Source organism: Coleofasciculus sp. G2-EDA-02, assembly GCF_040226375.1.
GTDB lineage: Bacteria > Cyanobacteriota > Cyanobacteriia > Cyanobacteriales > Coleofasciculaceae > Coleofasciculus.
In genome coordinates, this window is sequence record NZ_JAVKEW010000176.1 from 1 (window position 1) to 41340 (window position 41340).

General features: G+C 45.9%; 36 protein-coding genes and 2 pseudogenes. 13 read left to right on the forward strand and 25 right to left on the reverse strand.

Features of this window, described 5'->3' with window-relative positions; genetic code table 11:
* Positions 1 to 273: 273 nt before the first annotated feature.
* Positions 274 to 1110, reverse strand: a complete 837-nt coding sequence (locus tag RLO19_RS20825; protein ID WP_446359346.1) for an inositol monophosphatase family protein — start codon at positions 1108 to 1110, stop codon at positions 274 to 276.
* Positions 1111 to 1868: 758 nt separating this feature from the next.
* Between RLO19_RS20825 and RLO19_RS20830 the strand changes: the two genes are divergently transcribed.
* Positions 1869 to 2294, forward strand: coding sequence for a DUF1824 family protein (locus RLO19_RS20830; RefSeq protein ID WP_446359347.1), 426 nt, complete (start codon positions 1869 to 1871; stop codon positions 2292 to 2294).
* Between the two features lie 54 nt (positions 2295 to 2348).
* Here the strand turns inward: RLO19_RS20830 and RLO19_RS20835 are convergent, their stop codons facing one another.
* Entirely contained in the window at positions 2349 to 3323 is a 975-nt protein-coding gene (locus RLO19_RS20835; RefSeq protein ID WP_446359348.1) for a vitamin K epoxide reductase family protein, read from the reverse strand.
* 60 nt (positions 3324 to 3383) lie between these two features.
* Entirely contained in the window at positions 3384 to 4232 is an 849-nt protein-coding gene (gene btpA, locus RLO19_RS20840) for a photosystem I biogenesis protein BtpA (RefSeq protein ID WP_446359349.1), read from the reverse strand.
* Between the two features lie 723 nt (positions 4233 to 4955).
* On the opposite strand from btpA, the gene rimO reads away from it, so the two are divergent.
* Positions 4956 to 6293: a 30S ribosomal protein S12 methylthiotransferase RimO gene (rimO, locus tag RLO19_RS20845; RefSeq protein ID WP_446359376.1), complete on the forward strand. Its 1338-nt coding sequence runs from the start codon at positions 4956 to 4958 to the stop codon at positions 6291 to 6293.
* 115 nt (positions 6294 to 6408) lie between these two features.
* Positions 6409 to 7803 carry a DEAD/DEAH box helicase gene (locus tag RLO19_RS20850; RefSeq protein ID WP_446359350.1) on the forward strand — a complete coding sequence of 465 codons (1395 nt, stop codon included), beginning with the start codon at positions 6409 to 6411 and terminating at the stop codon, positions 7801 to 7803.
* Between the two features lie 53 nt (positions 7804 to 7856).
* On the opposite strand, the gene RLO19_RS20855 is transcribed toward RLO19_RS20850, so the two are convergent.
* Positions 7857 to 7991 carry a hypothetical protein gene (locus RLO19_RS20855; RefSeq protein WP_446359351.1) on the reverse strand — a complete coding sequence of 45 codons (135 nt, stop codon included), beginning with the start codon at positions 7989 to 7991 and terminating at the stop codon, positions 7857 to 7859.
* On the opposite strand from RLO19_RS20855, the gene thrC reads away from it, so the two are divergent.
* Entirely contained in the window at positions 7990 to 9120 is a 1131-nt protein-coding gene (gene thrC / locus RLO19_RS20860) for a threonine synthase (RefSeq protein ID WP_446359377.1), read from the forward strand. The two genes, RLO19_RS20855 and thrC, sit on opposite strands and share 2 nt — an antisense overlap.
* Before the next feature lie 8 nt (positions 9121 to 9128).
* Here the strand turns inward: thrC and RLO19_RS20865 are convergent, their stop codons facing one another.
* The 6 genes from RLO19_RS20865 to RLO19_RS20890 form a co-directional block, all read right to left on the reverse strand.
* Positions 9129 to 11162, reverse strand: coding sequence for a leucine-rich repeat protein (locus RLO19_RS20865; RefSeq protein ID WP_446359352.1), 2034 nt, complete (start codon positions 11160 to 11162; stop codon positions 9129 to 9131).
* Positions 11163 to 11338: 176 nt separating this feature from the next.
* Positions 11339 to 12112 (reverse strand): HAD-IIA family hydrolase, encoded by a 774-nt coding sequence (locus RLO19_RS20870; RefSeq protein ID WP_446359353.1) that lies wholly within the window; start codon positions 12110 to 12112, stop codon positions 11339 to 11341.
* Between the two features lie 46 nt (positions 12113 to 12158).
* Positions 12159 to 13805 carry an iron uptake porin gene (locus tag RLO19_RS20875; protein ID WP_446359354.1) on the reverse strand — a complete coding sequence of 549 codons (1647 nt, stop codon included), beginning with the start codon at positions 13803 to 13805 and terminating at the stop codon, positions 12159 to 12161.
* Between the two features lie 244 nt (positions 13806 to 14049).
* Positions 14050 to 15069 carry a phosphate ABC transporter substrate-binding protein PstS gene (gene pstS, locus RLO19_RS20880; protein WP_446359355.1) on the reverse strand — a complete coding sequence of 340 codons (1020 nt, stop codon included), beginning with the start codon at positions 15067 to 15069 and terminating at the stop codon, positions 14050 to 14052.
* A gap of 162 nt (positions 15070 to 15231) precedes the next feature.
* A complete protein-coding gene (locus tag RLO19_RS20885; protein ID WP_446359356.1) occupies positions 15232 to 15777 on the reverse strand; it encodes a hypothetical protein in 546 nt (181 codons plus the stop codon).
* A 321-nt stretch (positions 15778 to 16098) separates the two neighbouring features.
* The gene (locus RLO19_RS20890) at positions 16099 to 16224 is read right to left on the reverse strand and encodes a hypothetical protein (protein ID WP_446359357.1); all 126 of its coding nucleotides are present in this window, start codon (positions 16222 to 16224) and stop codon (positions 16099 to 16101) included.
* A 154-nt stretch (positions 16225 to 16378) separates the two neighbouring features.
* Here RLO19_RS20890 and RLO19_RS20895 point away from each other — a divergent pair, with 154 nt between their 5' ends.
* The gene (locus tag RLO19_RS20895; RefSeq protein ID WP_446359358.1) at positions 16379 to 17455 is read left to right on the forward strand and encodes an ATP-dependent 6-phosphofructokinase; all 1077 of its coding nucleotides are present in this window, start codon (positions 16379 to 16381) and stop codon (positions 17453 to 17455) included.
* A 369-nt stretch (positions 17456 to 17824) separates the two neighbouring features.
* Here the strand turns inward: RLO19_RS20895 and RLO19_RS20900 are convergent, their stop codons facing one another.
* On the reverse strand, positions 17825 to 18727 hold the full coding sequence (locus tag RLO19_RS20900) for a cation diffusion facilitator family transporter (protein WP_446359359.1): 903 nt from the start codon (positions 18725 to 18727) through the stop codon (positions 17825 to 17827).
* A 188-nt stretch (positions 18728 to 18915) separates the two neighbouring features.
* Here RLO19_RS20900 and RLO19_RS20905 point away from each other — a divergent pair, with 188 nt between their 5' ends.
* Positions 18916 to 20598 carry an NAD(P)H-quinone oxidoreductase subunit 4 gene (locus tag RLO19_RS20905; RefSeq protein WP_446359360.1) on the forward strand — a complete coding sequence of 561 codons (1683 nt, stop codon included), beginning with the start codon at positions 18916 to 18918 and terminating at the stop codon, positions 20596 to 20598.
* A 696-nt stretch (positions 20599 to 21294) separates the two neighbouring features.
* On the opposite strand, the gene RLO19_RS20910 is transcribed toward RLO19_RS20905, so the two are convergent.
* A complete protein-coding gene (locus RLO19_RS20910) occupies positions 21295 to 22569 on the reverse strand; it encodes a cyclic nucleotide-binding domain-containing protein (RefSeq protein ID WP_446359361.1) in 1275 nt (424 codons plus the stop codon).
* A 135-nt stretch (positions 22570 to 22704) separates the two neighbouring features.
* On the opposite strand from RLO19_RS20910, the gene RLO19_RS20915 reads away from it, so the two are divergent.
* Positions 22705 to 23280 carry a DUF4126 domain-containing protein gene (locus tag RLO19_RS20915; protein WP_446359362.1) on the forward strand — a complete coding sequence of 192 codons (576 nt, stop codon included), beginning with the start codon at positions 22705 to 22707 and terminating at the stop codon, positions 23278 to 23280.
* Positions 23281 to 23841: 561 nt separating this feature from the next.
* On the opposite strand, the gene arsS is transcribed toward RLO19_RS20915, so the two are convergent.
* Positions 23842 to 24837, reverse strand: coding sequence for an arsenosugar biosynthesis radical SAM (seleno)protein ArsS (gene arsS / locus RLO19_RS20920; RefSeq protein WP_446359363.1), 996 nt, complete (start codon positions 24835 to 24837; stop codon positions 23842 to 23844).
* Between the two features lie 449 nt (positions 24838 to 25286).
* On the opposite strand from arsS, the gene RLO19_RS20925 reads away from it, so the two are divergent.
* Positions 25287 to 25457 (forward strand): hypothetical protein, encoded by a 171-nt coding sequence (locus RLO19_RS20925; RefSeq protein WP_446359364.1) that lies wholly within the window; start codon positions 25287 to 25289, stop codon positions 25455 to 25457.
* Between the two features lie 56 nt (positions 25458 to 25513).
* Here the strand turns inward: RLO19_RS20925 and RLO19_RS20930 are convergent, their stop codons facing one another.
* The 8 genes and pseudogenes from RLO19_RS20930 to RLO19_RS20965 form a co-directional block, all read right to left on the reverse strand.
* Positions 25514 to 26293 (reverse strand): DUF6816 family protein, encoded by a 780-nt coding sequence (locus RLO19_RS20930; RefSeq protein ID WP_446359378.1) that lies wholly within the window; start codon positions 26291 to 26293, stop codon positions 25514 to 25516.
* 1135 nt (positions 26294 to 27428) lie between these two features.
* Positions 27429 to 28424 carry a permease gene (locus tag RLO19_RS20935; RefSeq protein WP_446359365.1) on the reverse strand — a complete coding sequence of 332 codons (996 nt, stop codon included), beginning with the start codon at positions 28422 to 28424 and terminating at the stop codon, positions 27429 to 27431.
* A gap of 70 nt (positions 28425 to 28494) precedes the next feature.
* The gene (locus RLO19_RS20940; protein ID WP_446336422.1) at positions 28495 to 28737 is read right to left on the reverse strand and encodes a thioredoxin family protein; all 243 of its coding nucleotides are present in this window, start codon (positions 28735 to 28737) and stop codon (positions 28495 to 28497) included.
* A 153-nt stretch (positions 28738 to 28890) separates the two neighbouring features.
* A pseudogene (locus RLO19_RS20945) lies at positions 28891 to 29214 on the reverse strand (heavy metal-responsive transcriptional regulator); the annotation flags it as partial.
* Between the two features lie 279 nt (positions 29215 to 29493).
* Positions 29494 to 29889, reverse strand: a complete 396-nt coding sequence (gene arsC / locus RLO19_RS20950; RefSeq protein WP_446359379.1) for an arsenate reductase, glutathione/glutaredoxin type — start codon at positions 29887 to 29889, stop codon at positions 29494 to 29496.
* Positions 29890 to 30012: 123 nt separating this feature from the next.
* On the reverse strand, positions 30013 to 31161 hold the full coding sequence (gene arsB, locus RLO19_RS20955; RefSeq protein ID WP_446359366.1) for an ACR3 family arsenite efflux transporter: 1149 nt from the start codon (positions 31159 to 31161) through the stop codon (positions 30013 to 30015).
* A gap of 30 nt (positions 31162 to 31191) precedes the next feature.
* Positions 31192 to 32220 (reverse strand): PstS family phosphate ABC transporter substrate-binding protein, encoded by a 1029-nt coding sequence (locus tag RLO19_RS20960; protein ID WP_446359367.1) that lies wholly within the window; start codon positions 32218 to 32220, stop codon positions 31192 to 31194.
* 268 nt (positions 32221 to 32488) lie between these two features.
* The gene (locus RLO19_RS20965; protein ID WP_446359380.1) at positions 32489 to 32821 is read right to left on the reverse strand and encodes an ArsR/SmtB family transcription factor; all 333 of its coding nucleotides are present in this window, start codon (positions 32819 to 32821) and stop codon (positions 32489 to 32491) included.
* A 374-nt stretch (positions 32822 to 33195) separates the two neighbouring features.
* On the opposite strand from RLO19_RS20965, the gene RLO19_RS20970 reads away from it, so the two are divergent.
* Positions 33196 to 33654, forward strand: a complete 459-nt coding sequence (locus tag RLO19_RS20970) for a helix-turn-helix domain-containing protein (protein WP_446359368.1) — start codon at positions 33196 to 33198, stop codon at positions 33652 to 33654.
* A gap of 171 nt (positions 33655 to 33825) precedes the next feature.
* Here the strand turns inward: RLO19_RS20970 and arsM are convergent, their stop codons facing one another.
* Both arsM and RLO19_RS20980 read right to left on the reverse strand, forming a co-directional pair.
* Positions 33826 to 34788 carry an arsenosugar biosynthesis arsenite methyltransferase ArsM gene (gene arsM, locus RLO19_RS20975; RefSeq protein WP_446359369.1) on the reverse strand — a complete coding sequence of 321 codons (963 nt, stop codon included), beginning with the start codon at positions 34786 to 34788 and terminating at the stop codon, positions 33826 to 33828.
* 328 nt (positions 34789 to 35116) lie between these two features.
* On the reverse strand, positions 35117 to 35776 hold the full coding sequence (locus RLO19_RS20980; RefSeq protein WP_446359370.1) for a DUF2834 domain-containing protein: 660 nt from the start codon (positions 35774 to 35776) through the stop codon (positions 35117 to 35119).
* A 253-nt stretch (positions 35777 to 36029) separates the two neighbouring features.
* Here RLO19_RS20980 and RLO19_RS20985 point away from each other — a divergent pair, with 253 nt between their 5' ends.
* The 4 genes and pseudogenes from RLO19_RS20985 to RLO19_RS21000 all read left to right on the forward strand — a co-directional run bounded on the left by RLO19_RS20985 (position 36030) and on the right by RLO19_RS21000 (position 39776).
* Positions 36030 to 36212 (forward strand): hypothetical protein, encoded by a 183-nt coding sequence (locus RLO19_RS20985; protein ID WP_446359371.1) that lies wholly within the window; start codon positions 36030 to 36032, stop codon positions 36210 to 36212.
* A 68-nt stretch (positions 36213 to 36280) separates the two neighbouring features.
* A pseudogene (locus tag RLO19_RS20990) lies at positions 36281 to 36532 on the forward strand (Uma2 family endonuclease); the annotation flags it as partial.
* A gap of 89 nt (positions 36533 to 36621) precedes the next feature.
* On the forward strand, positions 36622 to 38778 hold the full coding sequence (locus RLO19_RS20995) for a Tex family protein (RefSeq protein ID WP_446359372.1): 2157 nt from the start codon (positions 36622 to 36624) through the stop codon (positions 38776 to 38778).
* Positions 38779 to 38921: 143 nt separating this feature from the next.
* Positions 38922 to 39776, forward strand: a complete 855-nt coding sequence (locus RLO19_RS21000; RefSeq protein WP_446359373.1) for a Uma2 family endonuclease — start codon at positions 38922 to 38924, stop codon at positions 39774 to 39776.
* 161 nt (positions 39777 to 39937) lie between these two features.
* On the opposite strand, the gene RLO19_RS21005 is transcribed toward RLO19_RS21000, so the two are convergent.
* Together RLO19_RS21005 and RLO19_RS21010 are read right to left on the reverse strand one after the other, a co-directional pair.
* The gene (locus RLO19_RS21005; RefSeq protein WP_446359374.1) at positions 39938 to 40618 is read right to left on the reverse strand and encodes a hypothetical protein; all 681 of its coding nucleotides are present in this window, start codon (positions 40616 to 40618) and stop codon (positions 39938 to 39940) included.
* The coding region (locus RLO19_RS21010; RefSeq protein WP_446359375.1) for a helix-hairpin-helix domain-containing protein at positions 40615 to 41340 on the reverse strand (726 nt) is incomplete at its 5' end. The genes RLO19_RS21005 and RLO19_RS21010, both read right to left, overlap by 4 nt.

Sequence of the window (41340 nt, forward strand, 5' to 3'; positions counted from 1 at the left end):
AAGCAAAATCTAGGGGAGGGCATCCCCAAAGTAAAGCTGTAGGAGTTGGAGCCTCTACGCAACAGGAGCGCAAGCCTGGTAGAGCAAGTTTTGACGTTGAATACAGAATCCCACGCGCTCTATCGCCGTGGGAGTGTCAAAGCTTCCTAATTTAGCCTGTACTACACCTATGGACAAGATTTGTCCATATAACCATCAGCACTCATCCACCCGACTTTCGTCAGACAACCAATGACAAATGACAAATGACTCTTCAAGCAATTTGACTTTCTGCTAAAAAACTAAAGTTTTTTCGTGGTTTTGCTCCCAGCGTTGAATAGCCTGGAGAACCTCTCGTAATAAATAGCCAGAACCACAGGCGACATAATCAACAATATATTCAGATTCCAGACTGAGAGACTCCAGAGAAGTGCCGCGAAAATCAACCAGATAACCGCCGGCTGATTTTAAAATTGGATAGGCGAGTAAATTATAATTTCCTGAAGCATGACGACATTCGACCAGAAAATCAGCAGCGCCTCGGGCGATTTCACAAAACTCCATGGCTGAGTTATCGATTGAGCGAATATCCCTACAGTATAACCACAAGGGGAAACTGCCGCTCAATTTTTCTTTAGCACGATGATAGCCTGGATGTAAGTATGCGATCGCGTCGTTTAGTGAAACTTGAGAGTGACAGTAAATTTTACTATAGTCTTGAGTGTGGGCGCTTCTGAAATAGGCAGTGTTCTGGGTTCCATAGTAGCAGTCTCCGGTACGTAATCCTCGTACATACGCAAAGTCTAGATCCCCTAAGGTTACGTCGGATGATTTTGCCGCGATCGCAATAACGAAAGACGGATCGCCGACTTGACGTAGCCAGTTTGATGCTCCATCAATCGGATCGACAAATATAGAGTAGCCAGCGTGAGGGTTTCGCTTAGGGTGTTCTCCGGCGAGATAAAGGTTGATGGGATAGTCGGCTAAACAAGAACGGATAATTTCACCAGCTTGGCGATTAATTTCATGTTTGGCTTTGCTATCTATTATTGACTGATTTTGGTAGGGGAGTTTGTCTAAAAAAGTCGCTAAATTTTTGGCAATTTCTGAACAGATGGGTAAATAATCCATAATTCCAGAACTCCTCTGGGGAAATCTACACCCTTAATGTTTCCCGGTAATACGCCATATTACCTCAACATACGGGCATAAATTCAGTAAAAATGTACTACAGGCAACTGATCAACTTAGTCTGACTGGGAACAGTTGGCAGATTAAATAGGCGCTCTAGTTCTTGGATAGGTTGACGACAAGTCGTATCGAGGTTGGGCATTTCCTGCCTACAGTGCGAGCAGAACCAGTAGAGACGATGGTGGCTAATGTGCCGTAGTAAGGGATGGGAGCAGCAGGGACAGGTATTCATGAATCTTGTCAGATTTTTTTTGATGTTTTTTTATTTATAAGTATCATTTTTACCTAAAGTTCTTTACTAAACCTTGATCAGTATCTCTGAGAAGTTGTGATAATAAAGCCCCAAAAATGTGATTCATTTTACAGGAATTGGGTGATCAGCATCATATTGAAGTGGTATCAAATCTAATTGTCTGGAATTTAGACTACCGACATGGCACATCTTAATTGTGAGTTGAGAACCGGAAGCCGTCTTCCCTAGCGGAGTCACACCCGCTATTAACTGAGCAGTGAAGATCTTGGGGGTGTAATGAAACTCCAGCTTGTCAAGAATACGTCTGGCTTCAGCCGGGATAAATGCTTTGTAAAGAGATGCTCCAATGTGGGGGACTTTGTTTGTGTAGCAGCGATTTCAATCGCCATGGCAACCGGTAAGTAAGGTACAATTCTTACTCAAGTTTTTTTGATAACCGCCAGTTATGTCTACCCAAAACTCTACCCCTCTCACCATCTCAGACGCTCAAGCACTCCTCAACCCCTTCAATTGCATCTCCGTTCAACCTGTGGTTTCAGATTCCGAAAAAGAGAAGCTGCGGCAAGCCTTAGCGTTACTTGCCGAGCATTCAGATTATCAAATCTTTGGTATTTGTGCGGATACAGCGGCTCAGGGTTTATCGGCGCTCAAAGCCTATACTCAAGCTTTAGGATATCAACCGAATCTTGACCTGACTCCGATTGAGGGAGCGGTTTATATCAAATACAACGGCAATTCAGGATTGTGTTACATCGATTCCTATACGGGTGAGCATCGAGGTGTTTTAGTATCCTGCCAATCTTCCTTTGAAGGGGGTATTAATGAAATGTATGGTCATCTACCCCTCGATTTATTTGAATCGTTAGATTAATCCTTTATTTGTATTAACCTTGTAGAGACGTTGCCGGCAACGTCTCTACAGTTCTCAGCGAGGCAATTGGTACTTAAAGTCGCGTTTTCCTTGGTAGTTGGTTAAATCTGCCAGTTCTTCCAAACTCTGAACCCCAGGGTACAACTGACCATTGATTTCCCAAGTCGGATATCCTTGTATTCCCGCTGCTTGGCAAACTTGAGGCTGAGGATTTTCACCAGCCGGATGACACTCGATATAATCGATTTGGCTAAAGGCTTCCTTGCCAAACAACTGCTTTTGATCAAAGCAGTGGGGACAAGTATACGCACCATATTCTTTAGCACCCACGGCTGTCAGATGACGAGCCAGTTCTATTTCCGCTTCGCCAGAGGTTGTGGTTACTTTCCAGCCGTAAGGAGCTTGAGGCGCACCCGATGCTGTAGGAATTACGCCACCGTCTGCACCGGCAGTCGTTGTCGATTGGCTACTCATGCCATAAACGCCCAATGTGCCAATCAACGCTACCATACCGACAACAATGCCAGTGAAAAACAGTTGTCCCACATCTTCCCACTCACGCCCAATTATCGTCAGCACGAATAAGGCGATTGAGCAGAAGGCGGATACGAGGCAATAGATACAAAACGCCTTAATTACAAAGGACATGAGATAGACGAGGTAGCCGCTGAAAACAACCATTGCGGTTGAGCCAGCAAACATCAGCAGCCAACTCCAATCGTCTACTTGTCGGCGAAAGTCTTTGTTATCCGATGATTTAACAAGTTGGGGCGCAAAGGCAAATACCGCGATCGCAGTATAGGCTAAAAAGCCAAATAAGCTCAGTGGTATGCCCAAAAGCCAAGCATAACTACTACTTAAGACAGCTTGACAGTTGATTACATCGCCTGTGGGACATACGGCTTCTTTAAATACCCCTGTTTCCACTAGGGTGAGATAAGCAGTATCTAAAGCACCAAGAATCGCGATCGCACCAATGATTGGGCGGGACTGGCGATGAATCCAGGGAGCAGAACGTCGGCGTCTCATAATTTGTCTATCAGCACTAACAATTTCGGGAATAAGCGAGAAATTTATGGCTCACTCCTACTATGAATGTAACTTGACCGAAGGCATGGGTTGCGGCGACGCTTTCGTGTTAACACTACGTCGTGCCGCTTCCACAAATTGACTGACGCGAATCGGGTCAATGGGTTGCTCAATACGCCCCCGTCGCTTCAGGGAACTGGAGACAATCACACCGTCTGCGGCTTGCATTAAGGTGGGAATATTTTCCCAGTTGGCGCCACTACCGATAAAAACAGGAGTTCCATTGGCGGCGGCTGAGGCTAATTCTAAGTCTTCTAGACTCGGAGGACTACCCGTTGCCCATCCGGAGAGGATGACGCCATCGGCTAAACCCCGTTCAATGGTTTCTTGTACGGCTGTGGTCAAATTCGGTGATCCCAAGGGGCGTCCATGCTTAACCAAGACATCGGCTAAAATTTTCACATCACTACCGAGTTCCCGGCGATACCGCAACAGTTCATAAGCTTGTCCTTCGATCAATCCTTGATCCGTTGCCATGACGCCGGTGAGAACATTGACCCGGATAAACTGGGCGCGGACACAACTGGCGATCGCGATCGCGCTTTTGGCATCATTGCGTAAAACGTTGATCCCCAGCGGTAAGGTTACTAAATTCATCAGCCGTCCGACAATTAAAGTCATCGCACTGACGACGGCGGGATCAACCTGGTTTTTCGTGAAGGGAGCATCAAAAAAGTTCTCCACGATCACACCATCGACTCCCCCTGATGCCAGCGCTGTCGCCTCTTGTTCGGCTCGATCAATCACCGCTTTTAAACTCCCCCCCCAACGGGGAGAAGTCGGCAAGGGCAACAGATGCACAACGCCAATAATTGGATTGGGTGTCTTGAAAATTTGTTGTAAGTTCACGTATCTACCTGAAAACCGTTCACAAGAATTTGACCAAAAATAATGGGATTTAAGCCCCGTCCTTATAGGAGGGCTTTTGTCCTATAATTGTAGTGGTTGAAACCCCCACCTAAGTTTGCCGTCGATATACCACCGATAAAGGTGTTAAACCGAGCCTGAACCAGCAATAGGAAAGATCGAAGGAACCCGGGTTTTAATCCAACTTGGAGACAAAGGAAAGTATTGTTTGATGCTATGAAGCGATCCATCATGTAATCGCGGCAGGGCATTCCGAGACTAAAAACGGACGTGGAGAGAGTTTAAGACCTCATTAGAGGCTGTTTTTGTCGTAGCGTCATTGATGCCACCGTTAGATGGGGTTACGTAAGCCGACGCTCGCTAATAGTCGCCCTTCCCCTAGTCAAGCGTTAAGTTTAGATAAAATAGCCGAGCGTATTGCGTATATTAATAAAATTTTATATAAATAAGTAACGGGGTTAAACTAGAGCATCCAAAGAACATCCGTACTACTACTAATGGAGCAAGGGTAAACTCTAAGGCTATACCCCTATCAATCCAGTAACGCTGGGTAAAAACGTGAGCAGGATTCAATCAACCTGCACTCTGTATGGGTTTTCTCCAGGGAGTTGACAGGTAACTGTTCACGGCTCAGTGCTTACGGATACGAGTGCTTATAACAGAGCGCAACTCTACTCCTCTAGTGCAGATTGTAGTAATAACCGCATGGGCAACAAGCCAATCATTGCCATTTCTCATTTAGGCTGTGAAAAAAATCGTATTGATACAGAGCATATCCTGGGTCTGCTGGTTAAAGCAGGCTACCCAGTCGATAGCAACGAAGATTTAGCCGAATATGTTATTGTGAATACCTGTAGCTTCATAGAGGCAGCGCGGAAAGAATCCGTTCGCACCCTAGTTGAGCTAGCTGAAGCCGATAAGAAAATTGTTATTGCTGGCTGCATGGCACAACATTTCCAAGAGGAATTGTTGCTGCAATTGCCGGAAGCTGTAGCTGTAGTGGGAACAGGTGATTATCAGAACATCGTCGAAGTGATAGAACGGGTGGAAGCCGGAGAACGGGTCAAAGCCGTCTCAGCCGAACCCACGTATATTGCCGATGAAACAACGCCGCGCTATCGGACAACCTCAGAAGGAGTCGCTTACCTGCGGGTAGCAGAAGGATGTAACTATCGGTGCGCCTTCTGCATTATTCCGTATCTGAGGGGAAACCAGCGATCGCGCACAATAGAATCGATTGTGGCAGAAGCTGAACAATTGGCATCCCAAGGAGTGCAGGAATTAATCCTCATTTCCCAAATCACGACCAACTATGGCGTAGATCTGTACGGAGAACCAAAGTTAGCTGAACTATTACGGGCATTGGGTAAGGTGGACATCCCTTGGATTCGGATGCACTATGCCTACCCAACAGGTTTAACTGAGCCAGTAATTGCCGCAATTCAGGAGACTCCTAATGTTCTGCCTTACTTGGATTTACCCCTACAGCATTCCCATCCAGAAATCCTGCGTGCCATGAACCGTCCTTGGCAGGGGCGAGTGAATGATCAAATTATTGATCGCATTAAAGCCGCCCTGCCGAATGCGGTACTGAGGACAACCTTTATCGTAGGGTTTCCGGGTGAGACACAGCAGCAGTTTAACCATTTGCTGCAATTTGTCCAGCATCATGAGTTTGACCATGTTGGTGTGTTTACTTTTTCTCCGGAAGAGGGTACACCAGCTTATAACTTGCCCAATCCAGTCCCCAAAGCCGTCATGGAGGAGCGTCGCCAGACGCTGATGGCAGCTCAACAGCCGATTGCGTTGAAACGAAACCAAGGTGAAGTGGGCAAGATCGTTGACGTTCTGATTGAGCAAGAGAACCCCTCAACCGGGGAACGGATCGGTCGCTCAGCTCGATTTGCCCCTGAGGTCGATGGATTAGTCTACGTCCAAGGCGAAGCCCCCTTGGGGACCATCGTGGAAGTAGAAATCACCGATGCTGGCATCTATGACCTCTATGGTTCTGTAGTCCCTAGTCCACTGTCAGTTGTCCTTTGACTTGAGTCGATTAAGGGTGAGGGAGAATGGCAATTGCTAAATACCTAACCTAGACTCCTGATAACTGACCACTGATCTTAACCATCAATAAAAACTCACAACAAACGCTTGCATTATGACCCTTTCATTCAATACTCTGGGCTTATCTGAAGAACGCATCCATCAACTTGAAACATTAGGTTTTGATACACCAACAGAGATTCAATCTCAAGCCATTCCGGAACTGTTGGCAGGGCGAGATGTGGTCGCTCAATCTCAAACGGGTACAGGGAAAACCGCTGCCTTTTCCCTGCCTATCTTAGAACAGATAGATCCCCATGTCCGAGGTGTACAAGCCCTGATTCTTGCGCCGACGCGGGAATTAGCGCGACAAGTCGCCGATGCTATTCGGGATTTCACAGGTACTCGTCGTGTCGGTATCCTCACCGTGTATGGGGGGCAAGCCATTGATCGCCAAATTCGCATGTTGCAACGCGGTGTACAAATGGTTGTAGGTACGCCAGGACGAGTGATCGATTTGTTAGATCGGGGAGATCTCAAATTAGATCAAGTCAAATGGGTGGTATTAGATGAAGCCGATGAAATGTTGAGCATGGGCTTTATCGATGATGTGAAGAAAATCCTCAAGCAAGCCCCCAGTGAACGCCAAACTGCCTGTTTTTCGGCAACAATGCCTGGGGCAATTCGGGATTTAATCAATAATTTCCTCAAATCTCCGGTGACGGTAACGGTTGAGCAACCTAAAGCTACCCCAGCACGGATTGAGCAGCGGGTTTATATGATCCCCCGTGGCTGCTCAAAAGCTAAAGCCCTACAGCCAATTCTGGCACTTGAAGACCCAGAAGCTGCGTTAATTTTTGTGCGGACGCGGCGGGCAGCAGCAGAACTGACCAGTCAGTTACAAGCTGCCGGTCATAGTGTTGATGAGTATCATGGCGACCTCAGCCAAAGCCAACGAGAGCGCTTATTGTACCGATTCCGCCAGAGTCAGGTGCGCTGGGTGGTGGCAACGGATATTGCCGCACGGGGTCTGGATGTGGATCATCTTACCCATGTGATTAATTACGATTTACCTGATCAGGTGGAAAGTTATATTCACCGGATTGGTCGTACCGGTCGTGCGGGTAAAACAGGAATAGCGATTTCCTTGATTCAACCCTTTGAACGGCGCAAACTGCACCAAATTGAACGAAAAGTCCGGCAGAACTTACAAGTGTCTCGGATTCCGACGCGATCGCAAATCGAAGCGCGGCGCTTGGAAAAACTGCAAGATCAGTTACGAGAGGCACTCGCCGGAGAACGTATGGCATCATTCCTGCCCATCGTGCGGGAGTTAAGCGAAGAATACGACCCCCACGCCATCGCCGCCGCCGCGTTGCAAATGGTCTATGACCACACGCAACCGGAGTTAGCTGCTGTCGAGGTTGAGTACAAGGTCGAACGTCCGAAAGTGATAAAGCGTGGTAATAAGAAATCCAAAGAATCGGTAACTCAAAACCGTTCTCGGTAATTGATTGAGTTCATCCCATGACCAAGAGGCGTGGGATGAATTTGTCTGATGTCTTATGTCGAAGAGTTCTTGCACTTAGTTAGGGCGGGTTTAGTAACATCTAAGTGGCAAGCCGCGATAATAGTTAAACCCGCCCCTACAGACGTGCCATGGTACGTCTGAACACTTAAAAGTTTTTTTTCGGTCATTACCATGACTCTGTCTGCTACCAACACCCCTCAAACAAAAGAGACTTTTGCCCAGTCTTGTCAATGGTCAGGTCTAATTGAAACCTATCGGTCTTATTTACCTGTCACCGCATCAACTCCAGTGGTGACTCTTTTGGAGGGAAATACACCTCTGATCCCCACTCCTGCCCTTTCTGAAGCGGTGGGTAAGGGAGTTAAGGTATTTGTCAAATATGATGGTCTTAACCCGACAGGTAGCTTTAAAGATCGAGGCATGACCATGGCGATTTCTAAGGCAAAGGAAGCTGGGGCGAAAGCCGTTATTTGTGCCAGTACAGGGAATACCTCTGCCTCAGCGGCGGCTTACGCCAGTCGGGGGGATATGCAAGCTTTTGTGTTAATTCCGGATGGGTATGTAGCCCTGGGGAAGTTGGCGCAGGCATTGGTTTATGGGGCGCAGGTATTGGCAATTGAGGGAAATTTTGACGACTGTTTGCAAATTGTGCAGGAGTTAGCCGCAAATTATCCAGTAACGTTGGTTAACTCGGTCAATCCCTATCGGTTGGAAGGTCAAAAAACTGGCGCTTTTGAAATTGTCGATAATTTAGGGAATGCCCCAGATTGGCTGTGTATTCCGGTGGGAAATGCGGGGAATATTACGGCGTACTGGATGGGCTTTTGCCAGTATCATCAAAATGGGTTGTGCGATCGCTTACCTCGGATGATGGGATTCCAGGCGGCAGGGGCGTCGCCGTTGATCCTGGGTGAACCTGTGGCGCATCCGGAAACAATCGCCACCGCGATTCGGATTGGGAATCCGGCAAGTTGGGAGAAAGCTGTCGCGGTAAAACATGCCAGTCAGGGAGAATTTCATAGCGTTACCGATGACGAAATTCTCGAAGCCTATCGCCTCTTGGCATCACAAGAAGGAATATTTTGCGAACCCGCTAGCGCCGCATCAGTGGCGGGGTTATTAAAAGTGAAAGATCAAGTTCCGACGGGAGCAACCGTGGTTTGTGTGTTGACGGGGAATGGGTTAAAAGATCCGGATACGGCTATTCAACACTGCAACAACCAGTTACAGCGAGGAATTAAGCCAACCACAACCGCCGTCGCTGAGGTGATGGGATTAAGTTCTTCAGGTTGGTGAAGTACAGTTTATCCAAGTGATTTTTTCGAGGGAGGAGAAGATTGAGAACCCAGTACCACGTCTCCAGGGCGAGGGGATGGAAAATCGCGCTGGGGTGTCCCTAAGACTACGTTTCCTATGGGATTTCCCGATAAATCTAGCTTTTGCAGGTCAGTTAGTTGAATAATACTTTCCGTTATATCTCTTATCTTATTGTTCCGCAAATCCAGCTTTTGCAGGTTAGTGAGTTGGGTAATACTTTCCGGTATCTCTCTTATCTGATTTCCCCTTAAATCCAGCGATTCCAAATTAGTAAGTTGGGCAATATATTCCGGAATCTTTCTTATCTGATTGTTCGATAAATACAGCAGTTCAAGATTCGCCAGGTTGCCAATGCTTTCCGGTATCTCTCTTATCCGATTTCTCCTTAAATCCAGCGATGTCAGGTTAGTGAGTTGGGCAATACTGTTCGGTATCTCTGTTATCTGATTATTCGATAAAGATAGCCATTGTAGGTTAGTGAGTTGGGTAATACTTTCCGGTATCTCTGTTATCGGATTATTCGATAAAGACAGCCATTGTAGGTTAGTGAGTTGGGTAATCCATTCCGGTATCTCTGTTATCGGATTGTTTGATAAGTACAGAAATTTTAGGTTAGTGAGTTGGGTAATCCATTCCGGTATCTCTGTTATCTGATTGTTCGATAAATACAGCTCTTCCAGATTATTTAGTTGGACAACAATTTCCGGTATTTCTGTAATGCCTTTATTTGATAAATCTAGTTCTATTATCTGATTATTCGCTAAATTCAGCCTTTCTTGGCTAGTGAGTTGGATAATACATCCCGGTATTTCTCTTATCGGATTATTCGATAAATCCAGCCATTGCAGGTTAGTGAGTTGAGTAATACTTTCTGGTATCTCTGTTATCTGATTATTCGACAAATACAGCTCTTCTAGATTAGTGAGTTGGGCAATACTTTCCGGTATCTCTGTTATTTGATTATTCGATAAATACAGCGTTTGCAGGTTAATGAGTTGGGTAATACTTTCTGGTATTTTTGTTATCTGATTATTCGACAAATACAGCAATTTAACGTTAGTGATTCGGGCAATATTTGCAGGTATCTCTCTTATCTGATTTCTCGTTAAATCCAAGCGTCGCAGTTTGGTTATTTGAAAAATTGCGTCTGGAATTTCTGTGATACCTTTATTCGATAAATCTAATTCTGTTATCTGATTATTCGCTAAATTTAGCCTGCCTCGGCTAGTGAGGTGAACCATGCATTCCGGTATCTCTGTTATCTGATTATTCGATACATCCAGCCATTGCAGGTTAGTGAGTTGGCTAATATGTTCTGGTATCTCTGTTATCTGATTATCCGATACATCCAGTTCTTCTAGATTAGTGAGTTGGGCAAGATATTCCGGTATCTCTGTTATCTGATTATTCGATATATCTAGCCATTGCAGATTAGTGAGTTGGGCAAGATATTCTGGTATTTCTGTTATCTGATTATTTGATATATCCAGCCATTGCAGATTAGTGAGTTGACCAAGATATTCTGGTATTTCTGTTATCTGATTATTTGATAAATACAGCGTTTTCAAATTAGAGAGTTGGCGAATATACGGCGGTATCTCTCTTATCTGATTATCTGATAAATACAGCGTTTGCAAGTTAGGGAGTTGGCGAATATACGGCGGTATCTCTCTTATCTGATTATTTGATATATCCAGATATTCCAGGTTAGGGAGTTTACGAATATACGGCGGTATCTCTGTTATTTTATTACTTGATACATCCAGCCATTGCAGGTTAGGGAATTTAGCAATATTCTCCGGTATCTCTGTTATCTGATTTTTAGATAAATCTAGATATCTCAGGGTAGTTAATCTGGTAATTTCGTCGCGAATTTTTGTAATACCTTTCTCTGATAAATCTAGTTGCCATACTCCCTCTTGGGTAGCTTGAGCAATGATTTTGACTAATTCAGCACGAGGGATTCTGATTTTTGTATCACTCGATACTTTTTTGGGTTCAGTCACTTGTTTATTAGTCATTCTGCTATAACCTCAGTCTTACCCGTGAAACCACGGTTTTATATCTGCCTAAAATTAGATAATACTCCCTAGAGCCTCTCTTTTGCTATATTGTTAAATAAACCTCTTAACGCTCTTTATGGTCATTTAGAACAGGTTTATAATATGTAACAAACATCTAAGTATTTCCAGAAAAGTCAAGGGACTAAATCCCCGACTCCTGGCAAAATATAGTGGGGACGATAGGCAAAATGGATTAAATCCTCTTGGCGTGTGACTCCAGACAAAACCAACACCGTCTCGATTTCTGACTCAATCCCGGCAATAATATCTGTATCCATGCGATCGCCAATGATGGCTGTATCCTCGCGACGACAGCCCAACTGCTTCAGAGCATGGCGCATCATTAAGGGATTCGGCTTCCCGACAAAATAGGCTTTCGCCCCCGTCGCCAGTTCCAACGGTGCAATTAATGCCCCTGTCGCGGGGACAATTCCTTTCTCACTCGGTCCTGTTAAGTCGGGATTTGTGCCAATTAGTTTTGCTCCTTTAATCATCAACTGCGCCGCATGTTCTAACTTCTCAAAGCTATAACTGCGCGTCTCGCCCACCACCACATAATCTGGGTTGGTATCATTCATCGAAAACCCAGCATTATACAGCGCATTTGTCAACCCCGCTTCCCCAATCACAAAGGCACTTCCTCCGGGACATTGTTGAGCCAAAAATGCAGCCGTCGCCAAGGCGCTAGTGTAGAAATGTTCTTCGGGGACTTCGACGCCTAACCGCTTCAACTTCTCCCGCAACTCCCTAGGCGATCGCTCGCTACTATTGGTGAGGAACAGAAATAGCTTTCTCGACGCCTTCAACCAGTCCAAAAATGCCTCCACTCCTGGCAGTAAGCGGTTGCCGTGGTAAATCACGCCATCCATATCACAGATAAATGCCTGTTTGCCGCGTAGCTCATTCATCTACTACAAGTCTTAAAAATCCTGGACTCGATATCACCCCGTCAACCTAAAAACTAAAGATGGTTCGCATCAATCCCACCCAAAGGGTATCATTATTTGCATTATGTTCAGGATTGGTAATCATCACCAAGCCGGGAGTGATAAAAATTCGATCACTCAGGGGATAAATATAGGATAATTCAAAATGTAACGAGGTATCCTGATCTTCTCGCTCAACAATATCATTATGGGTCACTTTCGGCGGCATCCCCACCACAAAATTTAATTGACTGCCTAATTTCCCCACATCCAGCACAGCCAGTGTAATTGCCCAACTCCAGATCTCGGCATCGGCGCCGGATGAACCACTCAAACCACTCACAATCGGTGAAGCTTCTGCATGTGCCTGAAAGTAGCTCAGCCAACCACCGAGAATCATCTGATCGTTTAACTTGTAGGTTGATTGTAAGCCCAAAGCGTTGGAAGAAGTAGCGGTACTTCCACCAAAAGGTAACTGAGCCAATTGACTGCCCTTAGACGCCGTTATATTAACCGTTGAACCCGGTTCAGGGGCATAATAACGACCATAGGTTAACGCCATGCTAAACTCGTCTGATGGGGTAAACGTTACCTGACCTAAAGCGGTATATTGACCCTGGAAAAGTCCCTCATCTGGATTACTACCCGACGTGGTTAAATAGGTTACCCCAGCCGCAAGTTCATCGGTAAATTGGTAGTAGGCTACGGTTCCTGCACCAAAGGCAAAGGAGTAAATCGGGCTTTCAGCACCAAAATTTGAAATAGAAGAAACCGGATTCAGCGCCGGAAAAATCCGAGTCGGAAAATCAGCCGCTGGCGTGATCGCCACGATTCCGCGATCGCCGAGGGGGTATTCGTAAAATAGGGTGCCGATGATCACATCATTGCCCGTATTCACCGCACCAATCAGACGAGTCATATCGGTTCCCGTCACGCTACTGCCCAAATTATTCCCATTCCCGGCGAGAATCCCGGTTCGCAATCGATCTCTACCCGTAAAGCTAGTATCCAAACTCAGACTGACAAGGGATGAGAGGGTGAGGGTGTCATCCAAGTCTTCTGAGGGATTTTCGCCCCCAGGAACCGCTTGGCGATCGCCAAACGCCCCCGCTATATTAAAATTGACACCACCGCGTAGAATTGTTGTCGTACTGAATGTCTGATCCTCAAGACGCACAACTGCTGCATCTAGGATATCTAGTTCCGTGATTACTGTCTCTAATTCTGTCGCAAAATCGGCTTGTAACCGTTGCAGAGTGGCTAAGTCTTCTTGGTTAATCCTATTGGCGTTGGCGTCAGCAATTAACCCCTCCATCCGGCTCAAACAAAGGTTAAGTGTCGCCGCAAATTCATAACGGGTTAACGCCCGATTACCCTCAAAGGTTTGGTCGGTTGAACCTCTTAAACAACGGTATTTTTCCACCAAACTACGCAGTGCCTCATAGGCCCAATCCCTAGGACTCACATCGCGCAATTCACTCACCGACGTGATTTGAGCCAGGGGGGAATCCGGTTGGCTATCGTCTTCAAAGGGCAATTCAAGTGTTGAGGGTGTCGGCGGATCAGCGAAGGGCAGATCAATCGGCTCGGCTTGTGCTGAAACTGGGGATATAATTAGGAGATTATAACCCAGTAGGGCTGATATTACTGCCAATAGCGCACTCTGTTTGTTCATAATTTTTCCTTTAGTCCTCCTCATCCCCAACCCAAGTTTTTTATCTGACGTTTCACTGCCTATTTTTGACCCTTCGCGACTATCTAGGTAAACCGGGCGCGTATTCCTGCATCACCTTCCAGGGAACTTGGCGTTTGTGTAGGGGCGGGTTTTACGACTATCTTTTTTGTTGCACCCAGATGTAGCTCGCGCCCGCCCCGAATTTCCCCGTTTCCCCGGTTTTTTCCCCGGAAAAGCCAGGTTTTTAATAGGGGCGAACCTTCAATTCTGTATTTACCGTTTCGATCACCTTTTGAGCGACATCTTCGGGAATTCTCGTGTATTCTAGCTCTTGATTAAACTCTTGTCCCCGCGTCATGATCCATCTCAACAAGTCTTGAGTGTCTTGGACAAGGGTTTGATTCGGATATCTTTTATAAATAAGTAGCCAGGTTAAACTGACTAACGGATAACCATCCTCTGGATCATTAATATTCTCCGTAGTAAAATCCGGGTTAAACGTGACATTTTCCAGAGCTTTCTTGGTTTCTGCCAACGTCGGTTTAACATAACGTCCCGCTTGATTTTCCAGCAGAGCCACAGGCAGATTATTCCTCTGAGCAACACCCGCTTGAACATACCCAATTGCCCCATCAATGCGCCGCACCTCTGCCGCCACGCCACTATCCTGGGGACGCGCCGCGAAAATATCAAATCCCCAATCGGGTTCTCGGCTGGCTTCTATCTTCCCCCCACTAATTTTATTTAAGTATTTCGTCAAGACAAAGGTAGCACCGCTACTGTCCGAGCGAACAATCACTTGAATTTCTTTATTCGGAAAGCGGGGATTTACCTGTTTCCAATTGCCAATTTGACCCGTGAAAATCTTGGCAAGTTGTTCGCGAGAGAGTTTAATATTCGTGGGGACATCTTGAAGATTATAAACAATAGCCACAGCCCCTCCCCCAGTCGGCACCATTAGCAATCCATCTTCCACTTGATTTTCCTCAATCGGAGTGGGAATTAACGTGGTTGCCCCAAAGTCTACGGCTCGCTCCATAAATTTGCGAATGCCACCGCCACTGCCAATGGCTGTGTATTCAATACTGTTGCCGGTTTCCTTTTCGTATTCGACGCTATAGCGTTGGTAAAGGGGTTGAGGAAACGAAGCCCCAAACCCTTTAAGAACTTGAGCAGAAACAGAAATTGTCGTGAAAGGAATAGTCGTTGCGGTTAATGCCACAGCTAGAACTTTCGACCAATTCGTGAATGTAAACGTCTTCATAAATCTCTGGCGTCGTGCTGAACAGTTTCTCACCGAAGTCGGTTGATATAACTCAACCCAACTCTATTAAATTCTGTAAATACTCCTCAAATCCTTAGCAATGACAAATGACAAAGGACAAATGACGATCCCCAGTCTTTAACTTTAATTTTTTCCACCAACTTAGGAACGCTGTAGTTGATGAATAGTGATTTGCTTCGTATCAGCCGAAATTTCAAACCAGAAATCATTATCCAGAACAATTTCATAGACAAATTCCCCGAGACGGGTACTGCGCCACGTACTGACAATGGAGGCGTTTGGTTCCCACCGTTTTAGCGCTTTGATCACATCTTCCGGAACCGCACTGCGCTCAATTTCTTCGTCCACCTCAACAATTTGTCCATTGGGAGTCGCATCAGCCCAGAATTCAAAGCCTTGCTGGTTTTGACCTCTTAATTCATAAACAATAGACCCATCCGGCTTCATTTCAATGTTTGCCGCTGTGGGTTCAGCACCTGTCACTGTTCGCACCGCCGCCATAACTGGAAGGGGTACGTCCTCAAGAGCTATTTCTCGTTCGATTCCGCCAAAGGTTTGGGCGAGTAAAATAGTTTGGGGATTAGGGATAGATTGAGCCTTTGCCTCACCCAGATTCATGGAGGAGGTAAGAATAGCTATTCCTGTCGCTATCACGATTCTATACTTAGTCGTTGTACTGAAAATCATTAAATTTTTCGTTTTCTCTTTTTCTTTCAATCTTTAGTAAATACACAACGGAGATCATTTTGTCAAGTCATAAGTCTCTTAAAGAAAGTTTTAGCCTTGATATATTCACAATAAATTTAATTTGTCAATAAAGCGGCTCTAATGACAAATGAAATTCCTCTAAGACCTGGTTGATCCATGTTCTGGATTGAAGCAGGGCTTTTTAATCATCATTGTCTTAACCGCAGTGCGGCTTGATACTCTCAGATTACAGAAAATTGGCTATCTTGGACTAGATGTTTACAGACCAGGAAAGGTTGAGGTTTTTTGCCATGAGGGAATTTAGAACCCTGTTTGCCAATATGGGTTAACGCTGACTACCCTAGACGTACCACTGAGCAAGCGTTTTTGAGGCAAACGACTCTCTAAGACGAGTGCCACAACTGCACCACTCAATCGGGCTTGCACTCGATCCTAATTCAGCTTGATTCTAATCCCAAACAGTAAAACTGTAGTTGTGGTGTCAGGGTGCTGTCAGAATGTCTGGGGAGTAAACCTGTCTTTGATGATCAAATAGCCTTCGTTAAAGCCATCCACAATAATACACACTTGAGATCGACCTATGGAAACTCGCAAACGGATTGGTCTACTCACCAGTGGCGGTGACTGTCCCGGATTAAACGCGGTCATTCGCGCTGCCGTTAGACATGCTACTCTGAGTTATGATTGGGAAGTTTTAGGTATTCCCTACGCCACCCAAGGTTTATTGGAAGGCAAATCAGTCTCACTGAATGTTCACGGTCTTGACAATCGGGGAATCGACCCACTCCTGAGTACTGGTGGTACTATCCTCGGTTCAATTAACAAAGGGGATACTGAGGCTCAAGCCGATCAGATTATCGCTGGTTATCAGAAATTAGGTCTAGACGCCCTGATTGTCATTGGTGGCGACGGGAGTCTGGCGATTATGAACCAGCTTGCCCATCAAGGGGGTATGAATATCGTGGGAGTCCCCAAGACGATTGATAATGATGTGGCTTTCACGAATCTAGCCGTTGGTTTCGATACGGCGGTTAATACCATTGTTGATGCCTTATCTCGTCTCTCTTACACGGCGGCTAGTCACGATCGCGTCATGGTGGTTGAGGTGATGGGGCGCGAAGCCGGACATTTAGCCCTGAATGCAGGCATTGCTGGCGGTGCTGATGTGATCCTGATTCCGGAAATTCCCTATTCAATTAGCGGAGTTTGTCAACATATTACTGAACTTCGCGATCGCTGGAATCGCCGCTTTGCGATCGTTGTTGTGGCTGAGGGGGCGAAAACCCTTGAGGGTCAAGAACGATACTACACAGACGCCCTGGGTGAGATCCGATTACGGGGTATCGGAGATTATGTGGCTGACCAGATTTCTCACTGTAGCGGGAACACGATTGAAGCACGAGTAACCGTTTTAGGTCACGTTCAACGGGGTGGTGCGCCCTCTGCTTTAGATCGCTTGCTTGCCACCTCCTTTGGTAAAACGGCTGTAGACTTAATTGCCAAAGATGACTATCAAAAAATGGTCGCTTGGCAAAATGGAATAGTCGTCAGCATTCCCATTGATGATGTGACTAGCAAAAGTCCGATTTTAGTTGATCGCCATCACCCCCTAGTGGAAACAGCTAGAGCCCTCGACACCTATATTGGAGAGTTTTAGGTAACGACCAAGGACGGCGGTAAGACAAACTCTGGAGCATTTTTACATGAGGTTAAACTTATCCCAAAAAACTACCGCCGTCCCCCAACAAACCCTATAAAAATGAATTATGAATTATGCATTATGCATCTGAATTCCCTTTCCCTCACCCCAGGCGTGCGCCCTCTAAAACCCGGTACGCCAGTTCAACCCGGGTAAATCCAGACAACTGGGCGACATTGAAGATAATCGGCGTGCGATCGCAAATGCCATTGTACACCGGGTAAATGGTACGCGCTCGATGATGGGCGATGGGCGCACACCGTGCGCCCCTACAAACGGGACTTTTGAATCAAACCCAAATGACCAGTGGCGAATGACAAATAACAATTAAACACGATTTTCTGGAGCCAGAGTGCAGGGTTGACTCGGATCACCCGTTTCGATTTGGATCGTCGGATGTTCAATGCCAAACTGGTCATGCAGATGCTGGGATACCCTCACTAAAAAATCATCACCGGGATACCCTTTCGGTATCACCAGATGAGCCGTTAACGCTATTTCTGTGGTACTCATCGCCCAGATGTGCAGATCATGGACTTGAGCCACCTCAGGGAGTTCAGTCAAGTACGTGCGAATAGCAAGGGGTTCAATCCCTTCGGGAACCGCATCCAGAGCTAACTTCAGCGACTCCCGAAACAGTTGCCAAGTATTCACCACCACAACCGTAACAATAATTAAACTGACAGCCGGGTCGAACCACAGCCAACCCGTAATCAAAATCGCAATACCCGCCAGCACTACCCCCACAGAAACCAGCGCATCCGCCGCCATGTGCAAAAAAGCACCGCGAATGTTCATATCTTCTTTGCGACCTGACATGAACAGGAGTGCTGTAATGGTATTAATCACCACCCCAACAAAGGCAACCCCAATCACAACACCACCGGGTACAGATTGAGGATTAAAGAACTTACTAATCGCTTCCCACGCCACTGCACCCATCGCCACCAGGACAAGGGTAGCATTTAAAAGAGCCGCCAAAATCGAGGAACGACGGAAGCCGTAGGTATAGCGCTGGGTTGGGGAACGCTGGGACAGCAGACTCGCACCCCACGCCAGAATCAAGCCTAAGACATCACTGAGATTGTGACCTGCATCCGCCAGTAACGCCAGGGAATTGTAGAAGATACCCGCAGCGGCTTCAACCATGACAAACCCACCATTGAGAATTAAACCAATGGCAAAAGCGCGATTGTAGTTGAAGGATTCGTGATCGTGATTGTGGGACATGCACTTAGTCGTTCAAAACGCTTTGAGCAACCGGTTCGATTTTTTCATTGGCTTTCCCCCCTTTCACTTTACCCTGGTGATGGTGGGGAGATGCTTTATGGTGATCTAAGATAAATATTTATGAAAAAATGTTACAAAGCTTAGTAAAATAACATTATCCGTTAAGTAAGTATTTTTTCTCATCGCCAATGATAGCAAATTCATTTCCCTGGCTGAGTGCGATCGCCCTCCTACCGCTCGTTGCCTCTCTTGCCATTCCCCTACTGCCAGATAAGGGGGGTAAAACGGTGCGATGGTATGCCCTCAGTGTTGCGATCGCGGACTTTCTATTAATGCTGTACACCTTTTGGCAGCATTACGACGCCAGCAATGCCACATTTCAACTCACCGAAAAGTATACCTGGATACCTCAATTAGGTCTGAGTTGGGCTGTTTCCGTGGATGGACTGTCACTCCCCCTCGTGCTTCTGGCTGGATTAGTGACAACGCTTTCCATTTTCGCCGCTTGGCAAGTCGATCACAAGCCTCGCCTCTTCTATTTTTTAATGCTGGTGCTATATTCGGCACAAATCGGCGTCTTCATCGCCCAAGACATTCTGCTCCTATTTATTATGTGGGAACTGGAACTCGTTCCCGTTTATCTCCTCGTCTCGATTTGGGGGGGACAGAAGCGTCAATACGCCGCGACCAAATTCTTACTCTATACTGCCGCCGCTTCTATATTTATTTTGGTAGCTGGGTTAGCCATGGCACTCTATGGCGAGGGTACAATCAGCTTTGATATGGTTGAACTGGGTATCAAAGATTACCCCTTAGCTTTAGAACTCCTACTGTATGCCGGATTGTTAATCGCCTTTGGTGTTAAATTAGCAATCTTCCCCTTACACACCTGGCTTCCTGATGCTCATGGTGAAGCCTCTGCACCTGTATCCATGATTTTAGCTGGGGTACTCCTGAAAATGGGCGGATATGGATTAATTCGCCTGAATTTAGAGATACTCTCCGATGCTCATGTTTACTTTGCCCCAATTTTGGCGATGCTGGGGGTTATCAATATTATCTATGGCGGATTGAATTCTTTTGCTCAGCCGAATATGAAGCGGCGTCTTGCTTTTTCCTCTGTGTCTCACATGGGGTTTGTCCTACTTGGGATAGCCTCGTTCACGGACTTAGGCATCAGTGGCGCAATGTTGCAAATGATTTCCCACGGCTTAATTGCCGCCGTGCTATTCTTCCTGGCTGGGGTTACTTATGATCGTACCCACACCCTAGCCTTAAATAGTATGGGTGGTATTGGTCAGGTTATGCCCAAGGTATTTGCCCTGTTTACCGCCGCCGCGATGGCATCAATTGCCCTTCCGGGAATGAGTGGTTTTGCTAGTGAACTTTCTGTCTTTGTCGGTGTGACAACCAGCGATATTTATAGCTCAACCTTCCGCACAGTGACTGTCTTCCTCTCGGCGTTGGGATTGATTCTTACACCCATCTATCTCCTCTCTCTACTCAGACAAGTATTTTACGGAGCAGGCATTGCCCCAACCTGTGATATTGATAATGCCAACTTTGAGAATAAGGAAGAAGAAGGCGCGGTTTGCTTTGGTACGGATTGTGTTTTGCCTTCTAATGCCGTCTACACCGATGCTCAACCACGGGAAGTGTTTATTGCCGCTTGCTTTTTAGTGTTAATTTTGGGTATTGGGTTCTATCCTAAACTCGCCACCCAGCTTTATGATGCCAAGACAGTAGCGGTGAACACGCATCTACGAGAAGCTTATTTCCAAGTCGCTCAAGACAAGCCCCAGATTTATGCCCAAGGATTTTTAGTGCCTCAAATTCAGGAACCTGTAGCAACGGTTTCCTATAATCGCTAGTTTCTCGAATTTTCTCGGAAATTGCCGGCAATATTCTGTAGGGGCGCACCGATGTGCGCCCCAACCATGTCATAAATTCAATAGCTAGGTTCTACAACAACGAAAAAAGTCTATGTGGCTTTAGCCTGGAGGGGTCAAACCTGTCTCAACTCATATATTGCACTATTCTTATCAACCGTAGGAGGTTTGAATATTTGGGCTACTATAAATAAAACTTTTAGATTTGAGGTTTGAGTTTTAATTTTATAAAGATAATGGGATGTAGGGCTGGCAGAATAAGTCCTTGGCAAATCATTATTTGACAGGGTTTTCGGGTTGTAGTATGGTATATAGCGTTAATATATTATGGTATTTTTATTGTCAATTTTCACTAAGAAGCGCTTCAATGCCTTAAGGGATGGTTCATCCTTTCTCCCTAACGTCGGAAAAACTCAAATACTACAAATATACTTAATTACCTAATTGCTCGGACTCGCTCAGGGGGATATTTGACAAAAAAGCTGTTTCATGCATCTGACAGACAATTCAATTCCCTAGATGGGTTTTTGGGCGCACATCGGTGCGCCCCTACGGATGATAAATTTTTAAGGGCGATCGCACTACAAGAAGGGTAATCGCTTAACGCCCGGAAAACCTTGATACACCGAGATAACCGTGGTACGTGCAAATAACGGAGGTGCGATCGCGGCTTGCCAGTTATACTATATGGCTCGATGAGATAAAAAACCCCAGCAAGAATCCTAAAATTGTCGAGAAAACCACGGAATTACCTGCCAATTCGTAAGCTTCCGGCATCATGGTACTAGCAACCATAGCTAAAATTGCGCCGCCAGAAATAGCCTGTGCGATCGCGACAACCACTTCAGAGGTATTGTTTCGTAAATAAAAACCCGCGATCGCACATAAACCACTGAGCATAACGATGCCTATCCATAATCCTAAAATCTGACTCGTTTTCGTTCCCGCTTGTTTCATTCCCGTCGCACTGGATAAGGCTTCGGGAAAGTTAGAAATAAATACCGCTAATAAAAAAGACCAACCCAAATCGCTATTTCCAGAATTCATACCAATAACAGCCGCTTCTGGGATATTATCAATTAAAGTACCAACTAAAATGGCAAACGGTGTGGACTGTTTCACCAAATTTTCCAGGGTCATTTGATCGTCCCGCAGTAATAGATCCAGTTCAACTTGATCCATGACCTGCTGTCGCCACCGATCTAAACGGTGTTCCACAACCAGGCGTGACTCTGTTGCCACTTGCAGGCGTCGGGCTAAGGCGCGACTCAGTGACCAAGCCAGATGGGGCGACCATGTTAGCATACTATTGAAATGTTCTCGGTGTAACTGATACAATTCCATTGGAGTGCGAGCAACCACAGTGGCAGATCGCGGTTCTCCAGTCAGGAGTGCCATCTCACCAAAGACTTCTCCAGGTCCCATTGTACCCAGAACTTTTCGACCCTTTCGCACTTCGGCTTCGCCGTTGACAATCATATAAAAATAGTCACCAGGGGTTCCATCTTCACAGAGTACGTCTCCAGGTTGGGCGTAAATTGGATTGAGATACAGGGCAACTCTTTGCCGTTCTTTGGGTGGTAGGTTTTGCATCACCTCAATGTGGGCGATGCGATTGAGGACATCACTCACCTGATCAGCACCATGTTCAACCAGGTAGCGGCGACTGGATGCGGGTTTACGCAGGAATCCGCCATGTTGGTCGATATAGGATGTCAGGAAAGCAAATAACATTCCCCCTGCCATAAACCCAATTAACAGGGGGACAAAGCCACTGTGACGATAGACAGGAATGGTAATTTCAAACGCGATCGCAGACAATAGTGTACCACTCCCAAATGCCATAATCGTCGCGGACAAGTGGCGACTCGGTTGCCAAAAGACTCCGACACAGGCGCCCAAGGCTAAACTAGACGCGCCCAGAATTCCTTGAAAAAAGGCTGCCGTTGGCATAGGTGGCTTGCAGTTTTTAGGTCAGTTTTAATCCTATCGGAGAAAGGGTATCCCTGAATGTGGGATTGTCTACAAACGTTAAACTGAGGACAGGGGGATAACTATGTTGATTTCTCTTGCAGGCATTAGGTAATAATGATTGAACTCCTAGCCGTACTTTCGGTAGCAGCAGCCGTAGGAATGAGGATCGCTTTGCCTTTGTTGGTGATTGGTTTGTTGCAAAGCGACAACCTCTGGGATCAAATTCCTCTGCTGTCTCGCATTCATCCCTCGGTTTTAGTCGGTATTTTGACCACCTTCTCATTTTTTGAGTTGTTTGCCTCAAAGAAGCTTCTGGGACAGCGAATCTTGCAAATTGTCCAACTCCTGTTTAGTCCTGGGGTTGGGGCAATTATGGGTATTGCTGTCGCCCAGTTTGCCGATATTCCCAGGGAGTTTATTTGGATTTTCGGGACAGTCAGTGGGTTATTGGCATTTGTCCTCCAACTGGTACAAGTTGGCTGGTTTTTTCGCTTGCGCGGTTTACCGTTATGGGTGGTTTTTTGCCAAGATGTTTTATGTGTGGCGTTAGTTATCTTTGCCTTTGATGCGCCTCAACAAGGTGGGTTAATTGCCCTGCTTCTATTGTGGCTAGCGATTCGCAGTTCTCAACAATGGCATCATTTATATGGTAGGCAAAATCGTTCCCAGCGATATCGGCAAGTTTTGTAATCTGTTCAGCTCAAAGGGAACAGGGAATGGGGAATACCGAATTTAAATGCACATCAGTTTAGGCGGAATTGGCAGAATTTCGATATCTCTTCCCTTTCCGCCTAGCTTCATGGTGACGAAGCCTATCTATATAAGTAAAACTTTTCAGTTTGACGTTTACGTTTTAATAGTTTAAAGATAATCAGATTTCGGGCGGGCAGAAAATGCCTCTGGTAAATCCTGATTTGACAAGGGTTTGAGGGTGTAGTATGATATATTTTTATATTGTATTGTGTTATCCTTGTAACCGTTTTTAACCAACTATTCCTGAAACGCCTAGATAATGCGTTATTTGGTTGTCCCTAACGCCGGAAAAATGGAAATACTACAATCAGGTTTCATCACCCAGTTTGATGGACTCATGCAGAGGCATATTTGACAAAAAAGCATTTTCATGCATCTACTCGACTATGGCATCCCGTTAATTGACGTTGATGACGAAGGGGACTCGCGGCAAGACAATGGACTTTATTTTTCCCTGCGTTATCAACCATTTTGAGGTGTCTTCATTGTTTGCTTAGCTTAAGTCAGTGCACCGCCACAACTGGAACCACACCCAGCGGTGCAACCGTAACAATAGGAGGCGGTACGAATTTCGTTAATCATATCTAATGTTCCTGCGGCTAATAGTTTATTCACAGTTAAAGCTTCCCCAGTGCGAGACTTGGCGGGTATCTCTTCCATTTGATTAAAATCGCAGTCGTAAATATTTCCGCGATAATCAATAGAGAGTTCGTTACGGCACATCAAATGTTCCACTGTAGTCGGATTAAAGTTATCTTCCAGAAACTTCAGGTAAGGCGTATACAGCTTTGTTCTTTGCAGGTAAAACTTAGTTCTGCCAACGGGTAAATTCGTAATCGTGAATAACTGGTTAAAGTCAATATCAAAATTATCCTTAAGGAACCGTTTATAATCCTGTTCTAATTTAACTTGATTCGGCGTTAAGGAGAAGTTTTCACTCACAGGTAATGATGGGTTATAGACCAAATCCAGGATTAAATTGGGATTTTTACCATAGCCCAATTGATTCAGCCGTTGAATTGCCCGAATCGAATCATTATAGACCCCTTTTCCCCGCATTTTATCCACATTTTCTTCTAAATAACAGGGAAGGGAGGCGACAACTCTCACCTGATGCTGGGCAAAGTATTCGGGTAAATCCTGGAATCCCGGTTCAAATAAAATGGTTAAATTTGAGCGGACAATCACTTCTTTTTTCGTTGTACGCGCCGCTTCAACTAAGGGTTTAAACCCATAATTCATTTCGGGTGCGCCACCAGTTAAATCAACGGTTTGGATTTGAGGAAAGCGATGAATTAGTTGGATGAGTTGGTTACAGATTTCGGGGGTAAGTTCTTCAGTGCGTTTGGGTCCAGCTTCCACATGACAATGGGTACAGGCTAGATTACAGCGTTTTCCCAGATTAATTTGAACAACAGTAATTTGATTTTTGGTTAAAGGTGTCCTTAGTTTTTGGTTAAACGGTGTTACGGCGAATGTGGCTGTCTGTGTCATTGGTTGAATTCCGGGAAATACATCTTAACTTCAGTATCTAGCTAGCCAAACCCATCTCGGCTGGCTGGGTATATAATAAATCATTTACTTTGAGTCTGGAACAATTAAACAGGTGTTCAATGAGTTTTTGCTGAAAATCGGCTTAATTTAGACTGAAAAAGTTAATAAAACAAGCGCTGACTATAGCAACCTCCATAGCGGTTAGGACACATCTTATGGTAGAGACGTTCCGCCGGAGTTCCAGACGCGCTTTTGAAGCGTCTCTACAACAGTTCCCTAGGAAAAAAGACCTAGGGTGTGAATTCATCGGATGTAGGATCAATAATCTTTCCCAACAAAAAATAATAGCTTTACATTTTTGACTTCAACCTTCATTCTGGCTTCACCAAGAAGCTTGGCAAAGAAGTTAAGCTGAGGTTACTTTATGCCATTAACTCAGGAGCAAAAGAATGAAAGGAGTGAAAGAGCAAGCCCGCCAAGAGACGATTTATAATGGTTCGCAATTAACCACCAAACCCTTCTTGATGGATGTGACGCCTCTGAGGAAAAAAAAATTAGCTTGTCGGTGGATTACCTCATCTGCTAATCCGGGAACTTTAATAGGAATGTGGGATTTTTAACTGGATTTGGCGAGAAGTACGCCGCTGTACTTTGATGTCATGGTGTCTGACTATAACTATTGTATGGGTTCTAACTGGAGTCGATACCGATACAATGCGACGGGTTTATCTAAAGCCTTAAAATAATCAGGATCTTGAGGGGAAAGGTAAATGGCGGTGATTTGCCATGCTTCAATTCCGGAATCGGGTGAGGGTAATTGATGATAAGCGGTTGTGGTTTCCACCTGATTTAAATAGGGTTGGTTTGTACCGCGAAAGTATTGATTAGTTACCTCTGTAGCAATAAAGCGATCGCGGCTGGGGGTTTCTGTGTTTCGATCTGTGACAATAGAGATAATTTGGCGTCCCGATCGCAATTCGGTGATTTGCCGATTCACAGAGGCGGGATCTACCTTCACCGAACGAATAGCGCCATCGCCTAGATAAGCTTGGGCGATATTTAAGCCATTGAATACTCGATCAGCAACTATGCCGGATTCCCTTTGTCGGGGAAGGGGTATAATGCGATCGCGAGATTTAGATTGCACCTGATCAACCCGTTCAAACCTTACCCGAAACTGCATCGGCTGATTTAAATAGCGGCGATTACTCTTCATACCCGGTGTTACCACTTCTGGCGCTAAGGGTGCAATTTGTTCGACGAGGGTGCTGGTAACATTCCATGTTCCCTCCATCCAATCGGGGTAAACCAAATCCCCAGCCGCCGCCGTTACTGGGGGTTTAGTTTGCCAATGGGGGAATTGCGCCACGCGATCGGATAATTGTCCGGCTTGTGCTGGATTTGTGCAAAAGCAGTAGACTAGGATTAAGCCCAATCCTATGAGTCTGGGAAGAATCGCCACAACTGAATTGACCTTCGAGGGGTATAGGTTAACAAGAGAACGCTCTCACAGTAGGATACCTCGTCAGTGAACCTTTACCCAATCCTGCCAATTTCTCGGTCTAGATGCGACCACCTGTGGGTGTTTTTTCCGACGAGTCAAAATTTGAGGCTGTATTCCTTATCCAGTCAGGGTTTGCCGCCTATTTTATTATTTAGGGGCGGTCGCCAAGTCTGAAAGGCTTATGGATAAAGGATTTGAGTCTATTTTGTTCCAGGGGACTTGTCAAAGGCGATGGCTGAAATGCTATAGTTATATCAGCCAGTCGCCATTGTACCTTGAAAACTAAATACAGTACGGGTTCTGAGAGGCTGCCCTTGGAATTCCCCTGAATCCCTATCAGGGATTGAAACATTAGAACCGAGATACGCACATTCCGATGATATTACTTGGAATTCCCCTGAATCCCTATCAGGGATTGAAACGATCTATGCCCCCAAACGTCCAAGTCATCGCCAACTTGGAATTCCCCTGAATCCCTATCAGGGATTGAAACACATAGCAGCACCTTAAAAATTGTACCCTTTGACTTGGAATTCCCCTGAATCCCTATCAGGGATTGAAACCAATCCGTGTCATGGACACCACCTCCGAGCGGATCTTGGAATTCCCCTGAATCCCTAACAGGGATTGAAACTGTTTGCGCTGATGCCGGGAGAAAGGAGCTTAACCTTGGAATTCCCCTGAATCCCTATCAGGGATTGAAACCCTTATCCATTAAAAATCAATATCCCCAAGAAACGGTAAGGATACGGCAATGCCCATTGGTATCAACTTAAGGCTGAAACCCTTACTTAATAAGAGATCCGAACTCGCCCCCCATCCCCCCTAGCCCCCCTTTGAAAGGGGGGGAAAAGGGGGGAACCAGAAATTAATCACAGTCCCCCTTAAGATCCCCCTCCCGTCCCCCTTAAAAAGGGGGAAGCCAAAGGATGCTTCGCTTTTGTTCCATGGGGGATTTAGGGGGATCTAAACTTTGAGCGCTAGTAATACAAAGTCTTAAGTTGACACGGATGGGCAATGAAAGAGCCCCTACAAATACCCTTAACCTAATACATTAATCAAGTGAACAATCCCCTATCGCCTAAATTCACATCAACAAAATATTAAAAAGATAGCCAACCCCAATAATTCCCATCGTCATCAACGCAATAAAGACAGCCAATAACTCAGGCTGCAACACCTTCCTAAGAATCACCATTTCTGGCAACGATAACGCCGTAACCGCCATCGTAAACGATAGAACCGTCCCTAAAGGCAACCCTTTATTCACCAACGCTTCAGTAATCGGTAAAACCCCAGCAATATTAGCATACAGCGGCACACCCATCACCACCGCGATCGGCACCGCTAACGGATTCCCCGCCCCCGCCCACTGGGTAATAATATCGGCAGGAACATACCCATGAATTCCCGCCCCAATCGCAATTCCACCCACCACATAAAGCCAGACAGACTTAACAATTTCACTCGCGGAATAATAACCCTGTTCCCATCGTTCTTTCCAAGTCAGTTTCATATCATCGCCCTGATCCCGATCACAATCTGACCCTTGGCGAGACTTCTGCAACGCCCAGACAAAGGGTTCCACCCACTTTTCCAGGTGTAGCATCCCAATAATATAACCCGCCGCGATCGCTAATCCCACCCCAAAGGCAATATAGATCACCGTTGCCTTTAACCCAAACAGTCCCCATAATAAAATAACCGCGACTTCATTCACCATCGGCGCAGCAATCAGATAGGAAAACGTGACCCCCAAAGGCACACCCGCCTCTAAAAACCCAATAAATAAGGGTACAGCGGAACAGGAACAAAAAGGCGTGACAATGCCAATTGTTGCCGCTAAACCATTGCCAAAAATCGTCCGCTTGCCACTAATCCAGTAGCGAATCTTTTGCGGTTCGAGAAACGTTTGCACCGTTCCCACTATAAAACTAATCACAATTAATAGAGTCAGCACTTTAGGGACATCGTATAAAAAGAAATGTAGCGATGACCCCAGAGACGAATGCAACGATAACCCCAAAACCTTAGTAACAATTTGGGCAGCTAACCAATCAAAGGGATAAAATACATCAAACATAACTTATCCTTTAGCTGGAAACTAGAAACGGAGAAAGTATTAACTTAAATTGACCCCTGCCAAAACCCCTCTAAAACTGCAACAACGGTTTAATTTGTTCTGGCGACATCACCTTTCCTTTACTCACCACCTTGCCATTGACAGCTAACGCTGGAGTAGACATAACACTCCGTTTAGCAATCTCCACAGGGTCAGTAATATGGAGGACTTCAGCCTCAATACCCAAAGACGCGATCGCACTTCGGGCATTTTCTTCTAACTGATGGCATTTTTTACAGCCCGTTCCCAGAATTTCCACCGTAAGCGTATCCATAATTAAAGCCTCATCATAGTTTGCATCGTACTCAAATTGCTGAGAATTCTCTTCACCCTTAAAACCCACCTCATTGAAGACAACACACTGGCGTTCTTCCCCCAACCGTTGAGCATTTTCTTGACAACGATTGAGCAAAGGCAATAATTCTATTCGTAGCCGTTGCAATTGCTGGATATTGTCTTCAATTTGCTGAACTTTTTTCAGCAACATCTGATAAACTTCACCACAAGACAGAGACGCTCCATCTTGCAATACCAGTAATCCTTTAATTTCGTCTAAGCTTAAACCTAACGCCTTAGCCCGACTAATAAAGGACAAACGTTCAATATCCTGGTTATCAAACAAGCGATATCCAGCCTCTGTACGTTTCGGACTCGGAATCAATCCAATCCGTTCATAAAAGTAAAGGGTTTGGGGATTAAGTCCCAACTTACGCGCCACTTCACCAACTTGAAGCATATTGCCCCAGCTCATTCAGAATCCAGTGCCTTAATCATAAACCTTATACCTAGGTATAAAGTCAAGCCCTAGCCAGAGAATATAACTAGCTCCCCCCTCTCTATCCCCCCCTTTCTCCCCCCCTTTCAAAGGGGGGCTAGGGGGGATAGAGAGGGGTTGGGGGAGAGGGCGCTTATGTGTCACATTCAACTTAACTCGAATGCTGCTGACTGGCAGGCTGGTAGGCAATGCCCACCCCACGGTATATCAAGGGTTTTGGCGATATAAAACTGTAAATTTTCAGTGTTATTCAACTTAACCCAACGTGTCAATTAACTGAACAACTCGCTCCTTAATCTCATCTCGTACTCGCCGAAAAGTCTCTATCGGTTCACCCGCCGGATCATCCAATTGCCAATCCTGAAACACCTCCCGCAATACCCAAGATTCAGGCAAATTTACCCCACACCCACACAAAGAAATCACCGCATTATAATCTTCAGCCTTAAAATCACTTAACGGCTGAGACACTTGCTCACTAATATCAATCCCAACTTCCGCCATCACCTCAACCGCCGTAGGATTCACCTCAGACGCCTGCAAACCCGAACTCGTCACCACCACTTTCCCCGCTCCTAACCTGCGAGCAAACCCTTCTGCCATTTGGGAACGACAAGAATTTTGCTTACAAACAAACATAATAAATTTAATCACCATACTCCCATATTTCTCCCCATAAAACTCTCATTCAAAACCACTCAATTCCTCTGCGTACCTCTGCGCTTTCCCTCTGCGTACCTCTGCGTTAAAAAACCCAACTCCCCAACCCACAAATCAAGGCGCAACACAACGCGGATCACGCAATGTAGCCTTCTCCGGTTCCCGTGGAAACCACATCGCCGTGCGCTTACAAAACTCCACCAACATCAACATAACAGGCACCTCAATTAACACCCCGACAACCGTCGCCAACGCCGCCCCCGAATTCAAACCAAACAACATCACCGCCGTCGCAATTGCCACTTCAAAATGATTACTCGCCCCAATTAACGCCGCCGGAGCCGCATCTTCATAAGCAAAATTCATCTTCAACGCCGCCACATAGGTGATAAAAAAGATAAAATTCGTCTGAATAAACAGCGGTACAGCAATCAGCAAAATGTGCAGCGGGTTATTAATAATCAACTCCCCCTTAAATGCAAATAACAGAACCAACGTAATTAAAAGCGCCGTAATCGAAATCGGACTCAAATACTTAAGAAATCTCCGTTCAAACCACTCCTTACCTTTGTGTTTAAAAATCCAATACCGACTATACATCCCCGCCGCCAAGGGCAACCCCACATAAATCAATACCGATAACACAATCGTTTGCCACGGTACCGTTAAATCATTCGCCGCTAATAACCACCGTCCTAACGGCGCATACAGAAACAACATGGCAAGTGAATTCACCGCCACCATCACCAAGGTATGTCCTTGATTACTATAAGACAAATACCCCCACATCAAAACCATCGCCGTACAAGGCGCAATTCCTAATAAAATTGCCCCAGCAATGTAAGAATTTGCCAAAGTAACCTCCGCCCCGCGAATTATCTCAGTTTCCGATAGCAAAGGCTGAAACAACCAACCCAGGAAAAACTGAGCAAAAGCAACCATCGTGAAGGGTTTAATTAACCAATTCACCACCAGAGTTAAAATCACAGGTTTCGGCGCACGCACTGCCCGTTTCGCTTGGGTGAAATCAATCTTCACCATAATCGGATACATCATGAAAAACAGGCAGATGGCGATAGGAATGGATACCTGATAAACACTCATGGCATCCAGTGTTACTGCCACACCGGGAAATAATTTGCCCAGGACGATACCCGCGATGATGCAGAGTACCACCCAAACGGTGAGATATTTTTCAAAGAAACTCAGTTGACCCCCGACTTGGGGTGGTGATGGTGTGGCGTGAGATGAATTAGTACTCATAGGAATGAATCAAACTGCAACCGCTAAGGGTTAAAACTTTTTCTGTTTGCGTAACAACTCACCAATGGTGAGATTAAATTCAGATTTGCCGTCAAAGACTGTACCTACTTTGTTTTGAAAGAAATGCACATTAATCAGGTGATAACCCTCTTCCGGTAGCGGTATATAGCCAACCGAACTGACGATTTGTGGGGCGTTCTCTAGGTAAAACGCCACAAATTCTTGTAACGCTGGGTTTTTCTGGGCAGCCGCCGCGTTAACGTAGATAAACAAAGGTCGAGTTAGGGGTTGATATTCAGCATCCTCAACGGTTTGACGTGAAGGCAATACAGCCCCCTTGCCACTATCAACCGCGATCGCTTTTAATGTATCTTGATTGGTTTCGTAATAGGCTAAACCAAAATAGCCCAACGCATTGGGGTCTTGATTCACCGCCTGTGCCAGAATTTCATCATCCTCACTGGCGGTATAATCGCTACGACTTGACCCAGCTTTACCGACGATGGCTTCGGTAAAGTAATCAAAGGTGCCAGAATCTGTCCCCGGAGCATATAAAGTTAACGGTTTCTGGGGAAAAGACTCCCGTACCTGATTCCATTGAGTGATTTGGCGTTGAGCTTCGGGTTCCCAGATTTTTTGCAATTCTGCCACCGTGAGACTCTCTACCCAATCATTTTCGGGATTGACTACAACAGTAATCGCATCAAAGGCGACAGGAAGTTCAATATAAGCCACCCCGGCTTGTTTGCAGGCTGCCATCTCGTCAGCTTGAATCGGGCGAGAGGCATTATTAATATCGGTTTCGCCAGCACAGAACTTTTTAAACCCACCCCCTGTACCCGAAAAGCCCACGCTGACATTAACGGGCGCTTTTGTCGTGGCATTAAATGCCTCAGCAACAGTCTTCGTAATCGGGTAAACCGTACTCGAACCATCGATTTCAATCGGTTGGGGCGACTGCGACTGGACTTGGGAACATGCGCCTAGGAGTGCTGTAGCCGTGGCAATTAGCGCCAATTTTGTCTGTGGCAGGATTTTGGGTTTGGGGATAACGTTCATAGACCTCAACCCCTGAAGGAAACTATGGGGTTCCTTTTAACGTATCAAAAAAACTTGATTTGTCAAGCCCTTATATTCCGGATAGAGGTGATGTACTCCAAAGAAAGTTGATAAAAGACCCTCCTGCCCGGAGTGGCAAGGCAGGAGAGCAGGGGAAACAGAGGTGTAGGGGCGGGTTTTACCGATAAGGTTTTGGAGACACCGATAACTTGACTAAACCCGCCCTGGGAGCAGGGGAAAAGGGAATTCTAGAAAACCTCTATCGGCATTAAGATTTATCCGAACAAGGACGAGCCGGTAAAATCGGACTAAAGCGGCGGTATTCTGCCAGATATTGTTCTAACAGGACAAACTGAGGCAAATTCAGGCTGTAATAAACCCAACGCCCCTCCTGACGAGCGCGAACCAAGCGGGCTTCTTTTAAGGTTTTCAAGTGAAACGATAACTTCGACTGACTCACCTCCAGCACTTCACAGAGTTCGCACACACAGAGTTCCTGTTCTCGCAACAGTTCAACTAGCTTAATCCGAATTGGGTCAGATAGAGCATGGAAGCTGGAGGTAATCAGGCTCAGATTGGCAGGAGAGGCAGTGACTTGCATCAACTTTTCTTGAAACATCCCCTTAATTGTAGCTGGGGTGCAAGGTACAGACGTGATGAAAGAAGTGTCTTTATCTGACTTCCGTCCCCCTTAAAAAGGGGGAGACCAGGGGATGCGGGAGCCTTTGTTGCACGGGGGAGACCAGACGAAAGTCGGGGCGGGTTTAGTTCAGTTAATGGTTTCAGCCGGAATGTTATTGGTAAAACCCGCCCCTACACAATCACGCGCCATACCCTATGAGCAACCTGAAACCTCAAAACCATAGCAGTGCCGTGAAAACTCAGGAACAATAAGCCCCCCTTTTTAAGGGGGGTTTGGGGGGATCTCCCAGGATTAAGATTGCTAGAATCTGGATAGATTTCGAGAAATTAGCGATGTCCCGTTCGGTCAAGATTCATCCAGACAATAAGCCAACAGTATTATTAGCGCTTGAGCGTCAAGGCTTCTTGACTCAGGGAGACTTAGCCGCACATCTAGGAATTGCTCTATCCACAGTTAGTAATTTCGTCAACAGTAAAGCAGTTTCTATCTCCAAATTTGAAGAGATTTGTGAGACATTAGAACTAGACAAACGTGCAATCACTCAACCCGTCGCGCCTAATGCTCACCCCTCCACTGAGTCAAGCTTTCCCCCTATAACATTTACGGCTTATTCTCAGGAGACATGGGTTGGCAGAACTGAAATTATTACCCAGTGGCGTGAAAAACTACGGGAAAACTGCCGAATTTTGCTGATTACTGGCATTACCGGACAAGGGAAAACAGCATTAGGCATACCGCAAGCGAAAGAGTGTCAGGAATTAAAGGATAAATTAGAAGCAGATGGAAACTAGGAGATGACATAACCTAGTCCGCGCAGGCGGACGAAAGGCAAGTGTAGCAGCGATTTCAATCGCCGTGGAAAAAGGGGTTAGGACGCATCTTATGGTAGAGACGCGCCATGGCGCGTCTCTACATTGACACCAATAACTAATGTGCGCCTGATTCACCTAAATTCGACACCTTTAACAGCAACCGCCGCCTGTGTAATGCCAGGTGGAATCAGTAATCAGAATATCCTTGGACATCGCCAGGTTAGCGGCTGTTTTATCACACACCGAGGCAGGGACGCCTTTTTGCAGAACATGACCCGCGTTATCATCAAAAACGTCTTGGCTTCCCTGATAAATAGCCGTTTTTCCGGTGAAAATACAAGCGCCATCTTCGGGAATCGGCACTTTGAATGCCACAGAATCTAAACTTTCCAGCAGCAACGGCTCATCTAATTTATAACTTTGGCAATCCAGCAGTCGATAAGGGCGCCGCGCCCGGATTTCGACTTGACCAAACCCAACATGAACCAAATGTTGGATATACTCATTATATGTTAATGCCCCCGATAGGCACATTGCCCTTAACCGTTCATCTTGGCGTAAATGTTCAGGAATCGGACGGGTGGCGATGGGGTCACTCATAATCAAGCGTCCGCCAATTTTTAACACCCGATAGGCTTCTTGCAAGGCTTTAGTCAAGTCAGCGGGTTCAAAGATATTAAATAGGCAATTCTGAGCAACGACATCAACGGAAGCATCAGGTACAGCTAGGTCAAAGGCATCGCCGTCACGAATGTCAATAAAACTTGGGTTAAACCAAGGATTATCTTGAGCGGCGCTTTCTAGGTTACGTGTCGCTGCTTCCCGCATCGCCTTGACGGGATCAACAGCAATAACCCGACCCGGGCGTCGGGAAAAATAGGCAAATTGCAGGGCTTCTAAACCACCACCCACGCCCACATAGAGTACCGTTGGCTCGTTAATCAGTTCAGCCGGATGAACGGTGGTTCCACAACCATAGTTCATTTCCTGCATTTGCTGGGGAATTTTCAGTCCAGGGAGTTGTAGGGGAGAGCTTTGCACACAACATAACCCTACTTGCGGGGTTTGGGCGATTTCACTGTAGAATTCTGCGGTTGTTTCTAGATAACTCATAGTGTTTGTTGGTCATTTGTCATTGGTCATTCGTCATGGGTGACTCGATGACGATTTATGCTGTCAGCATTCTTGCTCTGAGGGTATTAAACTGGGGCTGAATTAGTTTTTGCTGAGAATCGGTTAAAGTTTATCAACTTTTGAGTTATTGCTGTCGCTATAACGGATTTAGCTCAAGTCCATTAAGATGAATGGCACGCTTCTGGTATTCTGGTGGGCAATGCCCACCCTACGGTATATCAAGATCGAAAATCGGGGTTGGTAAGGGAGCGAATGGAAGGCTGGTGGGCAATGCCCACCCTACGGTATATCAAGGGTTTTGTCTTCTTTAAGCCGTTGCCATGGCTTCCTCGGTGTCTGGAAGAGGAGGACGCAGACACAGATAGACCAGTGAACCGATTAATGGTACCAGTGCGACTGCCCAAAATAGGCTGGGATTATTTAAGCCGCGTCTTGCCATATCATCGCCCACCAGTGCTGGGAAAAGCAAGCACAATAGGCAAAAGTCCAGGCTCATCACATGGATAAAACGGCTAGTTTGCCATTGCTGGATAAAGTTTGCCCAATCGCCGTTGAGGATGCCAAATCCTAATAGTGCTAAGGTGGCGAAGGTGAGAGCCAGACCTAACCAACGGGAATCGAGAATACTCAGGACGATATTTTTTGAGCCAGGAAATTCGGGATTGGGTTGACGTAAGGCGAGATAGGGGAGTAAAGCAAACGCCCCTACACCAAAGGAGACGGTAGCAAATAGCCAAGCGGGGATTTTTTGCCCTCGTCCATCAATAAACACGAAGCAGGCGTATGCTAGGGGTAGTATGCCCATGATGTTGAATAGGGCAATAATTAAGGGATTAATCCCGTCCCAATTGCCTGTGGAAAGATTGGTAATCAGGTCAAAGGTATCGGGTTGCGGGGGAGGTGCAAGCAGAACGGCATAAGCGAGAAAGCTAACCCAGAGTAGCCAAAAACCAAGTTGTCTGAGCATAGGTAATGATTTGAAGTGCAATTCCACCGGGTATCCTGTGCATTATCGCATGAATCGAGTGGGGCGGTTGGCGTTTTGGGTTAATACACCTTTGTCAACCCCAGCATCCGCCAAGAACTCAAGTTCTTGGCTAAAAGCTAAAGTCCATTAAAATGGACTAAAACTCTTATCCAGTCAGCTCGATTCTGACTTGAGCTTTGAGTTACTTGGGTTTCAATCCCAGGCTGTTTAACCCTACAACACCAACAGAGCTATGCTAACCAGGGAATTAGCTGTTCGCCTCAAACTCCAATTCTTGCTTTTATGGCAGAAAATTAAGCTGTTTGCTCAATACAGACAGGCTTTTTATCTGAAACTGATTTGGCTGGAGTTAATCTGTTTTCCCAGCCGTGTGTTTGGTCAACGGATAAGTTCGCGATCGCTACACTGGAAATGATCATCCTCTTATTTTCTTTTACCTTGCCATCTTCTGCCCTTGTGCCTTTTGCCATACCACGGATACCTATGACATCGACAACAGCAAAACGCTTCACGATTGAGGACTATCATCGTTTAGCAGAGTTGGGATTTTTCACCGAAGATGACCGAGTGGAATTAATTCGTGGAGAAATCATGCAGATGGCGGCGAAAGGCACAGCCCCTACTAATTGTTGTCGAGATTTACTGGAAGAATTGGCAGGATTAGTTACAGGTCGAGCCAAATTACAATGTCAAGATCCGATTATTTTGTCATCCAATAGCGAACCTGAACCGGATGGTGATTTAGGGCATAATAATTAAGCTAGTGCGATCGCGAAATCTTGATCCTGTGCTAATTCTAGAAAGGATAGACCCACAAAGACCCGATGCTGAATATTCCCTCCGTCCTAGCACAAGAGCTTTCCCTCTCCGCCAATCAGGTGGAAAATACCCTGTCTCTTTTAGCCGAGGGCGCCACCATTCCCTTTATTTCCCGTTATCGGAAAGAACGCACCGGTTCTCTGGATGAAGTCCAAATTCGCGCGATCGCAGAACGCTACGCCTACCTGAGTGAACTCGAAGCACGCAAAGCCACGATTCTGGATGCGATCGCGTCTCAAGGGAAACTGACGGATGAACTGAAGGCGAAAATCGAGTCCTGTTTCCAGAAAAATGAGTTAGAAGACCTTTACCTCCCTTATCGCCCCAAGCGCCGCACTAGAGCTACCGTAGCGCGGGAAAAAGGGTTGGAACCTCTGGCTGAATTTATTAAATCCCTGAATACCCCCACCGCCAAACCCGTCTCCTTAGAAGCAGAAGCCGCTAATTATATTTCCGAACAAAAGGATGTCACAACCGCCGAAGATGCGTTAAAAGGGGCGTCTGATATCCTCGCCGAAGAAGTCGCCGAAACCGCTGAATTCCGGGCATATTTGCGCGACTATTTGATGAAAAATGGGCGTTTTGTCTCCAAGATTAAAGACGATTACCCCGAAGGCAGCACTAAATATGAAATGTACCGCAATTTCCAAATCAAGGCAAAGGATATCGCGCCACACAATATGCTGGCATTATTTCGGGGAGAGAGTGAGGGAATCTTAACCCTAAATCTGGATTTTGATCAGGAGTTTGTCCAATCGTATTTAGAATCACAAACCATTCGCACAAAAATTCCGGCGGTGCGGAACTTCTATCGGGAAATGCTTAATGATGGCTTTAACCGTTTGATGAAAAATTCCCTGATTACGGAAGTTCGGACAGATCGCAAAGCCTATGCTGATTTTGAATCAATTAATACCTTTGAAACCAATTTGCGAGAACTCCTGCTTTCTCCTCCAGCGGGAATGAAACCCACCTTAGCGGTTGATCCGGGATTGCGAACCGGGTGTAAAGTGGCGGTGTTGAATGAAACGGGGAAGTTTATGGAATATCAAACCATTTTCCCCCATACTGGACAAGGCACAAAATCGGCGACTGTACTCAAAACTCTGATTGAAAAATACCAGATCGAATTAATCGCGATCGGGAATGGTACAGCATCCCGTGAAACCGATGAGTTTGTTGGGGATGTGATTAAAAGTCTGGAACGTAAACCGATTAGCGTGATTGTGAATGAGTCGGGTGCGTCTGTCTATTCGGCGAGTGATGTGGCGCGAGAAGAATTTCCTGATCAAGATGTTACCGTGCGCGGGGCGATTAGTATTGGACGCCGTTTACAAGATCCTTTGGCAGAATTGGTGAAAATTGATCCAAAATCTATTGGCGTGGGACAATACCAGCATGATGTGGATCAAAAGTTATTGAGAAAGAAGCTGGATGAAACGGTAGAAAGTTGTGTGAACTATGTGGGTGTGGATCTGAATACGGCATCAAAAGAACTTTTAACCTTTGTTTCTGGTTTAACTCCAACTATTGCTAAAAATATCGTTACCTATCGGAATGAAAATGGTGCATTCCCCAATCGTCGCCGTCTGCTGAAGGTAGCGAAATTAGGACCCAAAGCCTTTGAACAGTCGGCGGGATTCCTGAGAATTCGCGGTGGGGATAACCCGTTAGATAATACCGCCGTGCATCCGGAGAGTTATCCAGTCGTGGAAGCGATCGCGAAGGATATTGGGGTGCCCTTAAAACAAATACCCCAAGCGGCGGATCGGCTCAAGTCTATTGATTTAAAGAAATATGTCACGGATACCGTTGGCTTACCCACACTCAAAGATATTATCCGGGAATTAGAAAAACCCGGACGCGATCCCCGTGCTGAGTTTAAATATGCCACATTTAAGGAAGGAATTAAGGAAATGTCTGACCTGAAAGTGGGGATGGAGTTAGAAGGAATTGTCACGAATGTGGCGAATTTTGGTGCTTTTGTGGATATTGGTGTGCATCAGGATGGGTTGGTGCATATTTCCCAACTGGCGGATCGATTTGTGGAAGATCCCAAAGAAGTTGTCAAAGTGGGACAAGTTGTAAATGTGCGGGTTATGTCTGTGGATGAGAAGTTAAAGCGGATTGGTTTATCGATGCGTGGGGCGCAACAAAGGTAATAGTTGAAACTATTGGGCGGTTGAAACTATTGGGCGGTTGAAACCGCAGCTACACAAACAAAACCCGCCGACGCGGGTTTCATGAATTAGCCGATCGCGGATAATCGTTATAATAGGGCAATCTGATCGCCGATGCAATTCCCATGAGCCAGAGCCTGGAACCTACCGTTCTACCTCCTCCGTTCCCGGATCATACCCAACTCCCTGAATCAGATGGCGAATTCGTGAAGAATTTTCAGGAGCATCCCCAAAGCCTTATTCTCACCGACTCCCTCGGACCTATTCTAGAAAGAATTCATCCCGATGGACAATATGCCATTGGACAAGATTGTGGCATCTATTGGCGACAGACAGAACCCCCGGAAAAAGGAGCAGAAGCTCCCGATTGGTTTTATGTGCCTAATGTTCCCCCAAAATTAGACGGTCAAATTCGCCGTTCTTACGTAATCTGGCACGAATTTATCGCACCAATGATTGCTTTAGAATTTGCCAGTGGCGATGGTTCCGAAGAGCGAGATCAAACGCCTTTATCCCGCTCATCTCAAGGGAAAAAAACGAAACCCGGTAAGTTTTGGGTTTATGAGCAGATTCTCCGGATTCCTTACTATGGTATTTTTGAAATCAATCGGAACCATTTAGAGGTTTATCATCTAATCAATGGTTCCTACCGCCCGATGTCTCCTAATTCGCGAAACCACTATCCAATTGAACCTTTAGGTATCGAATTAGGATTACTCCAAGGAACCTATCAAAATCAAACTCAAATTTGGTTGCGCTGGTGGGATAGTCAGGGCAATTTACTCCTGACTGGAAGTGAGAGAGCCGAACAAGAAAGACAACGGGCTGAACAAGAAAGACAACGGGCTGAACAAGCAGAAATTGCCCGAAGAGAAGCCATTCCCAAATTATTCGCAATGGGATTAACCGCAGAGCAGATAGCCGAAGCCTTAGGTTTACCCATTGAGGAGGTTAACTCCCTAGCAAGAGGAGGCGATTGAAATCGCTGCTACACTTGCCTTTCGTCCGCCTGCGCGGACTGGTTTATAACAGGGGTAGCTAACCCGAATTTGGTATTATACGTTTAAATGCAACTTAGTATGAACTCGTTTTAACGGGTTTAAGCTTTAAGAGGAGAACTTTAGTTCTAGGCTTCCTAAGATTAATGTTTCGCCCTAAGGACATCCCATCGCTTAGCCACAAACAAGTATAACCCATAAATTGTCAGACTCTCCCCCACTAACTCAGATGTCTCCTCAACCGCCACGCGCACCTTCTCCACCACCACGGGAATCAAACCCCCCTGATTAAGCTGAAAAACCACTATTTTCACCACCTCCCCGCAAAATCCCCCCAGAAAAAATATGCCCATTCCCAAGGCGACAAAGGCAATAGCTTTGGGGTAAAATCGCCAAATTGCGATAAAATCCCGGTGAAATATCACCAGCGTACTCACCCCAACCGCCAAATAAATCGGCATCCAATCTTTATGATCTGACGTATTCAGTAGACGCGAAAGCTGGAGGTGAAACTTAAATACTTCATCCACCGCCCCATAAGAAAATAATACCGCGATCGCGCCACAAAAAACCGGAGAGGGTGGAAGGGAGGTGTGGCGTTGAAATAGCAGTAAACTCAAGGAAATTAAGCCAATCATCAACAGTTGCAGCGCTTGGATTAATGAGGGAATCGTCATTTGCCCATCCATATTAAATAGGGGATACGCCTTTCCCCTCACCACAATCCCCCACAGATAAATCAATCCAAAACTAATGTCTAACCCAATCACCGCCCACAGTAGCCAGACGCCAGAGGGTTGAATCGTGGGGGACTTACTTCTCATGGATGAAAATAGGAATAAATATCTTCGGCTAAACGCAAACCAATTCCCGGAACTTCAGCAAGCTGTTGTACCGATGCTTCTCGAATATAATCAATAGAACGAAAATGTGCCAATAGCTGTTTTTGGCGCACAAATCCTAATCCGGGAATTTCATCTAAACGAGAACGGCGTAATTTATCACTGCGTTGCTGTCGATGGAAACTCACCGCAAAACGGTGCGCCTCATCTCGTAAACGCCGCAATAATTGCACCCCCGGTTGTTCTGCATCTGTGGGGAGGGGAAAGGATTCACCAGGGAGAAAAATTTCCTCCCGTTGCTTAGCTAAACTCACTACTCGGACTTTATCCAATAGGTTTATATCCTGCAATACCGCCACCACGGCGGAGAGTTGTCCTTTACCGCCATCAATCATAATTAAATCGGGAAAATCATCAGAGATCCCTTGTTCTTTGGAAAGGGCGGGTTTAGTTATGTTATCGGTTTGTGGCGAAATGGTATCAGTCAAACCCGCCCCTACATCTGGGTTTCCCTTGTGGTTTGGAAGGGCGGGTTTAGTTACGTTATCGGTTTGTGGCGAAATGGTATCAGTTAAAAGAGCCCCTACATCTGGGTTTTCATTGGGGTTGGGAAGGGCGGGTTTAATTACGTTATCGGTTTGTAGGGAAATGGTATCAGTTAAAAGAGCCCCTACATCTGGGTTATCATTGGGGTTGGGAAGGGC

What these genes read in the sequence shown, in the direction of transcription:
- RLO19_RS20825 (WP_446359346.1), bottom strand. Translation starts at nt 1,110, where the DNA reads ATGGATTATTTACCCATCTGTTCAGAAATTGCCAAAAATTTAGCGACT.
- RLO19_RS20830 (WP_446359347.1), top strand. Translation starts at nt 1,869, where the DNA reads ATGTCTACCCAAAACTCTACCCCTCTCACCATCTCAGACGCTCAAGCA.
- RLO19_RS20835 (WP_446359348.1), bottom strand. Translation starts at nt 3,323, where the DNA reads ATGAGACGCCGACGTTCTGCTCCCTGGATTCATCGCCAGTCCCGCCCA.
- rimO (WP_446359376.1), top strand. Translation starts at nt 4,956, where the DNA reads ATGGGCAACAAGCCAATCATTGCCATTTCTCATTTAGGCTGTGAAAAA.
- RLO19_RS20850 (WP_446359350.1), top strand. Translation starts at nt 6,409, where the DNA reads ATGACCCTTTCATTCAATACTCTGGGCTTATCTGAAGAACGCATCCAT.
- RLO19_RS20855 (WP_446359351.1), bottom strand. Translation starts at nt 7,991, where the DNA reads ATGACCGAAAAAAAACTTTTAAGTGTTCAGACGTACCATGGCACGTCT.
- RLO19_RS20865 (WP_446359352.1), bottom strand. Translation starts at nt 11,162, where the DNA reads ATGACTAATAAACAAGTGACTGAACCCAAAAAAGTATCGAGTGATACA.
- RLO19_RS20870 (WP_446359353.1), bottom strand. Translation starts at nt 12,112, where the DNA reads ATGAATGAGCTACGCGGCAAACAGGCATTTATCTGTGATATGGATGGC.
- RLO19_RS20875 (WP_446359354.1), bottom strand. Translation starts at nt 13,805, where the DNA reads ATGAACAAACAGAGTGCGCTATTGGCAGTAATATCAGCCCTACTGGGT.
- pstS (WP_446359355.1), bottom strand. Translation starts at nt 15,069, where the DNA reads ATGAAGACGTTTACATTCACGAATTGGTCGAAAGTTCTAGCTGTGGCA.
- RLO19_RS20885 (WP_446359356.1), bottom strand. Translation starts at nt 15,777, where the DNA reads ATGATTTTCAGTACAACGACTAAGTATAGAATCGTGATAGCGACAGGA.
- RLO19_RS20895 (WP_446359358.1), top strand. Translation starts at nt 16,379, where the DNA reads ATGGAAACTCGCAAACGGATTGGTCTACTCACCAGTGGCGGTGACTGT.
- RLO19_RS20900 (WP_446359359.1), bottom strand. Translation starts at nt 18,727, where the DNA reads ATGTCCCACAATCACGATCACGAATCCTTCAACTACAATCGCGCTTTT.
- RLO19_RS20905 (WP_446359360.1), top strand. Translation starts at nt 18,916, where the DNA reads ATGATAGCAAATTCATTTCCCTGGCTGAGTGCGATCGCCCTCCTACCG.
- RLO19_RS20910 (WP_446359361.1), bottom strand. Translation starts at nt 22,569, where the DNA reads ATGCCAACGGCAGCCTTTTTTCAAGGAATTCTGGGCGCGTCTAGTTTA.
- RLO19_RS20915 (WP_446359362.1), top strand. Translation starts at nt 22,705, where the DNA reads ATGATTGAACTCCTAGCCGTACTTTCGGTAGCAGCAGCCGTAGGAATG.
- arsS (WP_446359363.1), bottom strand. Translation starts at nt 24,837, where the DNA reads ATGACACAGACAGCCACATTCGCCGTAACACCGTTTAACCAAAAACTA.
- RLO19_RS20925 (WP_446359364.1), top strand. Translation starts at nt 25,287, where the DNA reads ATGAAAGGAGTGAAAGAGCAAGCCCGCCAAGAGACGATTTATAATGGT.
- RLO19_RS20935 (WP_446359365.1), bottom strand. Translation starts at nt 28,424, where the DNA reads ATGTTTGATGTATTTTATCCCTTTGATTGGTTAGCTGCCCAAATTGTT.
- RLO19_RS20940 (WP_446336422.1), bottom strand. Translation starts at nt 28,737, where the DNA reads ATGGATACGCTTACGGTGGAAATTCTGGGAACGGGCTGTAAAAAATGC.
- arsB (WP_446359366.1), bottom strand. Translation starts at nt 31,161, where the DNA reads ATGAGTACTAATTCATCTCACGCCACACCATCACCACCCCAAGTCGGG.
- RLO19_RS20960 (WP_446359367.1), bottom strand. Translation starts at nt 32,220, where the DNA reads ATGAACGTTATCCCCAAACCCAAAATCCTGCCACAGACAAAATTGGCG.
- RLO19_RS20965 (WP_446359380.1), bottom strand. Translation starts at nt 32,821, where the DNA reads ATGCAAGTCACTGCCTCTCCTGCCAATCTGAGCCTGATTACCTCCAGC.
- RLO19_RS20970 (WP_446359368.1), top strand. Translation starts at nt 33,196, where the DNA reads ATGTCCCGTTCGGTCAAGATTCATCCAGACAATAAGCCAACAGTATTA.
- arsM (WP_446359369.1), bottom strand. Translation starts at nt 34,788, where the DNA reads ATGAGTTATCTAGAAACAACCGCAGAATTCTACAGTGAAATCGCCCAA.
- RLO19_RS20980 (WP_446359370.1), bottom strand. Translation starts at nt 35,776, where the DNA reads ATGCTCAGACAACTTGGTTTTTGGCTACTCTGGGTTAGCTTTCTCGCT.
- RLO19_RS20985 (WP_446359371.1), top strand. Translation starts at nt 36,030, where the DNA reads ATGCTAACCAGGGAATTAGCTGTTCGCCTCAAACTCCAATTCTTGCTT.
- RLO19_RS20995 (WP_446359372.1), top strand. Translation starts at nt 36,622, where the DNA reads ATGCTGAATATTCCCTCCGTCCTAGCACAAGAGCTTTCCCTCTCCGCC.
- RLO19_RS21000 (WP_446359373.1), top strand. Translation starts at nt 38,922, where the DNA reads ATGAGCCAGAGCCTGGAACCTACCGTTCTACCTCCTCCGTTCCCGGAT.
- RLO19_RS21005 (WP_446359374.1), bottom strand. Translation starts at nt 40,618, where the DNA reads ATGAGAAGTAAGTCCCCCACGATTCAACCCTCTGGCGTCTGGCTACTG.